This is a genomic window from Micromonospora sp. ABR4_055, assembly GCF_056160425.1.
The window spans coordinates 1-44,596 of sequence record NZ_JBSWXD010000035.1 but is presented as its reverse complement, the minus strand read 5'-3'; the positions used below and the strand labels follow the sequence as shown (position 1 = coordinate 44,596).

39 protein-coding genes, 1 tRNA gene and 1 pseudogene are annotated in these 44,596 nt (G+C 71.8%); 28 read left to right on the top strand and 13 right to left on the bottom strand.

The window, feature by feature from the left end:
- Positions 1 to 202 precede the first annotated feature (202 nt).
- On the top strand, positions 203 to 1,153 hold the full coding sequence (gene mdh, locus ACXAHD_RS11175; protein ID WP_281551802.1) for a malate dehydrogenase: 951 nt from the start codon (positions 203 to 205) through the stop codon (positions 1,151 to 1,153).
- A gap of 147 nt (positions 1,154 to 1,300) precedes the next feature.
- Positions 1,301 to 2,518 carry an NADP-dependent isocitrate dehydrogenase gene (locus tag ACXAHD_RS11170; RefSeq protein WP_281551801.1) on the top strand — a complete coding sequence of 406 codons (1,218 nt, stop codon included), beginning with the start codon at positions 1,301 to 1,303 and terminating at the stop codon, positions 2,516 to 2,518.
- Between the two features lie 269 nt (positions 2,519 to 2,787).
- On the opposite strand, the gene galT is transcribed toward ACXAHD_RS11170, so the two are convergent.
- The 4 genes from galT to cysC all read right to left on the bottom strand — a co-directional run bounded on the left by galT (position 2,788) and on the right by cysC (position 7,424).
- Positions 2,788 to 3,879, bottom strand: coding sequence for a galactose-1-phosphate uridylyltransferase (gene galT / locus ACXAHD_RS11165; protein WP_281551800.1), 1,092 nt, complete (start codon positions 3,877 to 3,879; stop codon positions 2,788 to 2,790).
- 12 nt (positions 3,880 to 3,891) lie between these two features.
- Positions 3,892 to 4,671, bottom strand: coding sequence for a DeoR/GlpR family DNA-binding transcription regulator (locus ACXAHD_RS11160; RefSeq protein WP_281555718.1), 780 nt, complete (start codon positions 4,669 to 4,671; stop codon positions 3,892 to 3,894).
- 130 nt (positions 4,672 to 4,801) lie between these two features.
- Complete coding sequence (locus tag ACXAHD_RS11155; protein ID WP_475050245.1) at positions 4,802 to 5,743, bottom strand: sulfotransferase domain-containing protein; 942 nt, start codon at positions 5,741 to 5,743, stop codon at positions 4,802 to 4,804.
- Between the two features lie 151 nt (positions 5,744 to 5,894).
- A complete protein-coding gene (cysC, locus tag ACXAHD_RS11150; protein WP_281551798.1) occupies positions 5,895 to 7,424 on the bottom strand; it encodes an adenylyl-sulfate kinase in 1,530 nt (509 codons plus the stop codon).
- Positions 7,425 to 7,683: 259 nt separating this feature from the next.
- On the opposite strand from cysC, the gene ACXAHD_RS11145 reads away from it, so the two are divergent.
- Genes ACXAHD_RS11145 through ACXAHD_RS11130 form a run of 4 tightly spaced genes read left to right on the top strand, consistent with a single transcriptional unit; the run spans position 7,684 to position 11,282 of the window.
- Positions 7,684 to 8,607 (top strand): ABC transporter ATP-binding protein, encoded by a 924-nt coding sequence (locus tag ACXAHD_RS11145; protein ID WP_281551797.1) that lies wholly within the window; start codon positions 7,684 to 7,686, stop codon positions 8,605 to 8,607.
- 43 nt (positions 8,608 to 8,650) lie between these two features.
- Positions 8,651 to 9,556, top strand: a complete 906-nt coding sequence (locus ACXAHD_RS11140; protein ID WP_281555717.1) for an ABC transporter permease — start codon at positions 8,651 to 8,653, stop codon at positions 9,554 to 9,556.
- Positions 9,553 to 10,563 carry an ABC transporter ATP-binding protein gene (locus ACXAHD_RS11135; RefSeq protein ID WP_281551796.1) on the top strand — a complete coding sequence of 337 codons (1,011 nt, stop codon included), beginning with the start codon at positions 9,553 to 9,555 and terminating at the stop codon, positions 10,561 to 10,563. Before ACXAHD_RS11140 ends, ACXAHD_RS11135 begins: the two co-directional genes overlap by 4 nt.
- Positions 10,564 to 10,583: 20 nt before the next feature.
- The gene (locus tag ACXAHD_RS11130) at positions 10,584 to 11,282 is read left to right on the top strand and encodes an ABC transporter permease subunit (protein ID WP_123606025.1); all 699 of its coding nucleotides are present in this window, start codon (positions 10,584 to 10,586) and stop codon (positions 11,280 to 11,282) included.
- Positions 11,283 to 11,458: 176 nt separating this feature from the next.
- Here ACXAHD_RS11130 and ppc read toward each other — a convergent pair whose 3' ends face one another.
- The 3 genes from ppc to ACXAHD_RS11115 form a co-directional block, all read right to left on the bottom strand.
- Positions 11,459 to 14,368, bottom strand: a complete 2,910-nt coding sequence (ppc, locus tag ACXAHD_RS11125) for a phosphoenolpyruvate carboxylase (protein ID WP_281551795.1) — start codon at positions 14,366 to 14,368, stop codon at positions 11,459 to 11,461.
- Positions 14,369 to 14,644: 276 nt separating this feature from the next.
- Positions 14,645 to 15,610, bottom strand: coding sequence for an endonuclease domain-containing protein (locus tag ACXAHD_RS11120; protein ID WP_475050239.1), 966 nt, complete (start codon positions 15,608 to 15,610; stop codon positions 14,645 to 14,647).
- A gap of 54 nt (positions 15,611 to 15,664) precedes the next feature.
- Positions 15,665 to 15,889 (bottom strand): winged helix-turn-helix domain-containing protein, encoded by a 225-nt coding sequence (locus ACXAHD_RS11115; protein ID WP_278173860.1) that lies wholly within the window; start codon positions 15,887 to 15,889, stop codon positions 15,665 to 15,667.
- Positions 15,890 to 16,101: 212 nt separating this feature from the next.
- On the opposite strand from ACXAHD_RS11115, the gene ACXAHD_RS11110 reads away from it, so the two are divergent.
- Positions 16,102 to 16,473 carry a hypothetical protein gene (locus tag ACXAHD_RS11110; protein WP_281567257.1) on the top strand — a complete coding sequence of 124 codons (372 nt, stop codon included), beginning with the start codon at positions 16,102 to 16,104 and terminating at the stop codon, positions 16,471 to 16,473.
- A 63-nt stretch (positions 16,474 to 16,536) separates the two neighbouring features.
- Here the strand turns inward: ACXAHD_RS11110 and ACXAHD_RS11105 are convergent, their stop codons facing one another.
- Positions 16,537 to 17,280, bottom strand: coding sequence for a cyclase family protein (locus tag ACXAHD_RS11105; protein ID WP_475050235.1), 744 nt, complete (start codon positions 17,278 to 17,280; stop codon positions 16,537 to 16,539).
- A gap of 152 nt (positions 17,281 to 17,432) precedes the next feature.
- Here ACXAHD_RS11105 and mfd point away from each other — a divergent pair, with 152 nt between their 5' ends.
- From mfd to ACXAHD_RS11090, 3 genes are read left to right on the top strand one after another with little or no spacing between them, the layout of a single operon-like run.
- Positions 17,433 to 21,137, top strand: a complete 3,705-nt coding sequence (gene mfd, locus ACXAHD_RS11100) for a transcription-repair coupling factor (RefSeq protein ID WP_475050232.1) — start codon at positions 17,433 to 17,435, stop codon at positions 21,135 to 21,137.
- Between the two features lie 13 nt (positions 21,138 to 21,150).
- Complete coding sequence (locus ACXAHD_RS11095) at positions 21,151 to 21,834, top strand: hypothetical protein (protein ID WP_281551788.1); 684 nt, start codon at positions 21,151 to 21,153, stop codon at positions 21,832 to 21,834.
- A complete protein-coding gene (locus tag ACXAHD_RS11090) occupies positions 21,831 to 22,859 on the top strand; it encodes a nucleoside triphosphate pyrophosphohydrolase (protein WP_281551787.1) in 1,029 nt (342 codons plus the stop codon). The genes ACXAHD_RS11095 and ACXAHD_RS11090 overlap by 4 nt, the downstream gene beginning before the upstream one ends.
- A 35-nt stretch (positions 22,860 to 22,894) precedes the next feature.
- Here ACXAHD_RS11090 and ACXAHD_RS11085 read toward each other — a convergent pair whose 3' ends face one another.
- A complete protein-coding gene (locus ACXAHD_RS11085) occupies positions 22,895 to 23,491 on the bottom strand; it encodes a signal peptidase II (RefSeq protein ID WP_281551786.1) in 597 nt (198 codons plus the stop codon).
- A 239-nt stretch (positions 23,492 to 23,730) separates the two neighbouring features.
- Between ACXAHD_RS11085 and ACXAHD_RS11080 the strand changes: the two genes are divergently transcribed.
- The 3 genes from ACXAHD_RS11080 (at position 23,731) to ACXAHD_RS11070 (ending at position 27,579) form a co-directional block, all read left to right on the top strand.
- The gene (locus tag ACXAHD_RS11080) at positions 23,731 to 24,435 is read left to right on the top strand and encodes a bacteriorhodopsin (RefSeq protein ID WP_281551785.1); all 705 of its coding nucleotides are present in this window, start codon (positions 23,731 to 23,733) and stop codon (positions 24,433 to 24,435) included.
- Positions 24,432 to 25,613, top strand: coding sequence for a Brp/Blh family beta-carotene 15,15'-dioxygenase (locus ACXAHD_RS11075; protein ID WP_281551784.1), 1,182 nt, complete (start codon positions 24,432 to 24,434; stop codon positions 25,611 to 25,613). The genes ACXAHD_RS11080 and ACXAHD_RS11075 overlap by 4 nt, the downstream gene beginning before the upstream one ends.
- A 349-nt stretch (positions 25,614 to 25,962) precedes the next feature.
- Positions 25,963 to 27,579, top strand: coding sequence for a DUF885 domain-containing protein (locus ACXAHD_RS11070; RefSeq protein ID WP_281551783.1), 1,617 nt, complete (start codon positions 25,963 to 25,965; stop codon positions 27,577 to 27,579).
- Here ACXAHD_RS11070 and nudC read toward each other — a convergent pair.
- A complete protein-coding gene (gene nudC / locus ACXAHD_RS11065) occupies positions 27,565 to 28,410 on the bottom strand; it encodes an NAD(+) diphosphatase (RefSeq protein WP_281567262.1) in 846 nt (281 codons plus the stop codon). The two genes, ACXAHD_RS11070 and nudC, sit on opposite strands and share 15 nt — an antisense overlap.
- Positions 28,411 to 28,420: 10 nt before the next feature.
- Positions 28,421 to 29,131, bottom strand: a complete 711-nt coding sequence (locus tag ACXAHD_RS11060; RefSeq protein ID WP_289211363.1) for a hypothetical protein — start codon at positions 29,129 to 29,131, stop codon at positions 28,421 to 28,423.
- A gap of 215 nt (positions 29,132 to 29,346) precedes the next feature.
- On the opposite strand from ACXAHD_RS11060, the gene eno reads away from it, so the two are divergent.
- The gene (gene eno, locus ACXAHD_RS11055; protein WP_281551780.1) at positions 29,347 to 30,630 is read left to right on the top strand and encodes a phosphopyruvate hydratase; all 1,284 of its coding nucleotides are present in this window, start codon (positions 29,347 to 29,349) and stop codon (positions 30,628 to 30,630) included.
- 91 nt (positions 30,631 to 30,721) lie between these two features.
- On the opposite strand, the gene ACXAHD_RS11050 is transcribed toward eno, so the two are convergent.
- Positions 30,722 to 30,907 carry a hypothetical protein gene (locus tag ACXAHD_RS11050; protein ID WP_475050224.1) on the bottom strand — a complete coding sequence of 62 codons (186 nt, stop codon included), beginning with the start codon at positions 30,905 to 30,907 and terminating at the stop codon, positions 30,722 to 30,724.
- Positions 30,908 to 30,932: 25 nt separating this feature from the next.
- On the opposite strand from ACXAHD_RS11050, the gene ACXAHD_RS11045 reads away from it, so the two are divergent.
- The 12 genes and pseudogenes from ACXAHD_RS11045 (at position 30,933) to ACXAHD_RS10990 (ending at position 41,478) form a co-directional block, all read left to right on the top strand.
- On the top strand, positions 30,933 to 31,634 hold the full coding sequence (locus tag ACXAHD_RS11045; RefSeq protein ID WP_281555716.1) for a septum formation initiator family protein: 702 nt from the start codon (positions 30,933 to 30,935) through the stop codon (positions 31,632 to 31,634).
- Complete coding sequence (locus ACXAHD_RS11040) at positions 31,631 to 32,185, top strand: DUF501 domain-containing protein (protein ID WP_475050221.1); 555 nt, start codon at positions 31,631 to 31,633, stop codon at positions 32,183 to 32,185. The genes ACXAHD_RS11045 and ACXAHD_RS11040 overlap by 4 nt, the downstream gene beginning before the upstream one ends.
- A 9-nt stretch (positions 32,186 to 32,194) precedes the next feature.
- Positions 32,195 to 32,722: an amino-acid N-acetyltransferase gene (locus ACXAHD_RS11035; protein WP_281551779.1), complete on the top strand. Its 528-nt coding sequence runs from the start codon at positions 32,195 to 32,197 to the stop codon at positions 32,720 to 32,722.
- Between the two features lie 86 nt (positions 32,723 to 32,808).
- Entirely contained in the window at positions 32,809 to 33,795 is a 987-nt protein-coding gene (locus ACXAHD_RS11030) for a Ppx/GppA phosphatase family protein (RefSeq protein WP_281555714.1), read from the top strand.
- A 141-nt stretch (positions 33,796 to 33,936) separates the two neighbouring features.
- Positions 33,937 to 34,644: a dienelactone hydrolase family protein gene (locus tag ACXAHD_RS11025; RefSeq protein WP_281551778.1), complete on the top strand. Its 708-nt coding sequence runs from the start codon at positions 33,937 to 33,939 to the stop codon at positions 34,642 to 34,644.
- Between the two features lie 108 nt (positions 34,645 to 34,752).
- Positions 34,753 to 35,493: a uracil-DNA glycosylase gene (locus ACXAHD_RS11020; RefSeq protein ID WP_475050251.1), complete on the top strand. Its 741-nt coding sequence runs from the start codon at positions 34,753 to 34,755 to the stop codon at positions 35,491 to 35,493.
- 47 nt (positions 35,494 to 35,540) lie between these two features.
- Positions 35,541 to 36,284, top strand: a complete 744-nt coding sequence (locus tag ACXAHD_RS11015) for a DUF4129 domain-containing protein (protein ID WP_281551777.1) — start codon at positions 35,541 to 35,543, stop codon at positions 36,282 to 36,284.
- Positions 36,277 to 36,861 carry a hypothetical protein gene (locus ACXAHD_RS11010; RefSeq protein WP_281551776.1) on the top strand — a complete coding sequence of 195 codons (585 nt, stop codon included), beginning with the start codon at positions 36,277 to 36,279 and terminating at the stop codon, positions 36,859 to 36,861. Before ACXAHD_RS11015 ends, ACXAHD_RS11010 begins: the two co-directional genes overlap by 8 nt.
- A pseudogene (locus ACXAHD_RS11005) lies at positions 36,858 to 37,847 on the top strand (AAA family ATPase); the annotation flags it as partial. The gene ACXAHD_RS11010 and the pseudogene ACXAHD_RS11005, both read left to right, overlap by 4 nt.
- Positions 37,848 to 38,058: 211 nt before the next feature.
- Positions 38,059 to 39,474, top strand: coding sequence for a DUF58 domain-containing protein (locus tag ACXAHD_RS11000; RefSeq protein WP_281551774.1), 1,416 nt, complete (start codon positions 38,059 to 38,061; stop codon positions 39,472 to 39,474).
- Positions 39,471 to 40,034, top strand: a complete 564-nt coding sequence (locus ACXAHD_RS10995) for a hypothetical protein (RefSeq protein WP_281551773.1) — start codon at positions 39,471 to 39,473, stop codon at positions 40,032 to 40,034. Before ACXAHD_RS11000 ends, ACXAHD_RS10995 begins: the two co-directional genes overlap by 4 nt.
- Positions 40,035 to 40,128: 94 nt before the next feature.
- Positions 40,129 to 41,478 carry an NAD(P)/FAD-dependent oxidoreductase gene (locus ACXAHD_RS10990; protein WP_281551772.1) on the top strand — a complete coding sequence of 450 codons (1,350 nt, stop codon included), beginning with the start codon at positions 40,129 to 40,131 and terminating at the stop codon, positions 41,476 to 41,478.
- Here the strand turns inward: ACXAHD_RS10990 and ACXAHD_RS10985 are convergent.
- A complete protein-coding gene (locus ACXAHD_RS10985; protein WP_281551771.1) occupies positions 41,471 to 43,333 on the bottom strand; it encodes a hypothetical protein in 1,863 nt (620 codons plus the stop codon). The two genes, ACXAHD_RS10990 and ACXAHD_RS10985, sit on opposite strands and share 8 nt — an antisense overlap.
- Before the next feature lie 139 nt (positions 43,334 to 43,472).
- Between ACXAHD_RS10985 and ACXAHD_RS10980 the strand changes: the two genes are divergently transcribed.
- Positions 43,473 to 43,553: transfer RNA gene (locus ACXAHD_RS10980), tRNA-Leu, on the top strand.
- Positions 43,554 to 43,717: 164 nt separating this feature from the next.
- Entirely contained in the window at positions 43,718 to 44,539 is an 822-nt protein-coding gene (locus ACXAHD_RS10975; protein WP_281551770.1) for a Bax inhibitor-1/YccA family protein, read from the top strand.
- Positions 44,540 to 44,596: the final 57 nt, after the last annotated feature.

The following is a 44,596-nucleotide window of genomic DNA, read 5'->3' as shown; positions in this document are numbered from 1 at the left end:
TGCCCGGCTACCCGGTGTGGTTGTTTGACCCAATGTCGTCGATTTGGGGGAACGTGCCTTCCCCGCTGGGGAACGTCGGTCGGCGAGTCGACCGGCGTGGCGGGCGTGAGGTGGGTCTCCGGGCGCGCCCCTGGCCCGCTCAGCCGTTACCTGGCTGATACGGTCCCGTCAAATTCGCCCGGTAGCAGGGAGTGAGACGACAATGGGCAAGAAGGTCACCGTCGTCGGGGCCGGCTTCTACGGCTCGACGACCGCGCAGCGCCTGGCCGAGTACGACGTCTTCGACACCGTCGTGCTGACCGACATCATCGAGGGCAAGCCCGAGGGACTGGCCCTCGATCTCAACCAGTCGCGGCCGATCGAGGGCTTCGAGACCAAGGTCGTCGGTGCGACCACCGGGGTGGACGGCTCCGGCTACGAGGTGATTTCCGGCTCGGACGTCGTCATCGTCACCGCCGGCCTGCCGCGCAAGCCGGGGATGAGCCGGATGGACCTGCTGGAGGTCAATGCCAAGATCGTCCGCGGCGTCGCGGAGAACATCGCCCGGTACGCCCCGGACGCGGTGGTCATCGTGGTGTCCAACCCGCTCGACGAGATGACCGCGCTGGCCCAGATCGCCACCGGGTTCCCGCGCAACCGGGTGCTCGGCCAGGCCGGCATGCTGGACACCGCCCGGTTCTCCCACTTCGTCGCCGAGACGCTGGCGGTACCAGTGGCGACCGTACGCACGCTGACCCTCGGCTCGCACGGTGACACCATGGTGCCGGTGCCGTCACGGTGCACCGTGAACGGCAAGCCGCTGACCGAGCTGCTGCCGGCGGACAAGATCGAGGAACTGGTGGTCCGGACCCGCAACGGTGGGGCCGAGGTTGTCGCCCTGCTCAAGACCGGGTCGGCGTACTACGCGCCGTCGGCGGCGGCGGCCCGGATGGCCAAGGCCGTGGCCGAGGACTCCGGCGCGGTGATGCCGGTGTGCGCCTGGGTCACCGGGGAGTACGGCATCGACGGCGTCTACCTGGGCGTGGAGGCTGAGCTCGGGGCCGAGGGCGTCCGTCGGGTGGTGACCACCGACCTGACCGGTACGGAACTGGCCGCGTTGAAGGAGGCCGCCGAGGCGGTCCGGGCCAAGCAGGCGGACGTGGCCGACCTCTGAGCCGTACGGGCGTGACGATCGGGGTGGGCATCCAGGTGCCCGCCCCGACGTGTGCAGTGCCTCGTTCGTCCCGCCCGCTGCGCACCGCGTTCGGCAATCCAGTACGCTCGTACTGCTAACACGAGTTTCCGAGAGGAGCGCCGGTCGATGGCGAAGATCAAGGTAACCAACCCGGTCGTCGAGCTCGACGGCGACGAGATGACCAGGATCATCTGGAAGCAGATCCGGGAGCAGTTGATCCTGCCCTACCTCGACGTCGACCTGCACTACTACGACCTGTCGATCCAGTACCGCGACGAGACCGACGACCAGGTGACGGTGGACGCCGCGAACGCGATCAAGCAGCACGGCGTCGGCGTCAAGTGCGCCACCATCACCCCCGACGAGGCCCGGGTCGAGGAGTTCGGCCTCAAGAAGATGTGGCGCTCCCCGAACGGCACCATTCGGAACATCCTCGGCGGCGTGGTCTTCCGCGAGCCGATCATCATGTCGAACGTCCCCCGGCTGGTGCCCGGCTGGACCAAGCCGATCATCATCGGCCGGCACGCGCACGGCGACCAGTACAAGGCCTCCGACTTCGTGGTGCCCGGGCCGGGCACGGTGACCATCACCTACACCCCGGCCGACGGCAGCGCCCCGGTCGAGATGGAGGTCGCCAACTTCCCCGGCGGCGGTGTCGCGATGGGGATGTACAACTTCGACGAGTCGATCCGCGATTTCGCGCGTGCCTCGCTGCGCTACGGCCTGGACCGCGGCTACCCGGTCTACCTGTCGACCAAGAACACCATCCTCAAGGCGTACGACGGCCGGTTCAAGGACATCTTCGCCGAGGTGTACGAGGCCGAGTTCGCTACCGAGTTCGCCGCCGCCGGGATCACCTACGAGCACCGGCTGATCGACGACATGGTCGCCGCCGCGCTCAAGTGGGAGGGCGGCTTCGTCTGGGCCTGCAAGAACTACGACGGTGACGTGCAGTCGGACACCGTCGCCCAGGGCTTCGGTTCACTGGGGCTGATGACCTCGGTGCTGATGACCCCGGACGGCCGTACGGTGGAGGCGGAGGCCGCGCACGGCACGGTGACCCGGCACTACCGGCAGTGGCAGAAGGGCGAGAAGACGTCGACCAACCCGATCGCGTCGATCTTCGCCTGGACCCGGGGTCTGGCCCACCGCGGCAAGCTGGACGGCACTCCGGCGGTGACCGAGTTCGCCAACACGCTCGAGCAGGTCTGCGTCGAGACCGTCGAGGCGGGTCAGATGACCAAGGACCTGGCGCTGCTCATCGACCGTAACGCTCCGTGGTTGACCACCGACGAGTTCATGGCGGCTCTCGACGGCAACCTGGCCAAGCGGCTGGGCGCCTGAGCCCTCGGGGCTGAGCGTCCGAGCACTCGGCCGGCACCGTCACCGGACCCTCCGGCGAATCGTTGAACAGGGTGGACGTGGTGCCAGTCGCGTCCAAGGGGATCTTCCGGTGGCGGTCGCCCTGAGCAACATGACGCTGACGGTCGATCCTCGGCTGTGAACCAGCAGCCTGCCGTCCCTTCCCTGCGGGGGGCCCTGTCCCGGGCCCCCCGCAACCACGTCCGGCGCGGTCAGACACGTCGGGTCCGGTGGAACGCGTCCCGGCCCGGTCAGGCGTCGCGCAGCAGCGCCGCCGCCTGTTCAGGCCGGACGTCGTTGATGAACACGCCCATCGCCGACTCCGAACCGGCCAGGTACTTCAGCTTGTCCGCCGCCCGCCGGATGGTGAACACCTGCAGATGCAGGTAACCCAGCTCCCGTTCGTGACGCACCGGCGCCTGATGCCACGCAGCGATGTACGGCGTACCCTGCCGGCTGTCGAAGAGCCGGTCGAAGCGGCGCAGCACATCCAGGTAGAGCGGCCCGAAGGCGTCCCGTTCGGCGTCGTCCAACGCGGCGATGTCCGGCACCCGGCGGTGCGGCGCCAGGTGCACCTCGAACGGCCAGCGCGCCGCCGCCGGCACGTACGCCGTCCACCGGTCGTTGGCCGCCACCACCCGTACCCCGGCCGCCCGCTCGGCGGCCAGTACGTCCGCGTACAGGTTCTGCCCGCCGGTCGCCTCGGCGTGCCGTCGGGCGGCGGCCAGCATCGACCGGGTACGCGGCGGCACGAACGGGTACGCGTAGATCTGCCCGTGCGGGTGATGCAGGGTCACCCCGATCTCCACGCCGCGGTTCTCGAAACAGAACACCTGCTCCACCGCGTCCAGCGCGGACAGTTCGGCGGTCCGGTCGGCCAGCGCGTCGACGACGGTGCGGACCCGGGTCGGGGCCAGCGCGGCGAACGAGGTGCCGTGCTCGGCGGTGAAGCAGACCACCTCGCAGCGCCCGAGACCCGGCCGGGTCGGGGTGAACGGCGTACCACCGGGGTAGCCGGCCGTCCCGTCACCGACCCGGTCGCTCAGCGACGGGAACCGGTTCTCGAAGACCACCACGTCGTAGTCGTACGCCGGAATCTCACTGGACCGGCCGGGCCGCGACGGGCACAGCGGGCACTGGTCGGTCGGCGGCAGGAAGGTCCGGGTCTGCCGGTGCGCGGCGATCGCCACCCACTCGTCGGTCAACGGATCGTAGCGAAGCTCCGAGGCGGGCGGCGGGGGCGGCAGCTCCCGCCGGTCCGGGCCTTCCCGGACGGCGTCGTCCCGCTCGTCGAAGTAGAGGAGTTCCCGCCCGTCGGCGAGCCGTACCGCACTGCGTTTCACGGCGCTGAGTTCCTATCGGTGTGGGTCGGCGATCGACAGCTCGACGCCGTGTCCGGCCAGCACGTCGCGGGCCGGCGGGGGTAGTCCGGGGTCGCTGACCACCACCTGGGCCGCGGCCAGCTCCGCCATCGAGGAGATGCCCACGACGTCCCACTTGGTGTGGTCGGCCAGCACCACCAGGCGGGCCGCCGCCATGATCAACGCCCGGTTGGTGTCGGACTCCATAAGGTTCGGGGTGGTGTATCCGGCCCGTTCGCTCATCCCGTGCACACCGAGGAAGAGCAGGTCCACGTGCAGGTCGCGAAGGGCGGTCACGGCCACCGGACCGACCAGCGCGTCCGAGGGGGTACGCACCCCACCGGTGAGGATCACCGTCCGGTCGCCCCGACCGTCGCGGTAGAACACGTCGGCCACCGGGATCGAGTTGGTCACCACCGTCAGCCCGGGGACGTCGACCAGCCGGCGGGCGAGCTCCACCGTGGTGGTGCCGGCCGACAACGCCACCGCCCCGCCGGCGACGACCAGGTCGGCGGCGCGCGCGGCGATCGCCGCCTTCTCGGCCTGCTGCCGGGCGGACTTCGCCACGAACCCGGGCTCGTCGGTGGCCCCGGGATCGACCAGGGTGGCCCCGCCGTGGACCTTGGCCAGCAGCCCACGGTCGGCGAGGACGTCCAGGTCCCGGCGGATCGTCATGTCCGAGACGCCGAACTCGACGGCCAGGTCGGTGACCCGTACTCCGCCGGCGGCCCGGACCCGGTCCAGGATCGCCGCCTGGCGCTGCGGCGCGAGCATCAGCACCACGTCCTGCCTCCGCCGGCTCGCACTCAATCCAACAGATGCGAACACTATCGCGCAGGTGCGGCCGAACGGAAGTGCCTCCCCGGCCGGGTAGGCGACGAGCTCATGGCTGGGTGAAGCCGGGTCAGCGGAACGCTTCCGCCACCGCGCTGCGCCAGACCGGCGGACGGCCGAGCCAGTCGGTGAGCCGTGCGTCGTGCGGGGCGTAGTGGTCGGCCAGCTCCCGACGGGTACGGGCACCGGGCGGCTCGACCGGCAGACCGTCGGACGGTGCGCCGGGTGCTCCGTCGACCACGGCCGGCGAGTCCGTCGGCCGCGGCAGCCACGGCACCTCGTCCAGCCTCGGCAGGCCGAGAAAGTCCAGCACCTCGCCGTACACCCTGGCCGGTGTGGTCCACAGCCGTTCGGCCTCCACCAGGCAGATCCGCTCCCGACCCACCTGGCTGGCCAACCGGTCCAGGTAGGTGGCGTACTCGCCGCGCTGGCGGTACGCGTGGTGCTGGTGGGCGAAGCTGCGGTACCCGGCCTCTACGCCGAGGCGTTCCTCCTGCCCGCGTAGCCGCGCGGACTCCAGCGCCAGCGCCCGAGCGAACGACGGCTCCGGCTCGTGCCCGGCCAGCCGTTCCACCCGGAAGTGCGACCAGGCGCGGTCCACCGGATCGCGGACCAGTACCAGAAGCCGCACGTCCGGCAGGTCCCGGGCGATCCGCAGTGCGGCGTACGGGTGGTAGAGGTAGTAGGTGCTGGTCTCGAAGGCGCTGGCGGTGCCGCCGTGGCGTCGTTGCAACCGGCGGGCGGCGCGCTGGCGGGGGAAGTGCCCCCGGTACCAGTCGATGCCGCGCTCGTACGAGGTGTCGAAGAAGCTCACCCCGTCGCGCCGGGCCGCCCGCAGCACCAGCGGATGAGCGGCCAGCATCCGGTGCAGCCCGGCCGTCCCGCACCGGTGCCCGCCGCAGATCAGGAACGACGGCAGCACCCGGTTCGGGGCCGTCCACCGCCCGTACGACCAGGACCGGGTGGGCACGATCCGACGTAGCGGCTCGGGAATCCGACTGCGTAACGGCATGTCGCCTCTCCTGTCCTGCCTGGGCGGCTGTCCTGCCTGAGCAGCGTAAAACGCTATCTATCGGATAACGCTGCCGCTACCCGGACAAGCGTGGCCTCTCGGCTGACTTGCCGTCATCTGCAGAAAAGGCGACAAAGGAGGATGTCGTGGGTCAGGCCGACTTCAGTCGCGGCTCCACCCAACCCGTTTCGGTGAGGTGTTGCAGCACCGTCTGCACGCCCTGCTCGATGCTCATCTCACTGGTGTTCAGCACCAGGTCGGCATCAGTCGGCTCCTCGTACGGATCGTCGATCCCGGTCATCCCGGTCAGCTGGCCGGCCCGCGCCTTGGCGTACAACCCCTTGCGGTCACGGCTCTCGCAGACCTCCAACGGGGTCGCCACCCAGACCAGCAGGAAACCGGCTCCGGCGTCGTTCGCCATCTGCCGGGCCACCGCCCGGGCCTGGGCGTACGGTGCGATCGGGCAGCAGATCGCCACCCCGTGGTGCCGACCGACCTCGGACGCGACCCAGCCGATCCGACGGACGTTACGGTCCCGGTCCGTCTTGGAGAACGTCAACCCGGCGGAGAGCTCCCGGCGTACCACGTCCCCGTCGAGCAGCGTGACGGTCCGGTCGCCGCTCTCCCGCAGCGCGTCCGCCACCCCCCGGGCGATGGTCGACTTGCCGGAGCCGGACAGCCCGGTGAAGAACACCACCAGGCCACGGTGCCGGCGCGGCGGACGGGCCCGGGCCAGCTCGCGGGCCACCGCCGGCGGGGTGTGCCACTCCGGCAACGGAAAACCCCGGTCCAGCAGGTCGTCGATCTCCTCCTGGTCGAGCGCCAGCCGCCGGTTGCGCGGCGGGATGTCGTCGCGCCAGCGCCACTGACCGTCCCGGTTGTCGTAGGCCAACTCCCGGGGCACCAGCACCCGTGGGCCGCCGCCGGAGAGCATCTCGCCGGTGGACAGCAGATGGGTGACGCCGTACGCGGCGGCCACCCGGGCCCGCAGCAGCGCGTCCCGGATCTCGTCACCGCGCCGGGTCAACGGCACCGCGACCAGCGTCGCCGGTGGCATCCGGTCCCGGGCCGCGAAGACACTGCGGACCAGCACCTCCGGCGGCAGCCCGCTGACCCCGCCGTCAGCGACCGGGATCAGGATCAGCAGATGCGCGGCGAGGGTACGGGCGGCGTGCGCGATCTGGGCCAACTGCGGTCGGTGCAACGGGCGGTCGGCGATGACCCCGAGCACCCGTCCCGGGGGCAGCAGCGCGCGTACCTCCGCCGGGCTGCGCCGTAGCCGTTGGAACGGCCCGCCGGTGCCGTCGCCGAGCTGGCGCACCCGGCCGCCGACCGCTGAGAAGCCCTCCCGGCTCGGCCAGGCGTCGGTGACCTCCAGCGCGGCCACCGGCGCGCCCTCCGGGTCGGTGAGCACCAGGACCCGCAGCAGCGGATTCGTCAGATCGAGCCCGGCGACCAGGCCGGCCGGCACCTCCAGGGTGACCGGCACCGGCCACGCGGTGCCGTCGGCCAGCCGGCCGCGACTACGCAGCGAGGCAAGATCGGCCCGGGTGTGGAAGCCGGTCAGCGGGGCGTACGCCTCGGACAGGATCAGCTCAAGGTCGGCCAGCTCGAACGGCCGCGGCGTGTACGCCGGCGCGTCCCGTAGCACGTCGTCAGGCAGCACCCAGCCGTCGGTCATCACACCCCCCAAATGGATCGAACTCACAGTTTCGCAGCCGTCCGGCCGTCGGTCGAGACTGGCACGGCGAGTTCTGCCACCATCGCGGGATGTCGACCATCATCGCGGGATGTCGACGGCTCGCCCGGGGCCGAACCAGAGCAACGCTTGGCTTCGGGCTCGTGGTGTCACCCCTAATGGCAGGGCGTGGGTGCTCCTCAGGGAACCTCCAGGGGGAAACCCCATCCCACGACGTGCCGGCAGTCCATACGCTGGCCGGGTGACTCTCATCGCGACCGATGCGCTGACCAAGACGTACGGCGGGCGGGTGACGGCCCTGGCCGACCTGACCGTCGAGGTCCAGCCCGGCATCGTCGGCCTCGTCGGGGCCAACGGTGCCGGCAAGTCGACCCTGATCAAGATCCTGCTCGGCCTGCTCGCGCCGACCAGTGGAAAGGCCCGCGTACTTGGGCTGAACCCCGCCACCGACGCCGACGCGGTCCGTGCCCGGGTCGGCTACATGCCGGAGAACGACTGCCTGCCACCGGACCTCAGCGCCGCAGAGTTCGTCACCCACCTGGGGCGGATCAGCGGCCTGCCGCGCGCGGCGGCCCGGGAACGGGCTTCCGAGGCGCTGCGCCACGTCGGGCTCTACGAGGAGCGCTACCGGCAGATCGGCGGCTACTCCACGGGCATGAAGCAGCGGGTCAAACTGGCCCAGGCGCTGGTGCACGACCCGGATCTGCTGCTGCTGGACGAGCCGACAAACGGCCTGGACCCGGCCGGCCGCGACGCCATGCTGGCCCTGGTGCACCGGATCGGCACCGAGTTCGGCATCTCGGTGCTGGTCTGTTCGCACCTGCTCGGCGAGGTGGAGCGGATCTGCGACTCGCTGATCGCCATCGACGGCGGTCGGCTGCTGCGCTCCGCCCAACTGTCCGACATGACCACCGCCAGCGACGTGCTGGCGATCGAGGTCAGCGAGGGCACCGAGGCGCTGGCCGCCCGGCTGGCCGCGGCCGACCTGCCGGTCAGCCGGGAGGGCCAGCTGCTGCTGGTGCCCGCCGAGACCGGCTCCGACGCGTACGACCGGATTCTCACCGCGGTCGTCGAACTCGACCTGCCGCTGCACCGGCTCGACCAGCGCCGGCACCGGGTCGCCGAACTCTTCGCCACCACGGAGGACTCCCGTGTCAACGTCTGACCAGCTCACCGCCGCCCGTGGCAGCGGGCCGACGTCGGCCGGCCTGGCCGCTGCGGGCAGCACCTCGACCGCTGCGCCGGGCGGCGTCATCCACGACATCGGATACCAGCGCTACACCGGAGCCCGGCTCGGTCGCCGGCACGTCGTCGGCGCGCTCTACGCGCACAGTCTGCGTACCGCCTTCGGCCTCGGCCGCAGCGCCAAGGCCAAGATCTTTCCCTGGTTCATCGTCGGGGTGGTGGTCGTCGCCGCCGCCGGCCTGGTGGCCGTCCGCGCCCAGATCGGCCAGGTGCTGCTCAGCTACGCGCAGTTCGCCGACACGATGAGCTGGCTGGTGATCTTCTTCGTCGCGGTGGTCGCCCCCGAACTGGTCTCCCGCGACCTCGGCAGCGGTGTACTGCCGCTGTACTTCTCCCGGCCGCTGCGGCTCGTCGACTACCCGCTGGCCAAGTTCGCCGCACTGGCCACTGCCGTGTTCATGCTGCTCGGCGCGCCGCAGCTGGTGATGTTCCTCGGCGGCGCGTTCACCACCGACGCCGGCTGGTCGGGGGTGTGGGACGAGGTCACCGACCTCGCGCCGGGCCTGGCGTACGCCGTGCTCTGGGCGGGCGTGTTCAGCGCGATCGGCCTGGTCATCGCCTCGGTGACCGGCAAACGGGCGTTCGCCGCCGGCGGCGTGGTCGCCGTCTTCCTGATGACCACCCCGATCGTCGGCGTGCTGTCGGTGCTGCCGTCGGTCACCGCCAACCAGCTCGCCGGGCTGGCCGCCCCGTCCAGCCTGGTGCAGGGCACCGGGATCTGGCTGTTCCGGGACGCCCTGGTGACCGAGGCCGGCACCGGTCAGGACCTCGGCGGCTTCGGCCCGCTGTACGGGCTGGTCACCCTCGTCCTGATCGCCGGCTGCATCGCCGCCCTGATCGCCCGCTACCGGAAGGCGGCCCGTCGATGACCACCTCAACCTCGACCTCCAGCCCGGCCGCCACGCCCCCGGCCACGCCCGCCGCGACCGGCGCCACCGCCGCTACCGGCCCCGCCGGCCGCCCCGCCGCGATCGAGCTCGCCGGGGTGTCCCGCTGGTACGGCAACGTCGTCGCGGTCAACGATGTCAGCATGGCCCTCGGTGCCGGGGTCACCGGCCTGCTCGGCCCGAACGGTGCCGGCAAGACCACGCTGCTGCACATGATGGCCGGCTTCCTGCCGCCATCGCGGGGCACCGTCACCGTCGACGGCGAACCGACCTGGCGCAACCCGGGCGTCTACCGCAAACTCGGGCTGGTCAGCGAACGGGAGGCGGTGCACGGCTTCCTCACCGCGTACGAGTTCGTGCTGGCCAGCGCCCGGCTGCACAAGCTGGCCGACCCCGCGGCCGCCGCCCGGCGGGCGATCGAGCTGGTCGAGATGACTCCGGCGCAGGACCGGCGGATTGGCACCTACTCCAAGGGGATGCGCCAGCGCACCCGGGTCGCCGCCGCGCTGGTGCACGACCCGACGGTGCTGCTGCTCGACGAGCCGTTCAACGGCATGGACCCGCGCCAGCGGATGCACATGATGACGCTGCTGCACTCACTCGGCGACGCCGGCCGGACCATCCTGTTCAGCTCGCACATCCTGGAGGAGGTCGAGCAGGTTTCCGGCACCGTCCAGGTGATGGTCGCCGGCCGGCTGGCCGCCTCCGGCGACTTCCGCAGCATCCGGCGGCTGATGACCAACCGGCCGCACGTGTTCGCCGTACAGTCCAGCGACGACCGGGCCCTGGCGGTGGCACTGCTGCGCCACGACTCGGTCACCGGCGTCGACCTGCCCAAGGGCGGTGGGATCACCGTACGGGCCGGTGACTACGGCAGCTTCACCCGCGCCCTGCCCCGGATCGCGCTGACCGAAGGGATCCGGGTGCACCGCCTGCTGCCGTCGGACGAATCCCTGGAGAGCGTCTTCTCCTACCTCGTGGAGGCCTGAGAGCCGTGAACTCGACCGTCATGTGGATCACCGCGCGTGGGCTGTTCGGCCGCCGCCGGTTCCTGCTCCTGCTGCCGCTGCCGGTGCTGGTGATCGCCCTCGCCGTCCTGTGCCGGTGGCTCGGTGTCGCGCCGGGTAACTGGGCCCAGCCGGTCCTGATCGCGCTCGGCCTGGCCGTGGTGCTGCCGGTGGTGGCGTTGATCGTCGGCACCGGGGTGCTCGGTTCGGAGATCGACGACGGCACCATCGTGCACGTACTCAGCAAGCCGCTGCCGCGCTGGCAGATCGTGCTGCCGAAGCTCGTCGTCGCGTTCGGTGTCACCACGCTGACCGTCGCGGTGCCGCTGTACGTCGCCGGGGTGCTCGCCGAATCGGTGCGCCTCGGCCTGGCCCTGGCCGCCGCGAGCGCCGCCGGAGCGCTGGCGTACTCGGCGCTGTTCGTGGCGCTGAGCCTGGTCACCCGCCGTCCGGTGCTGCTCGGCCTGGTCTACGTGCTGATCTGGGAAGGGCTGCTGGGCAACATCGTCTCCGGCACCCAGGTGCTCTCCGTCCAGCAGTACGTGGTCACCTTCGCCGACCGGATGGCCGCCACGACACTGTTCGACGGCCAGGTGTCGGTCACCGTATCGGTGATCATGACCGCAGTGATCGCGGTGCTGTTCACCCTGCTCGCCATCGACCGGCTCCGTTCGTTCAGCGTGGCCGGCGAAACCAGCTGAACCCGACCGCACCGAGCGGCTCGCATCGGGGGTGCCCGGGGGGGGGGGGGAAGGCCCCCCCCCGCTTGTGGGAACGGACTCCGTCCCTCCTCTCTCTCTCCCCCCCCCCCCCCCCCCCCCCCGGCCGCGTCTGCCGTGCGCCAGCCCACCACGTCTGCGGTGCGCCGGCTCAGGTGTCAGCCGGTGTTGCGCATGCCGGCGGCGATGCCGTTGACCGTGGTCAGCAGGGCCCGCTCCAGCGCGGTGTTGTCGCTCGGCGCCCGCCGGGCACCCGGCGCGGTCGCCACCGTCCGCGTCGCCGCCCCCGAGTCGCGGTACTGCCGCAGCAACGCCACCTGCAGGTGGTGCAGCGGCTCCAGGTAGGTGTCCCGGACCGCGAGGGTGCGCTGCAGCACGTTGTTGTTCTGCAGCAGACTCGACGAGCCGGTGATCGCCAGCACCTCGCGTACCGTGCGTTCGTACTCCTCGGTGATCTTGTCGAAGATCGGCTGCAGCGGACCCGGCACCAGCGTCTCCACGTAACGCCGCGCGATGCTCAGGTCGGTCTTGGTCAGCATCATCTCGACGTTCGACAGGAACGTGCGGAAGAAGTGCCACTGCCCGAACATCTCGCCCAGCACGTCGGACAGACCGGCCTCGCGGGCGGCGGCCAGCCCGGAGCCGACCCCGAACCAGCCGGGCACGATCTGCCGCGACTGGGTCCAGCCGAACACCCACGGGATGGCCCGCAGCCCACCCAGCCCGGCGCCGGTGTTCGGCCGCTTCGCCGGCCGGGAGCCGATGTTGAGCGCGCCCAGCAGTTCGGTCGGGGTCGCCGCCCAGAAGTACGCCGGCAGGTCCGGGTCCTCGACCAGCGAGCGGTAGCAGCGGAACGCCGAGTCGGAGACCACGTCCATCGCCGCGTCCCAGTTCTCCAGCAACTCCAGCGGCTGGCGCGGCTCGGTGTGCAGCAGCGTCGCCTGCAGCACCGCCGCGACCGTCAACTCAAGATTCTCCCGGGCCAGGGCGGGGATCGTGTACTTGTCGGAGATCACCTCGCCCTGCTCGGTCACCTTGATCGAGCCGTCCAGGGTGCCGTACGGCTGGGCCAGGATCGCCTCGTGCGTCGGCCCGCCGCCCCGGCCGACGGTGCCGCCGCGACCGTGGAACAACCGCAGCCGTACGCCGTGCCGGGCCGCCACATCCCGCAGTGCCCGCTGCGCCCGGTGGATCTTCCACTGACTGGTGGTGATGCCGGCCTCCTTGTTGGAGTCGGAGTAGCCCAGCATCACCTCCTGCACCTCGCCGCGCGCGGCCACGATCGCCCGGTACGCCGGCAGCGACAACAGCTCGTCCAGCAGGTCGCCACCGGAGTCCAGCTCGGCCGGGGTCTCCAGCAGCGGCACGAAGCCGACCCGGGCCAGCCCGTTGTGCACGTCGACCAGGCCGGCTTCGCGGGCCAGCACCGCAGCGGCCAGCACGTCGTCGGTGCCCAACGTCATCGAGATGATGTACGACTCGACGACCTCCGGGCCGAACCGCTGCTGCGCCTCGCGGATCGTGCCGAACACGTTGAACGTCTTGCGCGCCGACTCGGTCAACGGAACGTCCATGCTGGACAGCGGTCGCCGGCCGGTCAGCTCGTCGGCCAGCAGCTTTGTCCGCTCGGCCCGCGACAACGAGTTGTAGTCGGTCACTTCGCCGACCCGGGCGTACATCTGGGCCAGCACCGCGTGGTGAGCCTCGGCGTGTTCGCGTACGTCCAGCGTCGCCAGGTGCAGACCGAACGCCGACACCGTGCGGATCGCAGACGCCAGTTTGCCGACCGCGGTCAGCTGACCCGAGTTGCGGGCCAGCGACGCCCGCATCAGCTCCAGATCGGACAGCAGCTCGTCGGAGCCGCGGTAGTCACGGCCCGGCACGTGCGCGGTGCCCCGGTTGAGCCGCAGCCGGGTGTTCGCCAGCTTCGCCTTCACGCACCGGGCCTTCAGCCGGTACGGCTCCTCCGCGTTGGTACGCCGGAACCGGGGCGCCACCTCGGGCAACGCGTCCAGGTCCTTGGCCAGGCTGGCCGACAGGTCCAGCGAGACGCCGCGCAGCCGCCGGGACACCGACACCTCGTTGATCAGCGCGTCCATCGCCTCGTCGGTGGCCTGGATGCCGTGCTCGTGCTGGATCATCAACACGTCCCGGGTCACCGCCGGGGTGACGTACGGGTTACCGTCCCGGTCGCCGCCGATCCAGCTGCCGAAGGTCAACGGCCGTGACGTCGGTGAGGTTTCAACGCCCAATCTGCGCAGCGTGTCGGCGAGGTCGTCGAGTACCTGCGGGGCGGCGTCGGCGTACAGGTCACGCAGGTAGTAGACGGCGTTACGGGCCTCGTCGGTCGGGTCCGGGCGGTCCAGCCGCAACTCGTCGGTCTGCCAGAGCAGATCCAGCAGCTCGGCCAGGCGCCGGCTGCTCGACGAGGCGTGTTCGCTGGCCCCGTACAGCACCGCCTCGGACATCTCCACGTCGAGCTCGTCGGCGACCGCCCGCAGCTTCGACAGGATCGACCGGCGGGCCGCCTCGGTCGGATGCGCGGTGAACACCGGGCGTACCGCGAGCCGGCGGGCGGCGGCGGCGATCTCGTCGGCCGACACTCCGCGAGCGGAGATCAAGGTCGCGGCCTTGTCCAGCCAGCCACCCTCGGTGGCCCGGCGGCGGCGCAGGTCCCGGGCGCGGTGCACCTGCTCGGTGATGTTCGCCAGGTGGAAGTAGGTGGAGAAGGCGCGGGCCAGCTTCGTACCCGTCGTCACGTCCATCGCGGCGAGCCGGGCCGCGGCCGCCTCGGCGTCGCTCCGTACCTGGGTACGGATTTCCTCGACCAGGTCGAGCAGCGGCTGGCCCTCCTGCCGGGCCAGCGTTTGGCCGAGAAGGGTGCCGAGCCGGCGGATGTCGGCCCGCAGCGCCGCGTCCGGCCCGTCATGATCCTGACCGCTGCCAGCAGCATCGGTGCCGGCCTGCGTGCTGCCGGCCTGGGTGGCGCCGGGTTGCTGGGCGTTTGCGGGTTGGGTGGCGGCGAGTTGCTGGGCGTCGGGCATCGGGTTTGCGGACAGCTCAGTCACTGGGCACTCCTCACGCGAGTACGAAGGACGGCGCTGTCCGACAACTTGGATGTTATCGGCCGTCCCCCCGGCCACGGGGAAACTGGTGAGTCTTGTCTCAACGTTCGGCGTACCGTCCCGAAATGTCCCTATAAAACCCCTCCCGCTGCTTGCGCCTACTGCGCTCTTCGGAGCTTCTGCTTCTCTTGTCCGTTGTCTGGGCGAGGTCGGGTCCACGCTCTGCAAGATCATGTGAGCGCTATGGACGTCTCGGCGACCCTGAGACGTCCATAGCGCTCACATGATCTTGGCGTCAGCTGTGGTCGGCGACCGTCCGGCGATCGCCCGGCGGACACTATGAGCGAGCTGTTCTTTTTGTCGGAGCACCTCGTCGGCCGTGCAGCGCACCACCAACCAGCCGGCCGCCTGCAGCGCGTTGTAGCGAGTCACGTCCCGGCGGAAGGTCATGCGTTCCCGGTGGTGGTCACCCTCGTATTCGATGGCGATCCGCCACTGCGGGTAAGCAAGGTCGACGCGGGCGATGAAGCGGCCTCGCGATCCGGGGCGCGCTGCCGACGACGCCACCCCCGGCGGCGGAAGGCGCACCTCGTACTGTGGGGTCGGGCGAGGCAGGCCGGCGTCGTGCAGTAGGAGCCGGAGCCGTGACTCCATCGGCGACTCGGCCAGCGGCTCGGCGAGCGCGACGAGTCCGCGCAGTTGAGCAACGAGGCGCGCACCCGCTTTGGTGTCGAGGTAGCGGGTGAGGGCCTCGCGGCTCAGCAGGCGCCGGTGCAACATGGCGTCGAGTGCGGCGAGTGCGTCGGCGCGGGGCAGCAGCCTGCCCAGATCAAACGCGGTGCGCACCTCGGTGGTCATCGGTATGTCGTTGAACAACGTCGTGACGTCGGTCGGAGCGAGCGTGGCGTAGGTGACCGCGATTTGTCGGTTGGGTTTCGGTCGAGTCGATCGGGGCAGGGTGACGTGCACCGGGCTGCGGCGGGGAAGCAGGTCGACACCGCAGAGGTACGCGGCGCTCAGCCCGCTGATCGCCCCGCCGATCGGCAGTTTCACCGCGACCGCCTCGCACCACATCCGGTGGTCGTCGGGGTCGTACGACGCTGCCTCCACGTAGACGTCGGGAAGCAGCCGTTGCCAGGCAGGGCCGCGGAGCATCCGCCAGGTGATCAGGCCAGCAGCCACCGCTCGGCTGCCGGAGAACGGGGCGAACCTCAACTCGCGGGGGATTCTGGCGGCGACCGGCATCGGCAGAGCCTGCCGGCCAGGAACGACTTCCCGCTGCCCCGGCGGCCGGTTACGTCACCGATCCGACTGTTCCCGCACGAAGACACCTTCGCCTTGGCGGCCTTCGATCAGACCTTCGGCCTTGAGGATCAGCAGAGCCGTCCTGACCGAGCCGTACGACACGCCGTAGTGCTCGATGAGCCCTTGCGTCGTCGGCAGCTGGTCACCGGGTCGTAGCTCGCCTGAGCGAATCTGGGCTCGGATGGCGGAAGCCACCCGTTCGTACTTCGGCGTGGTCATGTCGGTTGGTCTCCCTGGCTCGCAGCGCCAAGTAGACCACTGAAGATCGACAGCGTCTATCACGTCGACAGTGTCGACAATGTCGACGCTCTGTCGTAACCTCGGTACTGCTCTCCTTGGATCGCAACCGGGTGGAGCAGGACATTGTAGGCGGCCCGGGTGGAGTTGGCGCGCCGTGATCCCGGGCCTTGACCGGGAAGGACCCCCGGCCCATGAGCAATCTACCGAAGCGTGCCCATCCGCCGTGGTGTCTGCGCGGCCTCGACTGCGCCACCACGCCCGACAGCGCCGCCTGGCACTCGTCTCGCCTGCATCGCGTCCCGGCAGCGGAGCACCCCTGCCTGGACGTCGCCGTCGGCCGCTGGCAACTCGACCCGGCCGAACCAGCGCAGGCGGCCCGAAGGCAGCCGACCGGCGCGACCGGTACGGCGGCGGTGCTGGCTGGCGGCGTACTACTGGAATTTCGGCTCGGTGGCGCCGTCGACCAGTGGCCGGTCGACGGCGCGCAGGCGCTCGCCCTGACCCGGCTCATCCCGCGACTGCTGCGCGACGACGTCGCGCCCCGACGCCGCCGCGCAGCCTGACGAGGTGCCGGCTGACGGTCGAGGCCGGCGCGTCGCCGGTCGGCGACCGTAGGTTCAGTACGGTCAGTCGACGATGGTGTACGCGTGGACCGGCGCGGTGTCCAGCCCGGCGAACATCGGCGGTACGGCGCTGAACCGGAACCCGTACGCCGGTAGCTCGCCGAGCCCACGTAGGTGCTCGACGATCGGGATCCCGGCGGCCAGCAGGATGCTGTGCGCCGGCCGGGCACCGTTGGCCGAGGGTGCGGTGTCGTCGATGTTGATCGAGTCGATGCCGACCAGGGCAACCCCGGCCGAGGCCAGCAGCTCCGCCCCGTCTGCCGTCAGGTACGGGTGGTCCGGGTCGGCGTACCGCTCGGTGCCGAAGTGTGCCGACCAGCCGGTGTCCAGCAGCACCGCCCGCCCCGCCACCGCGCCGCCGGCGGCCGTACCGTCGCCGGCGGCCGTGTCGCCGACGACGGCAGCCCCGGCCAGGTGCGGGCGCAGCAGCGCGGCGTCCACCGCTCGCGTCGAGGGCGGCACCCGGACCACCACGCCGGGGAGATCAGCCAGCTTTTCCAGCGGCAGCCCGGCCAGGTCCGCCCCGTCGGACCAGCGGTGCGACGGGGCGTCCAGGTACGTGCCGGTGTTGCCGATCATCGTGATCTGGTTGATCCGGAACGTGGTGCCGGCCGCGTACCGCTCGGCCGAGGCCTCCCGGCTGAGCCACTCGGTGATCGCCGGGGCGGGTAGTCCCGGATAGGTGACCATGCCGTCCCGGACGACGTGGCTGAGTTCGACGAACCGTTTCTTGGTCGGTGTGCCCATGTCCGGCGAGGTTAGTGGGTGAGGGCGGATCGGTGGGCGGATAGGCTGGTAGGCCTGACCCCCCGCCCGGACCGGGCGTGGGGTTGTCGTCGCGTGCGCGCCGCCGAAGCGCGCACCACAGCAAGGCGTATCCCACCGCGAAGGTTGTGATCATGACCGCGCTCGCCGGCCTGCTCAGCGCCGCCCTCGCCGATCCCGCCCTGACCCGGGTACGGGATCTGGCCAAGATCGCCACGCCGGAAAAGGACGGGTTGGATGTCACCGCGCCGCCGGCGCTGCGTCCGTTCACCGTCGCGGCGGTGGCCGCCGAGGCGCAGGCGGGCGGGGCGGGGCGACCGGTGCTGGCGGTCACCGCGACCAGCCGGGAGGCCGACGACCTGGCCGCCGCCCTCGGTGACCTGCTGCCGGCCGGCCAGGTGGCGGTCTTCCCGAGCTGGGAGACGTTGCCGCACGAGCGGCTGTCGCCCCGCTCGGACACTGTCGGGCGGCGGCTGGAGGTGCTGCGCAGGCTCGCCCATCCGGATGCCGAGTCGGCGCGCGGGGTGACCGGTGCGCTGCGGGTGGTCGTGGCCCCGGTACGCTCCGTGCTGCAGCCTCAGCTCAAAGGGCTCGGTGACCTGGAACCCGTCCAGCTGGCACCGGGACGGGCGGCCAGCCTGGAGGAGGTCGTCGACCGGCTGGTCTCGATGGCGTACGCACGGGTCGACCTGGTCACCAAGCGCGGTGAGTTCGCGGTTCGCGGCGGCATCCTGGACGTGTTCCCGCCGACGGACGAGCACCCGTCCCGGGTCGAGTTCTGGGGCGACGACGTCGAGGAGATCCGTACCTTCGCCGTCGCCGACCAGCGCACCATCGAAGCCGTCGACCGCCTGTGGGCACCGCCGTGCCGCGAGTTGCTGCTCACCGAACCGGTCCGGCGGCGGGCCACCGAGCTGGCCCAGCAGCACCCCGAGCTCGGCGAGATCCTGGACAAGCTAGCCGAGGGCATCCCGGTCGAAGGCATGGAGTCCCTCGCCCCGGCCCTGCTCGACGGCACCGACAGCATGGAGCTGCTGCTGCACTGCATGCCGGCCGACACGCACGTACTGCTCTGCGACCCGGAGCGGATCCGCACCCGGGCGCACGATCTGGTCCGTACCTCGGCGGAGTTTCTCGAGGCCAGCTGGGCTGCGGCCGCCGTCGGTGGCCAGGCCCCGATCGACCTGGGCGCGGCCGCTTTCCGCGCCCTGGCCGAGGTACGCGCGGTGGCCGCCGCGCTCGACCAGCCGTGGTGGACGCTGTCCCCGTTCGGCCTGGCGGAAGCCGACAGCGCGACCGACCCGGCGTCTGACGTCGCGCCGTGGGAGGACGCGCTGGCCCCGGTGAGCGTCAGCCCGGACGTCGGGGACGCGATGGCCTTGGCCGCCGTCCCAGCGCCGCTCTACCACGGCGAGACCGCGCGGGTCGTCGACGACCTGTTGCGCTGGACCGGTGACGGTTGGTCGGTGGTGCTGGTCTTCGAGGGGCACGGGCCGGCGCAGCGCTCGGTCAGCGTGCTGCGCGACGCCGGGCTCGGCGCGACCCTCACCGAGACCGTGCCAAACGCGCCGAAAGCCGGCGAGCTGATCGTCACCTGCGGCCGGGTCGGCAACGGTTTCCTCGCCGAACGGGCCAGGCTCGCCATCGTCACCGGCGCCGACATCAGCGGCGGCCGGGGCGCGTCCACCAAGGACATGCGGAAGATGCCGAGCCGGCGGCGCAACACCATCGACCCGTTGGAGCTGCGCGCCGGCGACCACGTCGTGCACGAGCAGCACGGCATCGGCCGCTACATCGAACTGGTGCAGCGCAAGGTCAACGGCGCCGACCGGGAGTACCTGGTCATCGAGTACGCGCCGGCCAAACGCGGCCAGCCCGGCGACCGGCTGTTCGTGCCGACCGACCAGTTGGACCAGCTGTCCCGCTACGTCGGCGGGGAGCAGCCGACGCTGCACAAGATGGGCGGCTCGGACTGGCAGAAGGCCAAGACCCGGGCCCGTAAGGCGGTCCGGGAGATCGCCGCCCAGCTGATTCAGCTGTACGCGGCCCGCAAGGCCGCCAAGGGGCACGCGTTCGGCCCGGACACCCCGTGGCAGCGGGAGCTGGAGGACGCCTTCCCGTACACCGAGACTCCGGACCAGCTGGCGGCGATCGACGAGGTCAAGGGCGACATGCAGCAGTCGACCCCGATGGACCGGCTGATCTGCGGCGATGTCGGTTACGGCAAGACCGAGATCGCGGTACGGGCGGCGTTCAAGGCGGTACAGGACGGTAAGCAGGTGGCGGTGCTGGTGCCGACGACGCTGCTCGCCCAGCAGCACTACAACACGTTCGCCGAGCGGATGGCCCAGTTCCCGGTCGAGATTCGGCAGCTGTCCCGGTTCCAGACCCCCAAGGAGACCGAGCAGACGCTGACCATGGCCGCCGAGGGCACCGCCGACATCGTCATCGGCACCCACCGGCTGCTGCAGTCGGCCACCCGCTTCAAGGCACTCGGGCTGATCATCGTCGACGAGGAGCAGCGGTTCGGGGTGGAGCACAAGGAGCACCTGAAGTCGCTGCGCACCTCGGTCGACGTGCTGACCATGTCGGCGACGCCGATCCCGCGCACCCTGGAGATGGCGATCACCGGCATCCGGGAGATGTCGACGATCGCCACCCCGCCGGAGGAGCGCCACCCGGTGCTGACCGCCGTTGGAGCGTACGACGACAAGCAGGTCGCCGCCGCGATCCACCGCGAGCTGCTCCGCGACGGCCAGGTCTTCTACCTGCACAACCGGGTCGAGTCGATCGACAAGGCGGCCCGGCGGCTACGGGAGCTGGTGCCGGAGGCGCGGGTCGCGGTGGCGCACGGTCAGATGGGTGAGGACGCCCTGGAGAAGGTGATGGTCGGCTTCTGGGAGAAGGAGTTCGATGTCCTGGTCTGCACCACGATCGTCGAGTCCGGCATCGACATCCCCAACGCGAACACGCTGATCGTGGAGCGGGCCGACCTGCTCGGCCTGGCCCAACTGCACCAGATCCGGGGCCGGGTCGGTCGGGGTCGGGAGCGGGCGTACGCCTATTTCCTCTACCCGCGCGAGAAGCCGTTGACCGAGCACGCGCACGAGCGGTTGTCCACCATCGCCCAGCACACCGAGTTGGGCGCCGGCATGTACGTGGCGATGAAGGACCTGGAGATCCGGGGCGCCGGCAACCTGCTCGGCGGCGAACAGTCCGGCCACATCGAGGGCGTCGGGTTCGACCTGTATGTGCGGATGGTCGGCGAGGCGGTGCAGAACTTCAAGGGCGAGGCGCCCGACGACGCCGAGGCCGCCGAGGTGAAGGTCGACCTGCCGGTCGACGCGCACCTGCCGCACGACTACATCGGCGTGGAACGGCTTCGCCTGGAGATGTACCGCAAGCTGGCCGGGGCCCGCGACGCCGCCGCGCTGCAGGAGGTCGTCGCCGAGATGACCGACCGGTACGGCGAACCACCGGCGCAGGTCGGCAACCTGGTGGCGGTGGCGCGGTTCCGGCTGCTGGCAAAGGCGTACGGGCTGACAGACGTGTCGATGCAGGGCAAGCATGTCCGGTTCGCCCCGCTGGTGCTGCCCGACTCGAAGCAGCTGCGGCTCAGGCGTTACCACCCGGACTCGGTCTACAAGTCGGCCGCCGACCAGGTCAGCGTGCCCCGGCCGACGACCCGGCGGATCGGCGGCGAGCCGCTGCGCGACCAGGCGCTGCTGGACTGGTGCGCCCAGCTGCTGCGCGACGTGCTCGGTGACCCGCCGACCACGGGTGTCGTACTGTCGACGGACAGTGCCCGGGTCGGTGCACCGGCCGGTAGGGGTGCGTGAGAGAGTGTCGTCCATGCAGCGTGTCCGTCGTCTGGCGTCGATCACCGTCATTGCCCTGGTCGGGGTCGCCGCACTGTCCGCCTGTCGGTCGCAGCCCGGGGTCGCCGCCTACGTCGGCGACGAGCAGTACACCGAGGAGCAGGTGACCAGCCTCATCGACGACATGGCCGACCAGCTCGGCGAGCAGGCCGACCAGCAGGGTGCCCCGCCGCTGCCGACTCGGCAGCAGGTGGTCAGCGCTCTGGTGCTCGCCGACGTCTGCGCCCAGCTCGATGCGCCGAGCGGCGCGCAGCCGGTCTCCCCGGAGCAGTTGGGTCTGCCGCCCGCATCGGAGTACGGGCAGACGGCTTCGCAGGCCTGGACCTGTATCGTCGGTCTGCAGGCCGGCGGCCAGGTGCAGCCGACCCGGGAAGAGCTGTTCGACCTGGTCGAGAAGGGCCGGGCCGCTGGGGTGATCCCGGACGAGGTCACCGACGAGGAGGCCGCCGGCCAGCTCGACGGTGAGCAGTTGCGCTCCTCGCTGGCCGCCCGCGATGCGCTCGCCGACGCGGTCGCCGAGCAGGACGTGACGGTCAACCCGCGGTACCGTCCGCTGGAGTTTCCGGTGCTCAGCTTCCAGGCGCCTCAGGGCAACGTGATCGCGGTCGGCATCCCGCTGGGCGACGGCGACTCGGGCACGGTCTCCGAACGGCAGTGAACCCCCGGATCATCCTGCTGGTCACCTCGCCCCGGCTGCCGGCCGGGCTGCTCACCGCGCAGGCCTGGGACGTCGTACGCCGGTTTCCGGTGTTCGCCGCCGCGGACAGTGAGCTGGCCGCGGCGGTCAGCGTCGCCGGTGGCGCTGTCACTGTGCCGGCACCGAAGTCGGAGTCGGTTGAGGAGACGCTGCTGGCGGCCGCCGCCGAGCACGGTACGGCGGTGTGGCTGGCCGGTCCGGCCGGTGACGAGGACCTGGCCCGCCAGCTGGGTCTGCGGCTGGCCCGCGAGCCCGCACTGGCCGAGCTGGAGCTGATGTACGGCTCCTGGGATCCGCCCGGCGCCCGGCTGCTCGACGCGGTCGAGGTGATCGACCGGCTCGTCTCACCGGGCGGCGATCCGTGGAAGCGGCAGCAGACCCACGACTCGCTGGCGCGGTATCTGCTGGAGGAGAGCTACGAGGCGTACGACGCGATCTCCGCCGGTGACCTGACGGCGCTGCGCGACGAGCTGGGTGACGTGCTGCTGCAGGTGGTGCTGCACGCCAGACTCGCCCAGGAGCTGCCGGACGGTGAACGCTGGGACGTCGACGACGTGGCCGGTGGCCTGGTGGCGAAGATGATTCGCCGCAACCCGCACGTCTTCGCCGGTGTCGCGGTGGCCGACGTCGATGAGATCATCGACAACTGGGAGCGGATCAAGGCCGCCGAGCGGGCCGCGTCGGGTGTCGCTTCCGAGGCGGGCGGCACTGCCTCACCGATGGACGGGATCGTGCTCGCCCAGCCGGCGTTGTCACTGGCCGACAAGGTGCTGCGGCGGGCTGGACGCGCTGGGGTCGACGTACCGCTGCCGCAGCCGGACGCGGCCGACCTGAAGCCGGACGGTGCGGCGGATCCGTCGACGCGGCTCGGCGCGCAGTTGCTTGCGCTGGTCGCGCAGGCCCGAGCCGACGGCCTGGACGCCGAAGGCGCGTTACGCCGGGCAGCCCTCGCGTACGCCGCCGCCGTCCGCGCCGCGGCCGGGTGACGACAGTGACCGGGTGACGGCGGTGTGGCGTGGCGTCACCGGTCGGCACCGTCACCGGTCGTCGGCTCGGATACCTCCGGGCGGAGCCGGATGCCGATCAGTTCCAGGGTGAGGAACGTGACGACGCCGAAGAAGAGCGCGATGTCGGCGACGTTGCCGATGAACCAGTCGAAGTACGCGATGAAGTCGACGACGTGGCCCTGCCCGAACGACGGCTTCCGGAACAGCCGGTCGAGCAGATGGGTGAACGCCCCACCCAGCACCAGGCCGAGCGCCGTTGCCCAGGCCCGGGAGCGGGCCCGCCACGCGAACCAGGCGGTCACGCCGACGCCTATCGCGGCGGCGATGGTGAAGATCCACGTGGTGTTCTCGCCAAAGGAGAACGCGGCACCCGGGTTGTAGATCAGTTGAATGCCGAGGGCGTCGCCGATCAGCGGGGTCCGCTCGCCCCGGGTCAGCGTCGCCTCCGCCCACATCTTCGTCAGCTGGTCGACGACGAGCACCGTGGCGGCGATGACGAAGGCGAGCCATGGGGCGCGGCGGGTCCACCGTTGCCGCCGGGGCGCGCGTGCTGCCGTACCGCCGTCGGTCGGTTCGTGGATGCTCTCGTCGGTGCCGGCCTGCTCGTTCATGATCGGTGATTCTCCCACCGCTGCCCGGAAGTGCACAGCCGCGTCGACAGGCTCTCCGGACCCACGCCCGCACCCGGCCCGGCAGGTCGGAGCACGCCACTGGCTCCGCCTGCACGACTCAAGCCTAGGTGGACGGTGCACCTGGCAGGTCGGCTGATGTTGCGAATGGCCACCAAGAGCGTGGCAAGGGGATACCGTTGGGAGGATGTTCCGGCGGGCTTCCCGACTGCGGAGGGTTCGTGGTGTCGCAGTTGTGGTTGTGGTCCTTCGTGGTGGTCGCGCTCGGTGCCGTGCTGTACTTCGTCCGCTGGATGCGCGAGCCCAAGGGCGTCCCGGTCGCCGTGTACCTGCTCGCGATCGTCATCCTGATCTGGTCTGCCATCTGGCACTCGGTGATGGCGCTCGGCGGCACCCTGACCACGGTCGGCGACCATGCCGTGCACTGGGGGTACTACGCCGACTGGATCGTCACCGCCCCGTTGCTCGGCTACGCGCTGGTGCTGGTCGGAACGCATGCGTCGGCCGGCAGGAGGACCGACCTGGTGGCCCTCGTGGTAGTGACCAGCGTTCCCATGATCTTCTGCGGACTGGTCGGTGACCTGGCGCTCGAACCGACCACGCGGTACCTCGCCTACGGCGTAGGCGTGCTCGCGCTCGGCGCCAACTATGCCGTGATCTGGGGGCCGCTGCGCAGAGCGGCGGCCCAGCAGCCGGACCACATGCGGACTCACTTCAACCAGTTGGCGGCGCTGCTCAGCGCCCTGTGGCTCGGCTTCACCCTGGTCTGGCTGGTGGGGCCAGCCGGTCTCGGCGTGTTCGATGAGCCCACCACGACGGCGGTGTTCGTGGTCCTGACGGTGCTGATGAAGATCGTGTGGAGCGCGTTCGACCTGGGGCGGCTGCGGTTGTTCGCCAACCGGGATGCGCTGCACGTCGTGCATTGAGTGCCGGCCGCTGGCTGCTGCGCCGTGCCGGGCGGGTCGTCGTCCCGGCGTTCGGCGCGGTGCTGCTGATCCAACTGCCGGTGCTGAGCCACCCGACATCAACGGCCGATTCCACGCTGCCGTTGCTGGTGGGGCTGTTACTCGGCCTACCCCACGGTGCCGTTGACCATCTGGTGCCGGCCTGGCTGAAACCCGCCGCCGACGAATGGCGAGCACGGGCAGGTCTACTCGTCGGGTACGTCTGCCTCGCAGTCCTCGTCTGGTGGATCTGCTACCGCGCCCCCGGTCCGGCGTTCGTCGCCTTCCTCATCCTCGCGATGGTCCATTTCGGCGCCGGTGACGAGGCGTTCCACCGGCAACGGGACGCGCGACGAACACCGACTCGGCCGTACGCCGTGCTCGCCTACGGAGCGCCGCCGGTGCTGCTGCCGCTGACGCTCTGGCCGGACCAGGTTGATCCGCTGCTGGAGAGCATCGGCGCCGGTTCGGCGTACCTCCTGAGCACCGAGGCCCGGGTGACTGCCGTAGCGCTCGCTGGCGCGGCGGTGGTCGCCACCATGGTCGACGACCTGCGGGCTGGCCGGCGCGGTGACGCCGGATACCTCGGGCTGCTGATCGCCGTGTTCGTGCTGGTGCCGCCCGCGTGGGCGTTCGGCACCTACTTCGCGGCGGGTCACTCGGTGCGGCATGTGGCCCGGCTGCTGGTGGCCGACCCCGGCAACGCTGCCACCCTGGCCGCCGGTCGGCTCGGTCCGGCAATGTGGCGGTTCGCTGCCCAGGCGGCGATCCCTACCGGGGCCGTACTGGTTGTCCTGGTGCCGTTCGCCGTCTCGGCCACGCCGGAAGTAGGGCTGTCCACTGGTTTCGCGGTGTTGGCCGGGTTAACCGCGCCGCACGCCCTGCTGGTGTTCTGGCTCGACCGGCGCGGCGTCGACTACCCGGCGGGAGGGGGGTCGGTCCGGCGAATCTCGACCCAACCCGATGGCGAGGCCGGTCGCGACGATCAGTACGCCGACGCTCTGCCCGGCCGACGGCGGTTCCCGGTCGAGCAGAGCGGCCGAGACGAGGGTGGCGACCGGCAGCACACCGATGAACATGCCGGCGCGTTCCACCCGAGCCGGCGCAGCCCGGTGAACCAGGCCAGGAACCCCACCACGGTCAGAATCACCGCCAGGTAGCCGAGCGCCGCCGCCTCGGCCGCCGTCGGTAGCCGCCAGCGGGTCGCCTCCCCGGCGACGAGCGCGGCCAGCGCGAAGATCGGCACCGCCAACCCGCAGCTGTACGCGGAGACCCGTACCGCCCCGAGCTGGTCCAGCAGGGCGGCGGCGAGCAGTGAGAACGCCACCTCGCCGGCGAGCGCCCGGTTTCGCTGTCCGCAGCCCGGCTCGGGCCGCCACCACCGGCGGCTCGGCCCGGACTGGTGCTCGGCTATGCCGCGTATTGACCGGACGAACTGGAGTCGGCGGTCCGGACACTCGCCGGGTTGCTCGACGCACAGCGTCGGTGGGATGGCCTAGGGTCGGTGGCATGGCGTCGTTCGTACCTCTGGCTGAACGCATCATCGACGCGCTGCTCGCCAGCGACCCCGCTCTGGCGTCGTCGGCCGGCGACCACCGCCACGACGACCGGCTGCCGGACCTGTCGGTCGACGGGGTCGCCGCGACCGCGACGATGCTGCTGGATGCCACCAACGCGCTCGCCGAGGTGGACGCGGACATGCTGTCCACCCAGGAGCGGGTGGACCACACCATCCTGTCGGCCATGGTCGACCGGCGGCTGTTCGAGCTGACCGAGGTGCGCTCCCGGGAGTGGAATCCGCTGGTCTACAACCCGGGGGCGCTACTGCACGGGCTGATCGCCCGCCCGTTCGCGCCGGCCGCGCAGCGGCTGACCAGCCTGGCCGGGCGGCTCGGCGCCGTACCGGACGTGCTGGCCACCGCCCGCGAGACGCTGCGCGGCGTGCCGGCTATCCACGCCGAGACCGCCGCCGGCCAGTTCGCCGGTACCGCCGCGCTGGTTCGCGACCAGGTGCCGGGGCTGCTGGCCGAGGAGCCGGGGCTGCGGGACAAGGTCGAGCCGCTGGCGGCCGAGGCGGCGTTCGCGTTGGACGAGTTCGCCGGCTGGCTTCGCGACAGCCTGGACCGCGACGTCGACCGGCGGGATCCGCGGCTGGGCCGGCGGCTGTGGGAGGCCCAGCTGTGGCACACCCTGGACACCGAGCTGACTGCCGCCGACGTACTGGACCGGGCCTGGGCGAACCTGGAGCGGGTGACCGGTGAGATCCGGGTGGCGGCGGCCGAGCTGACCGGTGGGCCGGCCACCGACGAGACGGTACGCACCGCGCTGGCCCGGTTGGCCGCCGAGCATCCGGACGACTCGTCCATCGTGTCGCTGGCGCAGACCGCGATGCGGGAGACAACCGAGTTCGTCGCCGCTCACGATCTGGTGTCGATGGTGGACGACCGGTGCGTCATTCAGGAGATGCCGGAGTTCGCCCGGGGCGTCGCGGTGGCCTACTGCGACCCGCCGGGGGTGCTGGAGCGGGCCGATGTACCGACGTTCTACTGCATCGCACCGACGCCGGCGGGCTGGCCGGCCGGGCGGGTCGAGTCGTTCTACCGTGAGTACAACGACCACATGGTGCGCAACCTGACCGTGCACGAGGCGATGCCGGGGCACTTCCTGCAGTTGGCGCACGCCCGCCGGTTCCTCGGCACCACCCGGGTGCGGGCGGTCGGCCGGTCCGGGCCGTTCGTCGAAGGCTGGGCGGTGTACGCCGAGGAGATGATGGTCGACGCCGGTTTCGGCGGCCTGCCGGTACGGTTGCAGCAGTTGAAGATGCAGCTGCGGATGACCATCAACGCGATCCTGGACCAGTTGACGCACTGCGCGGAGCTGCCGCAGGCCGAGGCGATGGCGTTGATGACCGGCCGCGGCTTCCAGGAGGAGGGCGAGGCGGCCGGCAAGTGGCGGCGGGCGCTGCTGACCTCCACCCAGCTGTCCACGTACTTCGTGGGCTACGCCGAGGTGGCGCAGGTGGCGACGGCGCGGCCGGCCGGCGTACCGGCGCGGCAGTGGCACGACGCGATGCTGGCGCACGGCTCGCCGCCGCCGCGGCACCTGCCGGCGCTACTGCCGGTCTGACCTGCCGGCGCGCTGGTGTTCGATCAGCCAGCGGGAGATCGAGTACGCCGCCGGCAGTTCGGTCGGCAGATCGTCCAGGGCGAACCAGCGGGCCTCGGCGATTTCCCGGCCGTCGACGACCGGTTCGGCGTCCGGCGCGGCGCGGGCGGTGAAACCGGCGAGCACCACGCCGGGTCCGGACATCGCCCACGGCTGGCTGCCGAAGTAGTCCACCTTGTGCACGTCGAGGCCGACCTCCTCGGCGACCTCGCGGTGCACCGCCTCCTCCAGCGTCTCGCCGGCCTCGACGAAGCCGGCGACCAGGGCCCAGACGGCGGTTGGCCCGTAGGTGTGCCGGACCAGCAGCAACTCGTCACCGTCGGGGCCGGGACTGCGGGTGACCGAGGCCAGCACGGCAGGGGAGAGCTGCATCGGTACGTACAGGTCGCAGCCGGGGCAGCGGCGGGCATGCTCGCCGGGCACCTCGACCAGTTCTGTGGCGCAGGCTCCGCAGAACCGGTGGGTACGCCGCCAGGTGATCACCTGCAGGGCACGTCCGGCGAGCGCGGCGAGTGGCTCACCCAGCTCGCCGGCCATCGCCGGCCAGCTCCGCCAACCGCCGAGCTGGTCGTCGACGGCGGGCAGGCCGGCTGCCCACACCCGGGTGCCGTCCAGACTGCCCAGCGGCACCCACTCGGTGCCGGCCGGTAGATCGGCCACCGACGGTAGTCCGCCGTCGGCTCCGACCAGCAGCCGGCGGCCGGCCACCACCAGACACGGATCGGCCGGGTCGGCGCCCTGGCCCACCCGGGCATCGGGTACGAATCGGCTGGGCGGGGCCGGGTCGGCCACGGACGGCCCGCTACGCCGGGCTGGGTCGACGGTCGACGGACCGGGCTCCGTGGGGGAGCGTGAAGGCGGTCTCGTCGGCAGTGTCACTGTACCGGCTTATCGCGAATTCAACGGTCTGTCCATCGACCACCCCGGTGAAGCTGCCCAGCGCGCCTTCGGTGGTGACACACACGTCGAACCGGGACACCGCCGCCCCCTGCACCTGGCTGACCTGCACACAGGTGGCGTGTCTGCCGGCGATCGTGGTGTCGTTCTGGCTCACCACGGCCGCCGGATCCAACGCGGTGGCGTTGAGCAGCGTGATCACCACCGGTGGGGTCACCAGGCCGCCGGCGTTGGCGTCGGTGAACAGCTCCGGATCCGGTTGGGCGGAAGGGGGCGGCCCGCTGGTCAGGGTGCAGACCGGCGGGGAGTCGTCGGTGTCACACTCGGTGGTGGTCTCGTCGGTGACGATCAGCTTGCCGCCCGGGTAGACGTACGCGGTACGTTGCGGGGTCTGCGCCTGCACGATGCTGGCACTGGCCCCGCCGACCAGCTGGTACTCGGCCGAGTAGGTCAACGCCCTGGCTCCGTCGAGTCGGGCGGCCAGCTCGTTGACCAGGTCGGCCGGCTGGATGGTCTGGCCGGCGTCGGCGATGGTCTGACAGCCGGCGACCAGCAGCAGCGTGCCGGCGGTGGTGGCCGCTGCGGCGCGGCGGAACCGGTTCTCCGTTGCACGCATGGTGACAGGGTGACCGATCCTGTCCACCCGCCGCAAACCGATTGCCATCAATGTCAGTAAATGGGATCGATGCCGGATCCGGGTGGTTCCCGACGTGTACATCCCGCGTTTCGGAAGCCAGCGCCCGCAGCGTCACCGTCGCCCGATACGCTGCCACCGGAACGGTCGGCCGCACCGTCGCGGCCTTGCGGGACTTGATCACGAGGAGCGACACAGTGGCTACCATCGAGGGAATCGTCGCCAGGGAGATTCTCGATTCGCGCGGCAATCCGACCGTCGAGGTCGAAATCGGGCTCGACGACGGCACCATCGCCCGCGCCGCAGTGCCGTCCGGCGCGTCCACCGGAGCCTTCGAGGCGATCGAGCTGCGTGACGGCGACGAGAACCGCTACTCCGGCAAGGGCGTCGAGCAGGCGGTGGCCAACATCGAGGAGCGCATCGTCGACCAGTTGGTCGGTTTCGAGGCGAGCGAGCAGCGGCTGATCGACCAGAAGATGCTGGATCTGGACGGCACCGCGGACAAGTCCGGGCTGGGCGCGAACGCCATTCTCGGCGTTTCCCTGGCGGTCGCGAAGGCCGCCGCGAACAGCGCCGAGCTGAGCCTGTTCCGGTACCTCGGCGGGCCGAACGCCCACCTGTTGCCGGTGCCGATGATGAACATCCTCAACGGTGGCGCGCACGCCGACTCCAACGTCGATGTGCAGGAGTTCATGATCGCCCCGATCGGCGCGCCGACCTTCCGGGAAGCGCTGCGCTGCGGTGCCGAGGTTTACCACAAGCTCAAGTCGGTGCTGAAGAAGAAGGGCCTGGCCACCGGCCTCGGTGACGAAGGTGGCTTCGCTCCGGACCTGCCCACCAACGCCGCCGCGCTGGATCTGATCGCCGAGGCGGTCGGTGCCGCCGGCTACCAGCTCGGCACCGACATAGTGCTGGCGCTCGACGTCGCCGCCACCGAGTTCCACCGCGACGGCGCGTACGTCTTCGAAGGCGCCGGCAAGACCTCCGACGAGATGGTCGCCTACTACACCAAGCTGGTCGGCGAGTACCCGATCGTGTCGATCGAGGACCCGCTGGGCGAGGACGACTGGGCCGGCTGGTCGGCGATGACCGCCGCGCTCGGCGACCGGATCCAGATCGTCGGCGACGATCTGTTCGTCACCAACCCGGAGCGGATCGCCCGGGGCATCGCCGAGCAGGCGGCGAACGCCGTACTGGTCAAGGTCAACCAGATCGGCTCGCTGACCGAGACGTTCGACGCGGTCGAGCTGGCCCACCGCAGCGGATTCCGCTGCATGATGAGCCACCGGTCCGGCGAGACCGAGGACACCACGATCGCCGACCTCGCGGTGGCCACCGGCTGCGGCCAGATCAAGACCGGCGCCCCGGCCCGCTCCGAGCGGGTGGCCAAGTACAACCAGCTGCTGCGGATCGAGGAGGAGCTGGCCGACGCGGCGCGCTACGCCGGGGCCGGCGCGTTCCCGAGGTACCGTTCCGCCTAGCGTCCCGCCGGTTCGACCGGCCCGGTCCTGGTGACCGGGCCCGGTCCGACCGGTTCCGGTGGGAAGGGGGTGTTACCCGGCACCGATGGACCTAGAAACAGCCCATACCACCACCCCACAGGGGAGGGGGGGGGGGGAAACCCGCCCCCGCCCCCCCCCCCCCCCCAATCCCCCCCCCCCCCCCCCCCCCGCCCACCCCCCCCCCCCCCCCCCCCCCCCCCCCCCCCCCCCCCACCCCCCCCCCCCCCCCCCCCCCCCCCCGGTCCCGTACAGCCAACCGCCCGGGGAGGGGTGTGACGACGGTGCCGCAACGGCGCACACCGAGTGGTCAGGGCCCGGCCCGCCGGCCGGGACAGCCCGGCCGGTCCGGCTCGCGCGGGCCACTGCGACTCGCCGGCCGGGACACCGGTTCCGACAGCGGGTCCCGGGCCGACCAGCGTAACCGGGCGACCCGGTCGGCCGGTGCCGACCGGTCCGCCGCACCCCGATCCGGCGTGCCCCGGTCCGCTGCGGGCCGCACCGGTGACCCGGGTCGCCCGGCCAGCCGCCCGGCCGCTGGTCGCCGGGTGTCCGGCGGCCCGGTCAAGCGGACCACCGCGCCGCAGCCCAACCGGTTCACCGGCCGGGCCACTGTGCTGCTGGTGGTGCTGGTCGCCCTGGCGCTGGCGTACACCTATCCGGTGCGGGTCTACCTGGCCCAGCAGTCCGACATCGCCCGCATCGAGCAGGCCCAGCAGGCTCAGCGCGAGCGGATCGCCGAGCTCAACGCGCAGGCCGAGCGCTGGCAGGACCCGGACTTCATCCGGATCGAAGCGAAGCGCCGGTTCTACATGGTCTATCCGGGCGAGGTCCCGCTGCTGGTGCTGCACGATCCGGACGGTGCCGCCCGCGACTCGGGCGAGCCGGTCGAGCCGGCCGGCGGGCGCGACGGCCCGGCCGGCCCGTGGTACGACACGCTCTGGTCGAGCGTGCAGGCCGCCGACGCGGAGGGCATCTCCCGGTGAGCGAAGCAGCGAATGGAGGCGACGGCACCGTGCCCGACCGGGCCACCCGCGAAGCAGCCGACGAACACGATCTCGCGGCGGTCGCCGCGCAGCTCGGCCGGCCGCCCCGCGGCACCAGGGCGGTCGCCCACCGTTGCCCGTGCCAGCTGCCCGACGTGGTCGAGACGGTGCCCCGGCTCGCCGACGGCACGCCGTTCCCGACCCTGTTCTACCTCACCTGCCCCCGGGCGACCGCGGCCTGCAGCCGGCTCGAATCGGCCGGACTGATGCGCGAGTACGCCGCCGAACTGGCCGAGGATCCGCAGTTCGCCGCCGACTACCGGGCGGCGCACGAGGACTACCTGACCCGGCGGGAGGCGATCGGCCACGTCCCGGAGATCGCCGGAGTGTCGGCCGGCGGCATGCCGGGCCGGGTCAAGTGCCTGCACGTCCACCTGGGTCACGCGCTCGCAGTCGGCCCCGGCGTCAACCCGATCGGCGACCGGGTGCGGGAGCTGATCGGCCCCTGGTGGGCCGGCGGCCCCTGCGTACCGCCGCCGGAGTCGGACTAGGTGACCGGCGTGACGGATCCCGGATTCGATGCCGGGCTGGTCGTCCGCCGGGCCCGGACCCGCGACGTACGGGGTATCCGCCGGCTGATCGACCTGTACAGCCCGGACCGTCGACTGCTCAGCAAAGCCACGGTCACGCTGTTCGAGGACGTGCAGGAGTTCTGGGTCGCCGAACGGCCAGCGGACGGGGCGATCGTCGGCTGCGGCGCGCTGCACGTGATGTGGGAGGACTTGGCGGAGATCCGTACCGTCGCGGTCGACCCGCAGTGCCGGGGCCGGCGGATCGGGCACCGGATCGTGACGGAGCTGCTCGCCGTCGCCCGTCAGCTGGGGGTGGCGCGGGTGTTCGTGCTCACCTTCGAGACCAGGTTCTTCGCCAGCTTCGGCTTCGTCGAGATCGACGGGGCTCCGGTGCCGGCCCAGGTCTACGAGCAACTGCTGCGTTCGTACGACGAAGGCGTCGCCGAGTTCCTCGGGTTGGAGCGGGTCAAACCGAATACGCTCGGCAACTCCCGGATGCTGCTGCACCTGCGGTGACGTGCGACGTACCCGGGCCCGACGGTGTCGGCCGCCGGCCCGGCAGCGGCTGCGCACCCGGTACGGTGTCCGGTGTGGCGACACGGGTGGCGGGCATCGACTGTGGCACCAACGCGGTCCGGTTGCTGATCGCGGACCTGCCGGACCTGCGGCAGCCAGCAGAATCCGGGACCGGCTCGGCCCCGGAAGCCGGCTCGCCGGCTGGGTCGGTCGCCGCGCCGCTGACCGACGTGGTCCGCCGGATGGAGATTGTCCGGCTCGGGGAAGGCGTCGACCGGACCCGCCGGCTCGCCCCGGCGGCCATCGAACGGACCCGGCAGGCTCTCACCGGGTACGCCGCCGAGCTGGCCGAGCACGGTGTCGAGCGGGTTCGGATGTGCGCCACCTCGGCCAGCCGCGACGCCGACAACGCCGACGAGTTCGTGGCAATGGTGCAGGCCACCCTCGGAGTGACCCCGGAGGTGGTGACCGGCGACGAGGAGGCCCGGCTCACCTTTGCCGGGGCGGTCGGTGGGCTGGCGGCCACCGCGCCGGCACCGTATCTGGTGGTGGACATCGGCGGCGGGTCCAGCGAGTTCGTCGTCGGCGCTGACACGGTGCACCGGGCGGTGTCGGTGGACGTCGGCTGCGTACGGATGACCGAGCGGCACCTGCGCGCCGATCCGCCGACCGCCGCCCAGATCGCCGCCGCCGAACGCGACATCGCGGCGGCGGTTGACCAGGCGTTGTCGGTGGTGCTGGGGCCGGACCGGTCCGGCCCGCCGCCGACGCTGGTCGGGCTCGCCGGGTCGGTGACCACGGTGGCCGGGATCGCGCTGCGGCTGGACAGCTACCGGGCGGACAGGCTGCACCACGCCCGGATCAGCTACGACCAGGTGGCCGAGGTGACCGCCGACCTGCTGGCCATGCCGGTCGGGCAGCGGCTGCGGATCCCGGTGATGCACCCGGGCCGGGCCGACGTGATCGCCGCCGGTGCCCTGGTGCTGCGGATCGTGATGGAACGCGCCGACGTGTCGTCGGTGGTGGCCAGTGAGCACGACATCCTGGACGGGATCTGTCTGAGTTTGCGGTGACCAGCAGACGTACCGTAGCTCACCAAGAGGCGTACGCCACCCTCCGCGCGCCTTCCCCGGCCCCACGGCTCGTGTCAGGCTACCCGGACACGTGCCCCACTGCGCGCCAGCCAACGATGACTGACCGACAGGAGGACCCCCATGGGCGAGATGGTGAGCTACCGCAGCAACGGCGGGACCAGCGAGGGATACCTGGCCCTGCCGCCGGCATCCGGGGGTGGCGGCGCGGCGGGCGCCGCACCTGCGGTCATTGTGATCCAGGAATGGTGGGGGCTGGTGCCGCACATCACCACGGTCGCCGACCGGCTCGCCGAGGCGGGGTTCGTGGCCCTCGCCCCTGACCTCTACCACGGCGTACAGGCGACCGAGCCGGATGACGCCCGCCGGCTGCTGATGGGCCTGGCGATGGACCAGGCGGCCAAGGACATCGCGGGCGCCGCCGAGTACCTCGCCGGCCGGGCCGAGTCGGCGGGCGACACCGTAGGTACAGTCGGCTTCTGCGCCGGCGGCAGCCTGGCGCTCTGGTCGGCCACGCTGGCCGGGCGGATCGTCGCCACCGCCGGGTTCTACCCGGCGTTGCCGTGGGAGCGGATGCGTCCCGACTGGGCGGGCTACGCCGGCAAGTCGGCGATGATCCACTGCTCGGAGCAGGACGGCACCTCCGCCGCCGACGGGATCCAGCAGGCCAAGGGCTACATCGAGGCGGCCGGCGGCGGCTGCGTGGTCTACGACTACCCTGGCACTCGGCACGCGTTCTTCAACGACGACCGGCCGGAGTCGTACGACGACGACGCGTCGACGCGTGCCTGGGCGCGGACCCTGGAGATGTTCCGGACCCGACTCGGCTGACGCCGCGGCCGGCCGGTCGCGGTCTCGCGGTACGTCGTCCGCTGGCGACCGACGTCGGAAGGAGCCGTGGTGACCGGTACCGCAGCCGACGTGACCAGCGCAGCCGAGGTGATCAGCGCCAGCGCGGCCGACGTGACCAGCGCGGCGGCGCGGGTGCCGGACCTGCCGACGCTGGACCACGCGATTGCCGGCTGCCGGGCCTGCCCGAACCTGGTCGCCTGGCGGGAAGAGGTCGCCGCGACGAAGCGCGCGGCGTTTCGGGACCAGACCTACTGGGGCCGTCCGGTACCCGGATTCGGGCCGCCGGACGCCCGGATCGCGATCCTCGGGCTGGCACCGGCGGCGCACGGCGGCAACCGCACCGGCCGGGTCTTCACCGGCGACCGCTCCGGCGACGTGCTGTTCGCCGCACTGCACCGCGCCGGGCTGGCCAACCAGCCGACCAGCGTCGCCGTCGATGACGGTCTGCGGCTGTCGGACACCCGGGTGGTGGCCGCTGTCCGCTGCGCCCCGCCGGCGAACCGCCCCACCCCGGCCGAACGGGACACCTGCGCGCCCTGGCTGCACCGGGAGATCGCCCTGCTGAAACCGACGCTGCGGGTGGTGGTCGCGCTCGGCGCGTTCGCCTGGGCGGCCTGGTGGCCGGCGATGACCGGGGTGTACGGGCGACGACCGCCCACACCCCGGCCGGCGTTCGGCCATGGGGCACACTGGTCGGGCGGCGGGGCGGTGCCCGACGTGCTGGGCTGCTACCACGTCAGCCAGCAGAACACGTTCACCGGACGGCTCACGCCCGCCATGCTCGACGAGGTGTTCACCGAGGTGAATCGCCTGGCGGGGCGGAATTGACCGGGCCGAGACGACCACTGGAGGACCCGAGGGGGCACCCGCCGGCAATGGATTCCGCGGCTATCCGCAGGCTGTGGCCACTCGCCGCCGTCGCCGTACTGCTCGCGCTGACCGCGGTCGCGGCGGCGAACTCCACCCTGCCGGTCGGTCGCACCGACGCCGCCGTGGAACGGGACCTACCCGCGCTGCCGGACTACCAGCAGCCGCAGACGGCACCGACGTACCAGCCGCCGCCGGACGACTTCGCCGCCGCCGACCAGCAGCAGCTTCCATCCTGGATCCCGCTGCTCGCCGGGGCGCTGTGCGGCCTCGCCGTGCTGGTCGTCGCCGGTCTGCTGCTGTGGACCCTGCTGCGCGACGTGGTGCGCCGCCGACCCCGGTCGACCCCGGTCGGTATCCGGCGGCGGAGCACGTCACCGCCCGGCCCGGCCAGCACGGCCGAAGTGGTCGCCGCCGTCGACGCCGGTCTGGTCGAGCTCTCCGCTGCCGACGCCGACCCGCGCCGGGCGGTGATCGCCTGCTGGGTACGCCTGGAGCAGGCCGCCGCCGCGGCCGGCACGCCGCGCCAGATTGGTGACACCCCGACCGATCTGGTCACCCGGCTGCTCGCCGGGCACGAGATCAGCGCCGAGGTGCTGTCGGCGTTCGCGGGCGTCTACCGGGAGGCCCGCTACGCCCGGCACGACGTCGACGAACGGACCCGGGAGCAGGCGCGGTGGGCGCTGCGCCGGCTGCGTACCGAGCTGACCGCCGCGGTCGGCCCCGGCGAAGGCGGGCCGGCTGGTGAGTGACCCGCAGACCAGCATCGACGACCTGCTCTACCACGACGAGGAGGCACCGCCCCGCGAGCGTCGCGCACCCGGCCGGGTCCGGTCCTGGCTGACCGCACTGCTGCTGGCCGCCGCCGGCACTGCGGCCGTGCTGCTCGGGCTGCGGCTGTTCGGCCTGACGGTGCCGGTCGAGGCGGTCTTCGCCGGCTGCCTCGCGTTGGTGGTGCTGCGCCGCACCGTACGGTCGGTCGCCGCCCCGCCCCCGGTCAAGCTGCGCCGGGTCGGCTCCGACCCGGAGGACGGCAACTACGTTTTCGGCAGCGAGGACGGCCTGCGGGAGGCGGTCGGCCGGTGGGAACGCCGGCTGCGGGCCGGTCAGGGCGACGCGGGCCGGTTCGCCGAGGTGACCCTGCCGGTGCTCGGTGAGCTGGTCGACGAGCGGCTACGGCACCGGTACGGGCTGACCCGGGCCACCGACCCACAACGGGCCCGGGAGATCTGCGGGGACGAACTGTGGAACTTCCTGAACACCCCGGCCCGGCGTAAGCCGTCGGCAAAGGACTGCGCGGTGTTCGTCAGCCAATTGGAGAAAATATGAACGACGTGGTGGCAGCCCCGACCACCGAGGTCAGCCGGCTCGCGCACGCCGTACTGGACTCGGTCGGCACCGTGCTGGTCGGCAAGCGGGACGCGCTGGAGCTGGTCCTCGCCGGCATCCTCGCCGGTGGGCACGTGCTGCTGGAGGACCTCCCCGGGCTGGGTAAGACGTTGACCGCCCGGTCGTTCGCCCAGGCGTTGGGGCTGGACTTCCGTCGGCTGCAGTTCACCCCCGACCTGCTGCCGGCCGACGTCACCGGTTCGTTCCTCTACGACCAGCGCAGCGCTGACTTCACCTTCCGGGCCGGTCCTCTGTTCACCAATCTGCTGCTCGCCGACGAGATCAACCGGACACCGCCGAAGACCCAGTCGGCGCTGCTGGAGGCGATGCAGGAGAAGCAGGTGTCGGTCGAGGGGGTCACCTACCGGCTGGAGGCGCCGTTCCACGTGCTGGCCACCGCCAACCCGATCGAGTACGAGGGGACCTACCCGCTTCCCGAGGCGCAGCTGGACCGGTTCCTGCTGCGGGTGTCGTTCGGCTACCCCAGCCACGAGGAGGAGTGGGAGGTACTGCGTCGGCGCATCTCCCGCCGCCAGGAGGAGACCGAGCTGGCCGCCGTGGTCGACGCCGCCGGGCTGCGCGCCATGCAGGCGGCGCTGGAGAACGTGGTGGTCGAGGACTCCATCGGCCGGTACATCGTGGCCCTCACCGCGGCCACCCGGGAACACCCGTCGGTCCTGGTCGGAGCGTCGCCCCGGGGTTCGCTGGCGCTGCTGCTGCTGGCCCGGGCCAAGGCGGTGCTGGCCGGCCGGGACTTCGTCGTGCCGGAGGACGTCAAGGAGGTGGCCGCCCCCGTACTGGCACACCGGATCACCCTGCGGCCGGAGATGTGGCTGCGTCGGGTGGATCCGTCGTTCGTGGTCGGCGAGGTACTGGCGCAGACCCCGGCCCCGGCCAGCGGCGCTCTGCCCAGTTACGGCGGCGGGTACGGTCCACCGGGCAAGGGGGGGGGGGGGGGGGGGGGGGGGGGGGGGGGGGGTAGGGGTTTGGGGGCTTGTGTGTTCGGGGTGGGTAGGTTATTTACACCCCCCCCCCCCCCTCCCCCCCCCCCCCCCCCCACCCACCTCTCCCACCCCCCCCCCCAAACCCCCCCCCCCCCCCCCCCCCCCGCGGCGCCGTGACCGGCGGCGGCGTGTCATGACCGCCACGCAATGGCAGCCGACCCGGGCGCTGGGCCGGGCGGTGTTGATCACCGGGCTGCTGCTGATCACCGGAGTGATCCTCGGCCGGGTCGACCTGGTCGCGCTGGCCACCCCGTTCGCGCTGGGCACCGCGTACGCGCTGCGCCGCCGACCGGCCGCCGCGCCGGTGCTGGACCTCGGGGCGGTTGACGCCAACCTCGTCGAGGGCGGCCAGATCGGTGCCCGGGCCGCCGCGGCCAACCCGGCCGACGCCGACTACGACCTGGTGGTGGTACGCGCGTTGGTGTCGCCGTGGCTGCGCATCGACGAGGTCGGGGTGCTGGCGCCGATCTCGATCGACCCGTCACCCGGCGGCGGCCAGCTGCTGGTACTCGAACGGTTGGCGGCGGCGGCCCGACCCCGCCCCAGTGGTGGGGTGCCGGACCGTCCGTTCGGTCTGGCGGTGCCGACCGGCTCGGCGGCCGGCTTCGAGCTGACCGGGGTGGCGCTGCGCTGGGGCCGCCAGCCGGTCGGGCCGGTCGCCGCGCGGGCGATCGCCTGCGACGGGCTGCTGTCCTGCCGGCCGGTGGTCGCCGAACCGGTCCGGGTGCCGGTCTACCCGGTGATCGACCCGTTCAACGCCGACGAGGCGATGCCCCGCGCCGCCGGGCTGGTCGGTGGGCACCGGTCCCGCCGGCCGGGGGAAGGCGGCGAACTGGCCGGGGTGCGCATCTTCGGCCCCGGCGACCGGCTGCGCCGGATCGACTGGCGGGTGTCGCTGCGGGCCCGGCAGCTGCACGTCGCCGCGACCCTGTCCGACCGCGACGCCGAGGTGGTGCTGCTGCTCGACGTCCTCACCGAGGTCGGCCGGTCCGGCGGGGTGTCCGGCGGTGCGTCGGTGCTGGACACCACGGTCCGGGCGGCGGCCGCGATCGCCGAACACTACCTGCACCGCGGTGACCGGGTGTCGATGCTGGAGTACGGGCCGACGGCTCGCCGGCTGCGTCCGGCCACCGGCCGTCGGCAGTACCTGACGGTCCTGGAGTGGCTGCTCGAGGTCGAGGTGCGGCCCACCCCGTACGAACCGTACGACCAGGTCTTCGGCCCGCAGCTGCTCTCCTCGGACGCGCTGGTCGTGGTGCTGACCCCCCTGGTGGACCCGCGGTCGGCGGAGATGCTGGCCCGGATGGCCCGGTCGGGGCGGATCGTCGTCGCCGTCGACACCCTGCCCACCACGGTGGCGCCGCCGCCCCGGCAGGGTCAGTGGACCGAGGTGGCGTACCGGCTGTGGCGGCTGGACCGGGAGAACACCGTCGGGCAGCTGCGCGAACACGGCGTACCGGTGGTGACCTGGGCCGGGGCCGGCAGTCTCGACCAGGTGCTGCGGGACGTGGCCCGGCTGGCGTCGGCGCCCAAGGCGGTGCTGCGATGATCACCGCGATCCGGGACCGGGTGGTGGCGGTGCGCACCGGTTTCACCCGGGTCACCCTCGCGCCGGTGCTGCTACGGGGCCTGGTAGCGGTCACCGCGCTGCTCGCCTTCGGGCTCGCGTACCCGGCCGAGGTCTTCCTCGGCCGGGCCGGCCCGGTGCTGCTCGCCGTCGCGCTGCTGCCGGCGTTGGCGCCGCGCGGGCACGCGCCGACGGTGACGATCCTGGTCGGGGTCGGCGGCTGGGTGCTCGCCACCACCGGGTACGGGATCCCGGTGCAGCTGTGGCGGCTGCTGGCGGTCGGCGCGCTGCTGTATCTGACCCACAGTCTCGCCGCGCTGGCCGCCGCCGTGCCGTATGACGTGGTGCTGGCCCCCGAGGTCGCGGTGCGCTGGTCGACCCGGGTGGCGGCGGTGCTGCTCGCCTCGGCGGTGCTGGTGGTGCTGCTGATCACCGCCGCCGGCCGGACCGCCGGTCAGCCGTTCCTGCTCGCGGTGCTGGCCGGGCTGGTGGTGGCGGTCGGCGCCGTCGCCCTGCTCGCCACCCTGGGCCGACGCCGCTGACCTGCCGGCGTGCGGCGGCTCACACGGGCGTGCTCGGTCACATATCTGGCCTTCGAGGCGGCGTCAAGAGGCAACCGGGAGGAAGATGGGGTACGTGAACAGGCAACGGATCCTTGTCGTCGGTGCCGGGCATGTCGGTCTCTACGCTGCCCTGCGCCTGTCCCGCAAGATGCGCCGGGGCGAGGTCGAGGTGATCGTGGTCGACCCGCAGCCGCACATGACCTACCAGCCGTTCCTGCCGGAGGCGGCGGCCGGCAACATCTCACCCCGGCACTCCGTCGTGCCGTTGCGCCGGGAACTGCGCCGCTGCCATGTGATCGCCGGAGCGGTGACCAGGATCGAACACGCCCGCAAGGTCGCCGAGGTGCAACCCATCGTCGGGCCGCCCCGGGAGATCGGCTACGACCATGTGATCGTCGCCCCCGGTTCGGTGTCCCGCACCCTGCCGATTCCCGGCCTGCGGGAGCACGGCATCGGGTTCAAGACCATCGGTGAGGCGATCTACCTGCGTAACCACGTCCTGGAGCGGCTCGACGTGGCGGCGGCGACCGCCGACGAACAGGTTCGCCGGACCGCGTTGACGTTCGTCTTCGTCGGCGGCGGCTACGCCGGCATCGAGGCGCTGGCCGAGATGGAGGACATGGCCCGGGACGCGCTGCGCTACTACCCCGAGCTGAAGCCGACGGACATGCGCTGGGTGCTGGTCGAGGCGACCCAGCGGGTGCTGCCCGAGGTCGACCGGGACATGGGCGCCTACACGGTGCAGCAGCTGGTCAAGCGGGGGATGGACATCCGGTTGGACACCCGGCTGGAGTCCTGCGTCGACGGGCTGGTGCGGCTCTCCGACGGCGACAGCTTCCCGGCCGACACGATCGTCTGGACGGCCGGGGTGAAGCCGTCGCCGATGCTCGATGCCACCGATCTGCCCCGCGACGAGCGGCGGCGGATCAGTTGCCGGCCGACGCTGCAGGTCGTCGACGGCGACCGGACGGTCGACGGAGCGTGGAGCGCCGGTGACTGTGCCGCGGTGCCGGACCTGACCGGCCCGCCCGGGGCGTACTGCTCGCCGAGCGCCCAGCACGCGGTGCGCCAGGCCCGGACGATGGCCGACAACATCCTGGCGGTGGTCCGCGGTCAGCAGCCGGTCGAGTACCGGCACAAGCACGCCGGCAGCGTGGCCAGCCTCGGCCTGCACAAGGGCGTCGCCCAGGTGTACGGGATCAAGATGACCGGGCTGCCGGCCTGGTTCATGCACCGTACGTACCACATGAGCCGGATCCCGTCGCTGAACCGTAAGGTGCGGGTGATCGTCGACTGGACACTCGCGCTGGTGCTCAAGCGTGAGGTGGTGGCGCTCGGGCAACTGCACGACCCGCGTGAGGAGTTCCTCGGGGCGACCCCGCAACTCGACCAGCCGGGTGCCGCGCCAGCCCGGGTCAGCTGACCGGCCAGGTCCAGGCGTCGGCTACCCGCTGGCCCGGCCCGAGCAGGTCCTCGGTGGTCTGCCGCAGCTCGGCGGCGTGCGTGGTGCCGTCCATCAGCACCACGCAGTCGGCGCCCCAGCGGGTCAGGTCACGACGGGCCCGGGCGCGTTCCTCGTCGGTGATTTCCGGCACCTCGCCGGTCCGGGCCACCTCGGCGAGGATCTTCGACGTCGGCAGTTTGAACGTGCCCATTGAGGCGTCGCCACCCGGGGCGTACGGGCCGATGAAGAACCCTTCCGGCATGCCGAAGGCGACCGTGGTCGCGGTGGCCCAGGCCATCGGCCACGGCTGCGGCGGGGTGGCGGGCGGCACCGGCACCAGCACGCCGCCGGACGGTACGCAGGTGCGCCAGTGGCCGCCGACGATGAACTCCGGCAGCGGGTCGCGGTCCATCGCCGGCAGCGGGGCCGGCGCGACCGGGAGCAGCGCCACCGCGACGACGGCCGGGCCAGCCAGCCGGGCCGGTCGCCAGGCGAGCCGCAACGCCCGGTCGACGGCGAGGGTCAGGATGACGGCGATCAACGGGATCACCGCGAGAGCGAACCGCATCGGCAGCGCGCCGTCCACCACCGGCATCCCGTCCAGCAGGGCGTACGGCCCCGGGACGTCAGTCCTGGTTCCCTCCACGACGATCCGCGGGCCGAGCGAGAGCCCCGCCATCAGCAGCGTCCCGGCGGCGCAGGCGATGACCACCGGTCGCCGGATCAACCAGGCGGTGGCGGCGACCGTGACCAGCACCAGCGGCCAGCCGAGGAAGGTGTTGTACTCGGCCGGTCCGGTGGTCAGCTCGGCGGCGGCCGCCGAACCGGCCACCGACAGCTCGGACACCGCCGGCCAGCTGGCCAGGTCGGCCGAGAAGTACGCCGGGTCGAAGACGCCGTCGGAGACGCCCTGCGGTCCGGCGAACTGGAACCACAGCGGATAGCCGAGCAGCACCACGCCGACGGCCACGGCGACCAGCATCCCGGCGACGAAGTTCGGCAGGATCCGCCACACGTACCGGGGTCTGGTCGCGGCGAACGCCGCCGCCATGATGATCAGCGTGACGGCGGTGAGGAAGAGTACTTCCTCGCCGACGAACACCTGGACCGCGACGACCACTCCGAGCCAACCGCCGGAGGCGACGACCCGGCGGCGGTCGGGTCGGCCGGCCGGCCCGAGGATCCGCCCGTCGGGTGTCGAGCCGGTCGGATCGGCGGCCCGCATGATCCGGATCAGCAGCCACACCATGACCGGGATCAGCCACAGCGCGGTCATGTGCAGGTGGCTGTTGCTCTGCGAGACCATACCGGGGGCGAACCCGCAGAACGCTCCGCCGGTCGCCGCGGCCAGCCGGTGCGCGCCGAGGGGCCGGGCGAACAAAAAGTAGAACGCGATCGCGCTGGCGGCCAGGTTGCCGGCGACCAGCAGCGCGAAGCTCACCGGGGCACCGAAGAGCACCGTGACCGGGGCCATCAGGAAGCCGAGCGCGATGACCGTCGTGTTGGCCATCAGGTTCACCCCGTCGGGGGCGTTCAGCCGGTCGCTGAGCAGGCCGAAGTCGCCGAACAGCAGCCGCGCGTCGCTGGCCAGGAACCACTCGTACAGGGTCTGGTCCTCCGGGTTGAACGCCAGCAGGTGGGCACCGGGTGCGGGCCAGAGCCGGTGGGTCAGCAGGCCGGCGAACAGGACGAAGAGCAGGCAGATCATGGCGTCCACCCGGTGTCCACGGGCCGCTGCGGCGATTCGGGACCACCGGGAGTCGGCCGCCGAGGGTCCGCCGGGCCGGGGCGGGACGGGGCCGGTGTCCTGCGCTGCGGTTGCTGAGCGGCTCACGGTTCGCACCCTAGTGCCGTCGACCGGCCGGGCTGCGTCCGGCTGGGCGCGACCCGCTACCGTGACATCTGCCGTCGCGTACCAGCGCGCGGCGTGTCGGCGATCGGGTCCGACCGGGCGCACCCCGGCCGACCCGCCGGCCCGGGTGGTGGAATGGCAGACACGGCTGCCTTAAAAGCGGCTGCTGAAAAGCGTGCGGGTTCGATTCCCGCCCCGGGTACTCGGCGTCACCTGGTGCCGTCCGAGCCCGGCCCGTTGGTCGGAGCCCGCCCGGTTCCACCGGTCAGAGCCCGCCTTCGGCCGGCGGTACTGCACGGTGTCGATCGAGCCGTCTACCCTTGACCTCACACCATCGTGTGACAACCCCCTGAGGGAGGCTGGACAGTGAAGACATCCAACCCGGTCCTGGCCCGGCTCGGCCAGGCGGCCGAGCGGGAGCGGGCCACCGGGTACGCCCCCGCCGGTCCCTACGGGCAGCCCGGCACCGGGCAGCCATATCCGACGCAGGCCGGTCACCCGGCCGCGCCACCCACCGTCGCGCCGATGACGGTCGACGACGTCGTCGTCAAGACAGTCACCCTGCTCGGCATCACCGGGCTGTCGGCGGCGGCGGCCTGGATCCTGGTCCCCGACTCGCTGCTGTTCGGCGCCTGGATCGGCGCCGCGATCGTCGGTCTGGTGCTGGGGCTGGTCATCTCGTTCTCCCGGGTCGCGAACCCGGCGCTGGTGGTCACCTACGCCGTCGTCGAAGGTGTCTTCGTCGGTCTGGTCAGCAAGTTCTTCGAGGTGATCGCCGGCTACCAGGGCATCGTCCTGCAGGCGGTGGTAGCGACCTTCGGTGTCTTCTTCCTGATGGCCGCCCTCTACAAGATGAAGGTCATCCGGGCCACCCCGAAGTTCACCCGTGGCCTGATCGCCGCGATGGTCGGCGTCTTCGCGGTCATGATGATCAACCTGGTGTTGTCGCTCTTCGGCGTCGACACCGGGCTGCGTAGCGGCGGTCCGGTCGCCATCATCTTCAGCCTCATCTGCATCGTGGTCGCCTCGCTGAGCTTCGTGTTGAGCTTCCACGAGGTCGAGGAGGGCGTCCGGCTCGGCCTGCCGCAGCGCTACTCCTGGACCGCTGCGTTCGGCATCCTGGTCAGCCTGATCTGGCTCTACATCGAGATCCTGCGCCTGCTCAGCTTCTTGCAGGGCGACGACTGACCGTCCATCAGCGCCGGGGGGGGGGGGGGGGGGGGGGGGGGGGGGGGGGGGGGGGGG

Bases quoted from the DNA above. Each gene is read 5' to 3' on its own strand.
- mdh (WP_281551802.1), top strand. From the start codon at position 203: ATGGGCAAGAAGGTCACCGTCGTCGGGGCCGGCTTCTACGGCTCGACG.
- ACXAHD_RS11170 (WP_281551801.1), top strand. From the start codon at position 1,301: ATGGCGAAGATCAAGGTAACCAACCCGGTCGTCGAGCTCGACGGCGAC.
- ACXAHD_RS11160 (WP_281555718.1), bottom strand. From the start codon at position 4,671: ATGCTCGCGCCGCAGCGCCAGGCGGCGATCCTGGACCGGGTCCGGGCC.
- ACXAHD_RS11155 (WP_475050245.1), bottom strand. From the start codon at position 5,743: ATGCCGTTACGCAGTCGGATTCCCGAGCCGCTACGTCGGATCGTGCCC.
- cysC (WP_281551798.1), bottom strand. From the start codon at position 7,424: ATGACCGACGGCTGGGTGCTGCCTGACGACGTGCTACGGGACGCGCCG.
- ACXAHD_RS11135 (WP_281551796.1), top strand. From the start codon at position 9,553: ATGACCACCTCAACCTCGACCTCCAGCCCGGCCGCCACGCCCCCGGCC.
- ACXAHD_RS11130 (WP_123606025.1), top strand. From the start codon at position 10,584: ATGTGGATCACCGCGCGTGGGCTGTTCGGCCGCCGCCGGTTCCTGCTC.
- ACXAHD_RS11120 (WP_475050239.1), bottom strand. From the start codon at position 15,610: ATGCCGGTCGCCGCCAGAATCCCCCGCGAGTTGAGGTTCGCCCCGTTC.
- ACXAHD_RS11115 (WP_278173860.1), bottom strand. From the start codon at position 15,889: ATGACCACGCCGAAGTACGAACGGGTGGCTTCCGCCATCCGAGCCCAG.
- ACXAHD_RS11110 (WP_281567257.1), top strand. From the start codon at position 16,102: ATGAGCAATCTACCGAAGCGTGCCCATCCGCCGTGGTGTCTGCGCGGC.
- ACXAHD_RS11105 (WP_475050235.1), bottom strand. From the start codon at position 17,280: ATGGGCACACCGACCAAGAAACGGTTCGTCGAACTCAGCCACGTCGTC.
- mfd (WP_475050232.1), top strand. From the start codon at position 17,433: ATGACCGCGCTCGCCGGCCTGCTCAGCGCCGCCCTCGCCGATCCCGCC.
- ACXAHD_RS11095 (WP_281551788.1), top strand. From the start codon at position 21,151: ATGCAGCGTGTCCGTCGTCTGGCGTCGATCACCGTCATTGCCCTGGTC.
- ACXAHD_RS11085 (WP_281551786.1), bottom strand. From the start codon at position 23,491: ATGAACGAGCAGGCCGGCACCGACGAGAGCATCCACGAACCGACCGAC.
- ACXAHD_RS11070 (WP_281551783.1), top strand. From the start codon at position 25,963: ATGGCGTCGTTCGTACCTCTGGCTGAACGCATCATCGACGCGCTGCTC.
- ACXAHD_RS11060 (WP_289211363.1), bottom strand. From the start codon at position 29,131: ATGCGTGCAACGGAGAACCGGTTCCGCCGCGCCGCAGCGGCCACCACC.
- ACXAHD_RS11025 (WP_281551778.1), top strand. From the start codon at position 33,937: ATGGGCGAGATGGTGAGCTACCGCAGCAACGGCGGGACCAGCGAGGGA.
- ACXAHD_RS11015 (WP_281551777.1), top strand. From the start codon at position 35,541: ATGGATTCCGCGGCTATCCGCAGGCTGTGGCCACTCGCCGCCGTCGCC.
- ACXAHD_RS11000 (WP_281551774.1), top strand. From the start codon at position 38,059: ATGACCGCCACGCAATGGCAGCCGACCCGGGCGCTGGGCCGGGCGGTG.
- ACXAHD_RS10995 (WP_281551773.1), top strand. From the start codon at position 39,471: ATGATCACCGCGATCCGGGACCGGGTGGTGGCGGTGCGCACCGGTTTC.